The organism is Ruegeria sp. CDSC054 (genome assembly GCF_059610645.1).
Map to the genome: position 1 here is coordinate 1 of NZ_JBXWOA010000014.1, position 53,883 is coordinate 53,883.

At 56.6% G+C, this 53,883-nt stretch carries 59 protein-coding genes and 1 tRNA gene (1 of these 60 only partly in view); 28 read left to right on the forward strand and 32 right to left on the reverse strand.

Annotation, left to right across the window (positions count from 1 at the left end; translation table 11 throughout):
* Nucleotides 1–289: 289 nt before the first annotated feature.
* Complete coding sequence (locus AC2FGC_RS19980) at nucleotides 290–1,114, reverse strand: helix-turn-helix transcriptional regulator (protein ID WP_282169971.1); 825 nt, start codon at nucleotides 1,112–1,114, stop codon at nucleotides 290–292.
* Nucleotides 1,115–1,241: 127 nt separating this feature from the next.
* Here AC2FGC_RS19980 and AC2FGC_RS19985 point away from each other — a divergent pair, with 127 nt between their 5' ends.
* The 8 genes from AC2FGC_RS19985 (at nucleotide 1,242) to AC2FGC_RS20020 (ending at nucleotide 8,001) form a co-directional block, all read left to right on the forward strand.
* Nucleotides 1,242–2,363: an ABC transporter ATP-binding protein gene (locus AC2FGC_RS19985; RefSeq protein WP_496783272.1), complete on the forward strand. Its 1,122-nt coding sequence runs from the start codon at nucleotides 1,242–1,244 to the stop codon at nucleotides 2,361–2,363.
* Nucleotides 2,364–2,401: 38 nt separating this feature from the next.
* Nucleotides 2,402–3,559 (forward strand): ABC transporter substrate-binding protein, encoded by a 1,158-nt coding sequence (locus tag AC2FGC_RS19990; RefSeq protein WP_058277121.1) that lies wholly within the window; start codon nucleotides 2,402–2,404, stop codon nucleotides 3,557–3,559.
* 22 nt (nucleotides 3,560–3,581) lie between these two features.
* The gene (locus AC2FGC_RS19995) at nucleotides 3,582–4,433 is read left to right on the forward strand and encodes an ABC transporter permease (RefSeq protein WP_282169970.1); all 852 of its coding nucleotides are present in this window, start codon (nucleotides 3,582–3,584) and stop codon (nucleotides 4,431–4,433) included.
* Nucleotides 4,434–4,442: 9 nt separating this feature from the next.
* Nucleotides 4,443–5,261 (forward strand): ABC transporter permease, encoded by an 819-nt coding sequence (locus AC2FGC_RS20000; RefSeq protein ID WP_282169969.1) that lies wholly within the window; start codon nucleotides 4,443–4,445, stop codon nucleotides 5,259–5,261.
* A complete protein-coding gene (locus AC2FGC_RS20005) occupies nucleotides 5,258–6,055 on the forward strand; it encodes an SDR family NAD(P)-dependent oxidoreductase (protein ID WP_058277032.1) in 798 nt (265 codons plus the stop codon). The genes AC2FGC_RS20000 and AC2FGC_RS20005 overlap by 4 nt, the downstream gene beginning before the upstream one ends.
* Before the next feature lie 21 nt (nucleotides 6,056–6,076).
* Nucleotides 6,077–6,868, forward strand: a complete 792-nt coding sequence (locus AC2FGC_RS20010) for an SDR family NAD(P)-dependent oxidoreductase (protein ID WP_058277033.1) — start codon at nucleotides 6,077–6,079, stop codon at nucleotides 6,866–6,868.
* A 221-nt stretch (nucleotides 6,869–7,089) separates the two neighbouring features.
* Nucleotides 7,090–7,371, forward strand: a complete 282-nt coding sequence (locus tag AC2FGC_RS20015; protein WP_282169968.1) for a hypothetical protein — start codon at nucleotides 7,090–7,092, stop codon at nucleotides 7,369–7,371.
* Nucleotides 7,372–7,620: 249 nt separating this feature from the next.
* On the forward strand, nucleotides 7,621–8,001 hold the full coding sequence (locus tag AC2FGC_RS20020; RefSeq protein ID WP_282169967.1) for a hypothetical protein: 381 nt from the start codon (nucleotides 7,621–7,623) through the stop codon (nucleotides 7,999–8,001).
* Between the two features lie 192 nt (nucleotides 8,002–8,193).
* On the opposite strand, the gene AC2FGC_RS20025 is transcribed toward AC2FGC_RS20020, so the two are convergent.
* The 7 genes from AC2FGC_RS20025 to AC2FGC_RS20055 form a co-directional block, all read right to left on the reverse strand.
* Nucleotides 8,194–10,734 (reverse strand): phage/plasmid primase, P4 family, encoded by a 2,541-nt coding sequence (locus AC2FGC_RS20025; protein WP_282169966.1) that lies wholly within the window; start codon nucleotides 10,732–10,734, stop codon nucleotides 8,194–8,196.
* Nucleotides 10,735–10,880: 146 nt separating this feature from the next.
* The gene (locus AC2FGC_RS20030) at nucleotides 10,881–11,150 is read right to left on the reverse strand and encodes a hypothetical protein (protein ID WP_170512719.1); all 270 of its coding nucleotides are present in this window, start codon (nucleotides 11,148–11,150) and stop codon (nucleotides 10,881–10,883) included.
* Nucleotides 11,147–11,512, reverse strand: coding sequence for a helix-turn-helix transcriptional regulator (locus AC2FGC_RS20035; RefSeq protein WP_282169965.1), 366 nt, complete (start codon nucleotides 11,510–11,512; stop codon nucleotides 11,147–11,149). Before AC2FGC_RS20035 ends, AC2FGC_RS20030 begins: the two co-directional genes overlap by 4 nt.
* An 84-nt stretch (nucleotides 11,513–11,596) precedes the next feature.
* Nucleotides 11,597–12,112: a hypothetical protein gene (locus AC2FGC_RS20040; protein ID WP_496707281.1), complete on the reverse strand. Its 516-nt coding sequence runs from the start codon at nucleotides 12,110–12,112 to the stop codon at nucleotides 11,597–11,599.
* Nucleotides 12,109–13,323 (reverse strand): tyrosine-type recombinase/integrase, encoded by a 1,215-nt coding sequence (locus AC2FGC_RS20045; RefSeq protein ID WP_282169963.1) that lies wholly within the window; start codon nucleotides 13,321–13,323, stop codon nucleotides 12,109–12,111. The genes AC2FGC_RS20040 and AC2FGC_RS20045 overlap by 4 nt, the downstream gene beginning before the upstream one ends.
* Before the next feature lie 155 nt (nucleotides 13,324–13,478).
* A tRNA-Ala gene (locus AC2FGC_RS20050) sits at nucleotides 13,479–13,554 on the reverse strand.
* Nucleotides 13,555–13,696: 142 nt separating this feature from the next.
* Nucleotides 13,697–14,023 (reverse strand): TIGR02300 family protein, encoded by a 327-nt coding sequence (locus tag AC2FGC_RS20055; RefSeq protein ID WP_496726988.1) that lies wholly within the window; start codon nucleotides 14,021–14,023, stop codon nucleotides 13,697–13,699.
* Nucleotides 14,024–14,123: 100 nt separating this feature from the next.
* Between AC2FGC_RS20055 and AC2FGC_RS20060 the strand changes: the two genes are divergently transcribed.
* The 3 genes from AC2FGC_RS20060 to AC2FGC_RS20070 all read left to right on the forward strand — a co-directional run bounded on the left by AC2FGC_RS20060 (nucleotide 14,124) and on the right by AC2FGC_RS20070 (nucleotide 16,736).
* Nucleotides 14,124–14,819, forward strand: a complete 696-nt coding sequence (locus tag AC2FGC_RS20060; protein ID WP_496726989.1) for a M48 family metallopeptidase — start codon at nucleotides 14,124–14,126, stop codon at nucleotides 14,817–14,819.
* A 30-nt stretch (nucleotides 14,820–14,849) separates the two neighbouring features.
* Nucleotides 14,850–15,497, forward strand: coding sequence for a GntR family transcriptional regulator (locus AC2FGC_RS20065; RefSeq protein ID WP_496726990.1), 648 nt, complete (start codon nucleotides 14,850–14,852; stop codon nucleotides 15,495–15,497).
* Nucleotides 15,498–15,608: 111 nt separating this feature from the next.
* Nucleotides 15,609–16,736, forward strand: a complete 1,128-nt coding sequence (locus tag AC2FGC_RS20070; RefSeq protein WP_496767294.1) for a lytic murein transglycosylase — start codon at nucleotides 15,609–15,611, stop codon at nucleotides 16,734–16,736.
* A 4-nt stretch (nucleotides 16,737–16,740) separates the two neighbouring features.
* Here the strand turns inward: AC2FGC_RS20070 and AC2FGC_RS20075 are convergent, their stop codons facing one another.
* The 3 genes from AC2FGC_RS20075 to AC2FGC_RS20085 form a co-directional block, all read right to left on the reverse strand.
* A complete protein-coding gene (locus tag AC2FGC_RS20075) occupies nucleotides 16,741–17,703 on the reverse strand; it encodes an acetyl-CoA carboxylase carboxyltransferase subunit alpha (protein WP_108861352.1) in 963 nt (320 codons plus the stop codon).
* Nucleotides 17,704–17,804: 101 nt separating this feature from the next.
* Entirely contained in the window at nucleotides 17,805–18,488 is a 684-nt protein-coding gene (locus AC2FGC_RS20080) for a hypothetical protein (protein ID WP_496726992.1), read from the reverse strand.
* A gap of 236 nt (nucleotides 18,489–18,724) precedes the next feature.
* Nucleotides 18,725–19,321, reverse strand: coding sequence for a LysE family translocator (locus AC2FGC_RS20085; RefSeq protein WP_109312213.1), 597 nt, complete (start codon nucleotides 19,319–19,321; stop codon nucleotides 18,725–18,727).
* A gap of 73 nt (nucleotides 19,322–19,394) precedes the next feature.
* Here AC2FGC_RS20085 and AC2FGC_RS20090 point away from each other — a divergent pair, with 73 nt between their 5' ends.
* Together AC2FGC_RS20090 and AC2FGC_RS20095 are read left to right on the forward strand one after the other, a co-directional pair.
* Nucleotides 19,395–19,847 (forward strand): Lrp/AsnC family transcriptional regulator, encoded by a 453-nt coding sequence (locus AC2FGC_RS20090; RefSeq protein WP_496726993.1) that lies wholly within the window; start codon nucleotides 19,395–19,397, stop codon nucleotides 19,845–19,847.
* Between the two features lie 115 nt (nucleotides 19,848–19,962).
* Nucleotides 19,963–20,538: a PA14 domain-containing protein gene (locus AC2FGC_RS20095; RefSeq protein WP_109312215.1), complete on the forward strand. Its 576-nt coding sequence runs from the start codon at nucleotides 19,963–19,965 to the stop codon at nucleotides 20,536–20,538.
* Nucleotides 20,539–20,579: 41 nt separating this feature from the next.
* Here AC2FGC_RS20095 and AC2FGC_RS20100 read toward each other — a convergent pair whose 3' ends face one another.
* Nucleotides 20,580–21,539 (reverse strand): L-malyl-CoA/beta-methylmalyl-CoA lyase, encoded by a 960-nt coding sequence (locus tag AC2FGC_RS20100; RefSeq protein WP_496726994.1) that lies wholly within the window; start codon nucleotides 21,537–21,539, stop codon nucleotides 20,580–20,582.
* 295 nt (nucleotides 21,540–21,834) lie between these two features.
* Here AC2FGC_RS20100 and dgcN point away from each other — a divergent pair, with 295 nt between their 5' ends.
* From dgcN to AC2FGC_RS20115, 3 genes are all read left to right on the forward strand, one after another.
* A complete protein-coding gene (dgcN, locus tag AC2FGC_RS20105; RefSeq protein WP_108861347.1) occupies nucleotides 21,835–22,836 on the forward strand; it encodes an N-acetyltransferase DgcN in 1,002 nt (333 codons plus the stop codon).
* A gap of 74 nt (nucleotides 22,837–22,910) precedes the next feature.
* Nucleotides 22,911–23,876, forward strand: coding sequence for an N-acetyl-D-Glu racemase DgcA (gene dgcA / locus AC2FGC_RS20110; protein WP_496726995.1), 966 nt, complete (start codon nucleotides 22,911–22,913; stop codon nucleotides 23,874–23,876).
* A gap of 11 nt (nucleotides 23,877–23,887) precedes the next feature.
* Nucleotides 23,888–24,748 (forward strand): D-amino-acid transaminase, encoded by an 861-nt coding sequence (locus AC2FGC_RS20115; RefSeq protein ID WP_496726996.1) that lies wholly within the window; start codon nucleotides 23,888–23,890, stop codon nucleotides 24,746–24,748.
* Nucleotides 24,749–24,791: 43 nt separating this feature from the next.
* Here the strand turns inward: AC2FGC_RS20115 and AC2FGC_RS20120 are convergent, their stop codons facing one another.
* From AC2FGC_RS20120 to AC2FGC_RS20130, 3 genes are all read right to left on the reverse strand, one after another.
* Entirely contained in the window at nucleotides 24,792–25,106 is a 315-nt protein-coding gene (locus AC2FGC_RS20120) for a DUF1244 domain-containing protein (RefSeq protein ID WP_496726997.1), read from the reverse strand.
* 77 nt (nucleotides 25,107–25,183) lie between these two features.
* Complete coding sequence (locus AC2FGC_RS20125) at nucleotides 25,184–25,423, reverse strand: DUF6868 family protein (RefSeq protein WP_108861343.1); 240 nt, start codon at nucleotides 25,421–25,423, stop codon at nucleotides 25,184–25,186.
* Nucleotides 25,424–25,488: 65 nt separating this feature from the next.
* Nucleotides 25,489–26,226: an N-formylglutamate amidohydrolase gene (locus AC2FGC_RS20130; protein ID WP_496726998.1), complete on the reverse strand. Its 738-nt coding sequence runs from the start codon at nucleotides 26,224–26,226 to the stop codon at nucleotides 25,489–25,491.
* Nucleotides 26,227–26,358: 132 nt separating this feature from the next.
* Between AC2FGC_RS20130 and pyk the strand changes: the two genes are divergently transcribed.
* From pyk to rplT, 5 genes are all read left to right on the forward strand, one after another.
* The gene (gene pyk / locus AC2FGC_RS20135; RefSeq protein ID WP_496726999.1) at nucleotides 26,359–27,804 is read left to right on the forward strand and encodes a pyruvate kinase; all 1,446 of its coding nucleotides are present in this window, start codon (nucleotides 26,359–26,361) and stop codon (nucleotides 27,802–27,804) included.
* Between the two features lie 245 nt (nucleotides 27,805–28,049).
* Nucleotides 28,050–28,487, forward strand: coding sequence for a universal stress protein (locus tag AC2FGC_RS20140; protein WP_058273350.1), 438 nt, complete (start codon nucleotides 28,050–28,052; stop codon nucleotides 28,485–28,487).
* Between the two features lie 14 nt (nucleotides 28,488–28,501).
* Nucleotides 28,502–30,052, forward strand: a complete 1,551-nt coding sequence (locus AC2FGC_RS20145; RefSeq protein WP_496727001.1) for an alanine/glycine:cation symporter family protein — start codon at nucleotides 28,502–28,504, stop codon at nucleotides 30,050–30,052.
* Between the two features lie 182 nt (nucleotides 30,053–30,234).
* On the forward strand, nucleotides 30,235–30,435 hold the full coding sequence (gene rpmI / locus AC2FGC_RS20150; RefSeq protein ID WP_010443552.1) for a 50S ribosomal protein L35: 201 nt from the start codon (nucleotides 30,235–30,237) through the stop codon (nucleotides 30,433–30,435).
* 14 nt (nucleotides 30,436–30,449) lie between these two features.
* Nucleotides 30,450–30,815, forward strand: a complete 366-nt coding sequence (rplT, locus tag AC2FGC_RS20155) for a 50S ribosomal protein L20 (RefSeq protein WP_058273348.1) — start codon at nucleotides 30,450–30,452, stop codon at nucleotides 30,813–30,815.
* Nucleotides 30,816–30,946: 131 nt separating this feature from the next.
* Here the strand turns inward: rplT and AC2FGC_RS20160 are convergent, their stop codons facing one another.
* From AC2FGC_RS20160 to AC2FGC_RS20170, 3 genes are all read right to left on the reverse strand, one after another.
* Complete coding sequence (locus AC2FGC_RS20160; protein WP_496740240.1) at nucleotides 30,947–31,765, reverse strand: DUF2189 domain-containing protein; 819 nt, start codon at nucleotides 31,763–31,765, stop codon at nucleotides 30,947–30,949.
* Between the two features lie 174 nt (nucleotides 31,766–31,939).
* Complete coding sequence (locus tag AC2FGC_RS20165; RefSeq protein WP_496767282.1) at nucleotides 31,940–32,401, reverse strand: hypothetical protein; 462 nt, start codon at nucleotides 32,399–32,401, stop codon at nucleotides 31,940–31,942.
* A gap of 162 nt (nucleotides 32,402–32,563) precedes the next feature.
* The gene (locus AC2FGC_RS20170) at nucleotides 32,564–33,961 is read right to left on the reverse strand and encodes an aminotransferase family protein (RefSeq protein ID WP_496783321.1); all 1,398 of its coding nucleotides are present in this window, start codon (nucleotides 33,959–33,961) and stop codon (nucleotides 32,564–32,566) included.
* 219 nt (nucleotides 33,962–34,180) lie between these two features.
* Between AC2FGC_RS20170 and AC2FGC_RS20175 the strand changes: the two genes are divergently transcribed.
* A complete protein-coding gene (locus AC2FGC_RS20175; RefSeq protein WP_496783274.1) occupies nucleotides 34,181–35,809 on the forward strand; it encodes an acyl-CoA synthetase in 1,629 nt (542 codons plus the stop codon).
* Here the strand turns inward: AC2FGC_RS20175 and AC2FGC_RS20180 are convergent.
* The 7 genes from AC2FGC_RS20180 to hmgA form a co-directional block, all read right to left on the reverse strand.
* Nucleotides 35,806–36,147 (reverse strand): DOPA 4,5-dioxygenase family protein, encoded by a 342-nt coding sequence (locus AC2FGC_RS20180; protein ID WP_496767278.1) that lies wholly within the window; start codon nucleotides 36,145–36,147, stop codon nucleotides 35,806–35,808. The two genes, AC2FGC_RS20175 and AC2FGC_RS20180, sit on opposite strands and share 4 nt — an antisense overlap.
* Before the next feature lie 87 nt (nucleotides 36,148–36,234).
* Nucleotides 36,235–36,873 (reverse strand): maleylacetoacetate isomerase, encoded by a 639-nt coding sequence (gene maiA, locus AC2FGC_RS20185; protein WP_496767276.1) that lies wholly within the window; start codon nucleotides 36,871–36,873, stop codon nucleotides 36,235–36,237.
* A gap of 19 nt (nucleotides 36,874–36,892) precedes the next feature.
* Entirely contained in the window at nucleotides 36,893–37,090 is a 198-nt protein-coding gene (locus AC2FGC_RS20190) for a DUF2783 domain-containing protein (protein ID WP_200833234.1), read from the reverse strand.
* A gap of 5 nt (nucleotides 37,091–37,095) precedes the next feature.
* Complete coding sequence (locus AC2FGC_RS20195) at nucleotides 37,096–38,706, reverse strand: FAD-dependent oxidoreductase (protein WP_496783276.1); 1,611 nt, start codon at nucleotides 38,704–38,706, stop codon at nucleotides 37,096–37,098.
* 137 nt (nucleotides 38,707–38,843) lie between these two features.
* On the reverse strand, nucleotides 38,844–39,794 hold the full coding sequence (locus AC2FGC_RS20200; RefSeq protein ID WP_496783278.1) for an MBL fold metallo-hydrolase: 951 nt from the start codon (nucleotides 39,792–39,794) through the stop codon (nucleotides 38,844–38,846).
* A 10-nt stretch (nucleotides 39,795–39,804) separates the two neighbouring features.
* Nucleotides 39,805–41,061: a fumarylacetoacetase gene (fahA, locus tag AC2FGC_RS20205; protein ID WP_496783280.1), complete on the reverse strand. Its 1,257-nt coding sequence runs from the start codon at nucleotides 41,059–41,061 to the stop codon at nucleotides 39,805–39,807.
* 22 nt (nucleotides 41,062–41,083) lie between these two features.
* Nucleotides 41,084–42,439, reverse strand: coding sequence for a homogentisate 1,2-dioxygenase (gene hmgA / locus AC2FGC_RS20210; RefSeq protein WP_496727011.1), 1,356 nt, complete (start codon nucleotides 42,437–42,439; stop codon nucleotides 41,084–41,086).
* A 57-nt stretch (nucleotides 42,440–42,496) separates the two neighbouring features.
* Here hmgA and AC2FGC_RS20215 point away from each other — a divergent pair, with 57 nt between their 5' ends.
* A complete protein-coding gene (locus AC2FGC_RS20215; RefSeq protein ID WP_113791366.1) occupies nucleotides 42,497–42,949 on the forward strand; it encodes a MarR family winged helix-turn-helix transcriptional regulator in 453 nt (150 codons plus the stop codon).
* A 60-nt stretch (nucleotides 42,950–43,009) separates the two neighbouring features.
* The gene (locus AC2FGC_RS20220; protein WP_496727012.1) at nucleotides 43,010–44,254 is read left to right on the forward strand and encodes an adenylate/guanylate cyclase domain-containing protein; all 1,245 of its coding nucleotides are present in this window, start codon (nucleotides 43,010–43,012) and stop codon (nucleotides 44,252–44,254) included.
* A 77-nt stretch (nucleotides 44,255–44,331) separates the two neighbouring features.
* Here AC2FGC_RS20220 and AC2FGC_RS20225 read toward each other — a convergent pair whose 3' ends face one another.
* Nucleotides 44,332–45,798, reverse strand: a complete 1,467-nt coding sequence (locus AC2FGC_RS20225; RefSeq protein ID WP_108861328.1) for a uracil-xanthine permease family protein — start codon at nucleotides 45,796–45,798, stop codon at nucleotides 44,332–44,334.
* A gap of 321 nt (nucleotides 45,799–46,119) precedes the next feature.
* Nucleotides 46,120–46,929, reverse strand: a complete 810-nt coding sequence (locus AC2FGC_RS20230; protein ID WP_496727013.1) for a division plane positioning ATPase MipZ — start codon at nucleotides 46,927–46,929, stop codon at nucleotides 46,120–46,122.
* 217 nt (nucleotides 46,930–47,146) lie between these two features.
* On the opposite strand from AC2FGC_RS20230, the gene AC2FGC_RS20235 reads away from it, so the two are divergent.
* The 3 genes from AC2FGC_RS20235 to AC2FGC_RS20245 all read left to right on the forward strand — a co-directional run bounded on the left by AC2FGC_RS20235 (nucleotide 47,147) and on the right by AC2FGC_RS20245 (nucleotide 50,235).
* Nucleotides 47,147–48,034: an AEC family transporter gene (locus AC2FGC_RS20235; RefSeq protein ID WP_496783282.1), complete on the forward strand. Its 888-nt coding sequence runs from the start codon at nucleotides 47,147–47,149 to the stop codon at nucleotides 48,032–48,034.
* Between the two features lie 81 nt (nucleotides 48,035–48,115).
* Nucleotides 48,116–49,711, forward strand: a complete 1,596-nt coding sequence (locus tag AC2FGC_RS20240) for an MFS transporter (RefSeq protein ID WP_496783284.1) — start codon at nucleotides 48,116–48,118, stop codon at nucleotides 49,709–49,711.
* Between the two features lie 59 nt (nucleotides 49,712–49,770).
* Nucleotides 49,771–50,235: a GNAT family N-acetyltransferase gene (locus tag AC2FGC_RS20245; protein ID WP_496783286.1), complete on the forward strand. Its 465-nt coding sequence runs from the start codon at nucleotides 49,771–49,773 to the stop codon at nucleotides 50,233–50,235.
* 79 nt (nucleotides 50,236–50,314) lie between these two features.
* Here AC2FGC_RS20245 and rpmE read toward each other — a convergent pair whose 3' ends face one another.
* Both rpmE and rplS read right to left on the reverse strand, forming a co-directional pair.
* Nucleotides 50,315–50,536, reverse strand: a complete 222-nt coding sequence (gene rpmE, locus AC2FGC_RS20250; protein WP_010437577.1) for a 50S ribosomal protein L31 — start codon at nucleotides 50,534–50,536, stop codon at nucleotides 50,315–50,317.
* Between the two features lie 11 nt (nucleotides 50,537–50,547).
* Nucleotides 50,548–50,931 (reverse strand): 50S ribosomal protein L19, encoded by a 384-nt coding sequence (gene rplS, locus AC2FGC_RS20255; protein ID WP_058273331.1) that lies wholly within the window; start codon nucleotides 50,929–50,931, stop codon nucleotides 50,548–50,550.
* 378 nt (nucleotides 50,932–51,309) lie between these two features.
* On the opposite strand from rplS, the gene AC2FGC_RS20260 reads away from it, so the two are divergent.
* The gene (locus AC2FGC_RS20260) at nucleotides 51,310–52,113 is read left to right on the forward strand and encodes a glycoside hydrolase family 25 protein (RefSeq protein ID WP_496727017.1); all 804 of its coding nucleotides are present in this window, start codon (nucleotides 51,310–51,312) and stop codon (nucleotides 52,111–52,113) included.
* Here the strand turns inward: AC2FGC_RS20260 and AC2FGC_RS20265 are convergent.
* The 3 genes from AC2FGC_RS20265 to AC2FGC_RS20275 all read right to left on the reverse strand — a co-directional run.
* Entirely contained in the window at nucleotides 52,110–52,472 is a 363-nt protein-coding gene (locus AC2FGC_RS20265) for a hypothetical protein (protein WP_147235301.1), read from the reverse strand. The genes AC2FGC_RS20260 and AC2FGC_RS20265 overlap by 4 nt on opposite strands.
* Before the next feature lie 198 nt (nucleotides 52,473–52,670).
* Nucleotides 52,671–53,480 carry a tRNA (guanosine(37)-N1)-methyltransferase TrmD gene (gene trmD / locus AC2FGC_RS20270; RefSeq protein ID WP_496727018.1) on the reverse strand — a complete coding sequence of 270 codons (810 nt, stop codon included), beginning with the start codon at nucleotides 53,478–53,480 and terminating at the stop codon, nucleotides 52,671–52,673.
* A protein-coding gene (locus tag AC2FGC_RS20275) for a hypothetical protein (protein WP_496783290.1) crosses the window boundary here: on the reverse strand, nucleotides 53,477–53,883 show its final stretch. Its footprint extends 409 nt past the window's final position; only the last 407 of its 816 coding nucleotides appear in the window; its start codon lies beyond the right edge, outside the window — the gene reads right to left on this strand; the stop codon is at nucleotides 53,477–53,479. Before AC2FGC_RS20275 ends, trmD begins: the two co-directional genes overlap by 4 nt.

Consider the following 53,883-nt stretch of genomic DNA (forward strand, 5'->3'; position numbering starts at 1 on the left):
CTTTTGATTGGTGAGGCTGATAATATCAGGCCTCGTTTGCCCAAGGAGAGCGACCACCGCGATCACACCATGTCATTCGCTGCAGGCGCATGAAATGCAAGCCAAAATAGAAAAGCGGTCACTCGAGATGGATGAATGAGGCCTCAGGAGGCGTCCCGTTCGAATATGGAGCATGCTTTCTTCACACCCCACAGAACACTCAGACGTTTTTATGTTTTGCAGGGGCTCTGCCTCGCCTTCACCGTTCGTGAAAAGAAGTTGGAGCAAGTACGCTCCAAGGCGATCGGCTTCAGTTAGCGTTCAGTGATTTGGACGACAACGATGAGTGTCCGCCCGAAACCAATTCATCTATGAACTTCGAAAACAACTCACCTTGAGATCGGATCTGCAGTTTTGAATAAACATTCCTTCGGTGGATACGCACAGTGCCGGGGGAAATTTCGAGGATGCGCCCCACAGCGTCTGCGGAATGACCTTTGAGCGTGTATTCGACGACCTGGCGTTCTCTTGGTGTCAGGGCACCCTGTCCGAAATTGGTAAAAGCAAGGGCCACGCTTTGATAAAGATCATCATCTGCTACCTCGCCTTCAACAGATCCAAACCGGTTGGCAAGATCGTCCCAGTGTCTTTTGCATGTCGCCTGCACAATGGGCCAAAACTCATTGAGTTGTCGGAAATCCTTGGCTGAAAAAGCCTTTTGCTCTCGCATCACGGAAACAACCACACTGGCGGATTCAGGAAGCCGGATCACAAAGCCCATTTCTTCCGCAAGCCCGGTTCGGGCATAATAGCTGCGATAGTATTCGCCCTGAAAAAACCTGTCCGGTGCCAGATCGCGAATTCGATGCAGTCCGGGAACGAAATCGGTCTCGCAAACAAGATAAAATGGGTCAAGCAAGTATGGGCCTTCCTGATAGTCCTCAACAAAGACCTTGCGCTTATTTTTTGGGAAATCGTCATACAAATCCAAAGGGCGGGCTTGGCCAAAATATCCAAATACAACAGTGTAATCGAACGGGGTGATCTGCCTCAGCGTATCAGACAAGGTTTGTGCAAAGCTCTCTGAGCCGATAGCGTCAATGAGCGTGCCGGTTGCTTCGTACAAAGCTTTCATGATCCTCCTCCGCGCCCTGCTATTCAGATTGATATACTAAAAACATGGTATATACACTGAAACAAGTTTTTCTTACAGTTTTTCCAATATAGATAGTAGTCAACAAATCGGAAAAAGATAGAAATAAATGGAAAACGGGGGATATGTTGGCGAGGTTGAGCCAGCTGGCAAAAAACCGATCGCAGAACTGCTTGGAGTGACAAAGCGCTTTGGCGAAGTGTTGGCCGCCAGTGATTTGAACCTTTCGATTGCCGAGGGCGAGTTCCTTTCCTTTCTAGGCCCGTCCGGATGCGGCAAGACAACAGCTTTGAGGATGCTGGCAGGTTTCGAAACCCCCACCGAAGGGGATGTGTTGCTGGATGGAAAGGTGGTGAACACGCTCGAAGCGCACCACCGTCCGGTGAACATGGTGTTTCAGCAATATGCATTGTTCCCACATATGACCGTGGCGCAAAATATCGGGTACGGGTTACGCCAGATCCGCCCGCGCATACCAAAGGCAGAGATTTCGGAACGGGTGAGCAAAGCCCTTGATGTGGTGCAACTGGCAGGCTTTGAGGATCGCAAGATCTGGGAGATGTCAGGCGGCCAGCAACAGCGCGTGGCCCTGGCCCGCGCTATCATCAATGAGCCCAAACTCCTGTTGCTGGACGAACCCATGGCCGCGCTTGATCGCAAGTTGCGTAAGGAGATGCAGATCGAACTGCAGGATCTGCAACGCCAGTTGGGTATCACCTTTGTACTGGTGACACACGACCAGGAAGAGGCACTATCGATGAGCGATCGCATTTGCATCATGCGGGACGGCAGAATTGTGCAGATCGGTAGCCCGCAAGAGTTGTATGATCGCCCAAATTCTCGCTATGTCGCTGATTTTGTAGGCACGTCCAACTTCTTTAATGGCAAACTTCAGCGTTCGACGGACGGCTTGTCTGAGGTGCTTCTGGACAATGGAATGCGGATACAGGGCATGCCCGGTGATGGTCTTGTCGACGGGCAGGAGGTGTGCGTTAGCGTGCGCCCTGAACAAATGAAACTGCGCCGTCAGGGCAAAGGTCTTGAGGTCGAAGTCCACAACCGAATTTTTCTTGGCGAACACACTGAATACCTGGTGACGCACGAAACCCTTGGTGACTTCCTCGTACTCGCTCCGCGTCAGGCGGACCTTAGCGAAGGTGCTTTTGCCGTCCGCGACAAAGCCCTGGTCTCGTGGGAGACATCGGCGGCGCTCATTCTCGACCGAAATTAACGACGTCCACAACAACCATGCAAAAGGGAGTAAAGAAAATGACAAAGACCATCGACCATATCTCCAAGAAGGAGTTCATGGAGAAGCTGGAAAGCTACCGGAAAGGCTCAATCACGCGGCGCCATTTCCTGAATGTAACCGGCCTTGGTGCGGCAGCGGCTGTGATGGGGGCCTCGGTGCCCGGTTTGCGCCCACAACCTGCATATGCTGGCGATATTGGTGATCGCGTGGTTCTGGCTACATGGCCGAACTATCATGATCTGGCCAACTTTGACGCCTTTACTGAGGCGACCGGCGCACATGTGCAGGTCAACGTCTTTGGCTCGAACGAAGAAATGCTAGCCAAGTTGCAGGCCGGTGCCACCGGTTGGGATGTCTATGTGCCCACCAACTACACGTTTGAAGATTACGTCAAAGAGGATCTGATCGAACCGTTGGATACGTCGATGTTGCCGAACTATGATGCGTCGGCCTTTGATGCGCGCTACGCCGAGGCAGGTTCAGTCAACGGTAAGCTCTATGGTGTTCCCAAGAACTGGGGATCGACCGGCATGGCCGTCAACACTAAGCACAATGGTGGAAATGCGATTTCATCATGGCGAGAGTTCTTTGATATCACCATGGGCAAGTTCTCGGGTCGTACCATCGTGCACGACTATCAGCTGACCACGATTGGCAGCGCCCTGAACGCCTTTGGCTATTCGTTCAATTCGGTTGACGAGAAAGAGCTGGCCGATGCCGAGAAACTGCTGATTGACGTGAAGCCACATCTGTTTGCCATTACGTCGGACTATCAGCCGGGTATGCGTAATGGGGATGCCTGGTTGACCATCTGCTGGTCCGGCGACGGCAAGCAGCTGAACACCGACATACCCGAGATCGCCTATGTGCTTGGCAAAGAGGGCGGCGAAATCTGGAGCGATTACTGGGCGATCCCCAAAAGCTCCGAGCGCAAGGCAGCGGCCTATGCGTTGATCAACTTCATGCTGGATCCGAATGTTAACGTCAAAGAAGTGCTGGCGCACGGCTATCCGACGGCAGATTCCCGAACATATGATCAACTGCCCGAAGAGTTGAAGAATGATCCGATCATCTTCCCGGCTCAGGAGCTTTTGAGCCCACTGGAATTCGGGGCCGCAGTCACTCTGACCGATCCGAACCGCGCCGAGCTGATGGCTCGGTTCAAGTCGGCCTGATCTGAACTAAGGTGAAGACAACATGACGAATAGAACACGCAACTGGTTGTTGTTGGCACCTGCGGGAACTTGGTTCCTCGTGATGCTGATCATTCCGTTAACAGTTGTCTTCATCTTTAGCTTTGGAGAGCGAGCCTCGTCAGGTGGCGTTGAGCTCGCTCTCACTTTGGAACAATACACCAACCTTCCTGCACGCTGGGCAGCGTTCAAAAATACGATGACGTTGGCGCCGTTAGGAACCATGGCGGCGCTGCTTATCGCCTATCCCCTGGCTTACTTTCTCGCTGTCAAAACGACTCCGAGGTGGAAAACCATCCTGTTGGTTCTGGTGATCGTGCCATTCTGGACGTCGATCCTGATCCGCAGTTACGCTTGGATTTTCCTGCTGGGTGGACGCGGGATACCTGCCTTGTTCGAATGGGTCGGAATTGAGGGACTACGCCTAATCAACACGCCGTTTGCGGTGCTGGTTGGGATTATCTATGGGTATCTACCGCTGATGGTGTTCCCAATCTATGTCAGCCTCGACAAACTCGACAAACGCCTGCTCGAGGCGTCGTCTGATCTGGGCGCAAAGCCGTGGAAGACCTTTCTTCAGATCACGCTCCCGCTTTCGGTGCCCGGCATTGCGACTGGTTGCATGCTCGTCTTTATCCTGTTGATGGGCGAATACCTGATCCCGGCTCTGCTGGGCGGTGGCAAAGTGTTCTTTGTTGGCAATGCACTGGTCGACCTGTTCCTGCAGTCACGCAACTGGGCCTATGGGTCGGCGGTTGCTGTCACCCTTGTGGTCGTCATGCTGATTACCGTCACGATCTACATGCGGCTGATTAGCCGCCTCGGCGCAAGCCGTGAAGACGTATCGATTATGTGAGGCTATGCGATGAGACTGTATGCAATCTGCGTTTACCTTTTTCTCTACATTCCTATCGGTGTCATCGCCCTGTTCAGCTTTAACGCCGGTCGACACGCGAGCCAGCTTCAGGGGTTCTCAACCAAATGGTATGGCAAGGCGCTGTCCAATCCGTTCGTGATGGACGCGCTGGAAACCAGCCTGATCGTGGCATTTTGTTCGGCGCTGTTTGCCAGCGTCTTTGGCACCATGGCCGCCGTCGCCCTGCAGGGCATTCGTGGTCCCGTGCGAGCTACCTTTGATCTGCTGATCTATGTTGCGGTGATGATCCCCGGCATTGTAATTGGGATCGCCACTTTGATCGGGCTGGTCACCGTATTTGACCAACTGAACCCGCTGATTGCGGCGATTTGGCCGGACGGGTTCAAGCCGCCAAAGCTGCGCATGGGCATCGGCTCGCTGATCGCCGCCCACACGATGTTCCTGATGGCGCTTGTGGTAATTATCGTACGGGCACGGCTCGCGGGGATGGATCGCGCGCTGACCGAGGCCTCTTCGGATCTCTACGCCACGCCGATGGGAACGTTCCGACAGGTGACATTGCCGATGATCTTTCCGGCCATCCTGGCGGGTTTTTTGCTGAGCTTCACCTTTAGCTTCGACGACTTCATCATCGCGTTCTTTGTGGCGGGCTCAGAAACGACGCTGCCGATCTATGTGTTCTCATCCATCCGACGCGGTGTGACACCTGAAATCAACGCGATTGGAACGATGGTGATGGGCGTGTCTCTGTTACTGCTGATTACCGCCCAGTTGTTGCTGCAACGCGGAGGTAAAAAGTCCCGATGACCCTTGCAGAAAAATCTCTTAAGGCCCGACCTTTTCCGATACTCGGCGGCAAGGTTGTTCTGGTGACAGGCGCCGGATCAGGAATTGGCCGGGCAGGGGCAATGGCCATGGCCCGTCATGGCGCCAAAGTTATTGTGACAGATCTGGACGCCGACAAGGCTGCGCATGTGGTCGAAGACTTACATGGCGAGGGGCTGGTGGCGGCCTCGAGAGGGCTAGATGTCACCGACGATCAGGCAGTCAAAGCCGAGGTCGACAGAGTCGTCAAAGCTTACGGGCGCCTTGATGTCCTGCACTCTCACGCTGGCTATCAGGTTGAAGGCAACCTTGAGCAGGTGCCCGTTGAAGGTTTGGACATGTCCTGGCGATTGAACGTGCGGTCGCATTTTATCGCGGCTCGCGCTGCGGTGGGTCCCATGCGCGAGCAGGGAGGTGGCAGTGTAATCATCACTTCGTCAAACTCGGGTGTGCAATACGACCGCGAAATGATTGCCTATGCCACTACCAAGCATGCAGTGGTCGCCATGACCCGTCAGATGGCCGCAGATTATGCCAAACACAATGTTCGTTTTAACGCCCTGTGTCCGGGTTTTATCGACACGCCGTTTAACGCCGGTTTCGAAGTGCAAATGGGCGGGCGCGAAAAGCTAGAAAACTACGTGTCTGAAACCATTCCGATGGGACGCTGGGGCACGACCGAAGAAATGGCCGATTCAATCCTGTTTCTGGCCTCCGACATGTCCACCTTTATGACGGGCCATGCGCTGGTCATCGATGGCGGAGAATGCATCTGAACTTCTGTACGGAGCACCAATATGACCAATAGCCTCAAGACACCCAATGGCCGCCTCGCGGGAAAAGTTGCCGTGATTACAGGGGGAGCCACTGGAATGGGGCGGGCCACCGCGCTGATGTTTGCCGAAGAAGGTGCCAAGGTCAGCATCTTTGATATCAAGAATGAAGAGGGTCGGAAAACAGTCGACATGATCCGCGACACAGGTGGTGAGGCGGCATTTTTTCATGCTGATGTCACCAAGGACGCCGAGATCAATGCTGCCTTTGACGCTGCCCTTGAAGCCTTTGGACCCTATAATGTCCTGTTCAATCACGCAGGAACCATCATCGTCAAAGCGATGCATGAAACCAGCGAAGAAGAATATGACTGGTTGATGGATGTAAACGTGAAATCGGCCTTTCTGACCTGCCGTCGTGCGGTTCAGGACATGAGCGCAAATGGCGGCGGCTCAATCGTGATTACTTCGTCTATTGCGGCTGAACTGGGCTATGCGTTGGAGTCAGTCTACTGCATGTCAAAAGGCGCGGTTCTTCAACTGGCGCGCACGATCTCAACCGAATATCGCGATGCGGGCATCCGGTGTAACGCGGTCTGCCCTGGGTTTGTTGAAACGGCGCATGGCCTCAAGGAAATAGCAGAGTTGGACGCCGCCGGACAGGAATGGGAAGACTCTGGGATGGCGGCAACGCAGGGACGCATTTGCTATCCAGAGGAAGTGGCCGCGGCGGTGGTTTTTCTTGCATCTGATGAGGCCAGCTTTGTGAACGGCAATGCAACCTATGTTGACAACGGCTGGTACGCAAAAGGTTAAATGCCAAGCGAATAGGACAATCATGACCATCGGACTTTGAGTTGCACGATCACTTTGGCGGCGCAGCGAATGGCTGGATCGGTGGAGCCGCAATGCGGCGAGAACTTTCACGACGAATGACTGCAATGGGCCGGATGCGGCTTCTGGAGCATTTCAGCCGAAGGTCGGGAAAGTCCGCAACTCAGACATCGACGTACCAAAGTTCGCTGCGCTTTGAATGAATGGCCGCTTTTCTTTCTGCGACGCAGCTGGTGACTTCGGCGAATAGTTTGTTGCGCCTGCTTGGTTCAGAGATGGAGCACTTCCGCTTTGGGCTCGAAGCGGTCGTTCGCTGCACTTGGCATGAGCGGCTGATTTTGAGCGCGAAGCAGGCGTTGTTCTTTTTAAACGACGTAGCCGCTTTTTTGTTTTGTCCGCGCTACGCCGCCCGCTCCTTGAAGCTGACAGACTTAGCGATTACATACCAATCGCGGGCGGACAGCCCGCAATTCCCCCAAACATGATAACGCTCGTCTGCCGAGCCTTGCCCGTAAGTCGCGGAAGACCGCCGGGGTATGGACCGCCCGAGACATGCTTGCGACCGGTGCGAATGGTCTGGGTCTAGCGCCGATCCACTGATGAGCCTAAGGCAGGGCGAAACCAACAGCATCCAGAGCGTCACGAAAATTGTGATCACCAACCCCGCCTTGGGGTGGTCGCCGGTGGCAACAGCCAACGGGATGCGCATCAACATGATGAATAGGAGAAATCACATGGAGCAAGATATCCAACTTGAAGCTGCCGCAGCAAGGCACATCGTCTTGATCGCTATGGCCTACTGTGAAGCCCAAACAGCAACGAGCGGCGAGGAAAGCCCGATTGTGCATGACCGGCAGTGGCAGGCCTGCTGTGGTGTCGCTGCGCGTTTCCTGAGCGATCCTGAAGCTATGACACCGCAACTCTGCCACCATGAATGGCGGCTCAGCCAAATGCGGCACAGTCATCCGCAGTTCTGGCCTGCTGCCGCATCTCGCACTTGGGATGAACTCGACCCGATGGACCAGTATGTCGAACGGGCTGGTTTGGCAGCAATGCGTCAGGCACTGGACGAAACTCGGAGGTTCTCGCGGGGTCGCACCGCGGCGCTGCAATGAACGTCGGACGTTGAAAAGCAGCATTATGCTTGATGTGCGCAACAGAACATATACCGACGGACGAGACATAAAACCTCCCAACCTCCCAACCAAACGCCCGACGGGGAAGTTGGGAGGTTTGATTACTTGTCCGCCCATAAAGAACTGGCCGGCCTAGCTCGTTTGGCCTCTTTACAAGCTGTCCCACTTAAATCAGACCGTCTTGAGGATAGCATTTTCGAACCGAGCGCCTTTGCTATTGGGTCCTGGAACGAGACGGGGCTCTACTTGACGCAAGCGTCGCGCGAAACTGTTACGTGCGGGGATGCGGCCTTCTGGAACACCTTCGGCAGCGCACCATTGGCGAAAATCCAGATATAGGTCTGCAACGGTGACGACCTTGTTTGCCCTGATGGATAGTCTTTCTGCCGCCCACGCACGAACTCGGTCCGCATCCCTCATCCACGCCTCCTTGGCGATGCGTGATGTCATGGGATCCGCCATGCGCCGCGTGGTCAAAAGTTCCGCAGCCGCAACCACGACAAGATGTAGTAGAAGATCCGCCTCGTATTCGATTATGCGATCTGCCAATCCCTCGTCGGCCTGCTCTTCAGAATACGCTTTGTCGAAGACCAGAACCTTGAAGCGGCGCTCAACGCCGCTGTCGATCCCCCCGCTAAATGCGGGCAGCTCATTGCAGATGAACACATGCTGCGCCTTGGGACTGAAATAGAACGGTATGCCGTATGGCAGCCGGGCATGACAGATGTCCCCGGTGATGACCTTTTTTAGCGCGTCGCCTGAAAGATCACGATCCGACGTCTCCTCCGCAACGTTCAGCGCGCACCCGCGCAAAACTGAGACGAAGTAGTCTTGTCCCATCTTGGCTGGCGGCACCGACTGAAGTGCATCCGCTGCGATCAATGATGAGATGACCTTGCGCGTGGTACTTTTTCCTGCGCCGCCCGGCCCAATCCAAATAAGGGCCTGCGGGTGTTTCATTTGCGTGCCGATACCAAGTGCCGCTGCGGCGGCTGTCTGCAGGATCAGCTCAATCCGCGCGCTTTTGTCTTGTTCAGCCCTGTCCAAGTCGAACTCAAGGTTTGGAGCCTCGTGCTGCAGCCGCCTCAAAGTCGTTTTAGCTGAGAACAAACCCGTGAGCAGCTTCATCACGTCGCTTCCCAAAAGTCGCTTCTCAGCATCCTGCACTGGCCATACACCACGTACGGCATGCCGAGCCCGGTGCTTGCGAGCATGTGGTTCGAGCCGTGGGACATATTCACCTGTTGCAACGTCTTGTTCGAACAAAACGAACCCGCTTTCACAGGTGATGCCAACAGGCGCACCTTCAAAAAACCCATTGTCATCGCGTTTGGACATGAGAAGCGACTTGACACTCTGCGCCTTACTGGACGTGATCTTGACCTCGCCAATGCCGTTGGACGGCGTAGGGTAAGTGGCACCGTCAAAGCGCGCGATGGCACGCGTAAGCCGATTGTCGTTGAGAGCAGTCCAAAGCTTGCCATCGTAAATCCAAACTGTGCCCTCAGTGATGACAATGCGACCAAAGAGATCTTCTAGGTTTTCCAGCACACGATCGGCAATCTCTTCGTCGCTACCGCGGAGCAGCTGCTCAACGTTGGACCTTCGCTGCCGCGCGTGGATGCGGTCGGCATCATCCACGGCGGCGGCAACAGCCCGACGTCCCATATCCTGGAGCAGATCGTTCAAATCGGCCTTTTCACCAAGGTTTGACGGTACTGTGACGACATGGACCCGTGCATTTGGGTTTTCTGCCGCCAATTCACGCGCGATCTGGCGGCAGTCCTGCGCTTTGTCGCTGTCGGCAATGATCTCAATCCGACCGGCGTTTGCTCCTATCGTTTCGGGGCGGATGGACCCGAGGCACACCCTGATCTCTGCTGGCCCAGCAAACAATCGGGTTAATCCGGTTTCGATACCTTCGGCGATCGCAATTGTGCCTGTACCCAGTTTGTTTTTGATCCGAACTGAACCATCCCCGATGTAGCCTGCGCTCAGTTTGGTCTTCTTGCCGTTCTCGTCGCGTATCGGTTGCCCATTGCGGTTCAGGATTGTGCCCTGCATGCCAACAATATTTCCATCGTCATCCGTAGCCACCGCCACTAGAGCCGGGTTTTTCTTACCACCCGGTTTGCATTGGAAATCTGGAGCATATCGCAAAGCGTCGTGTTCAAGATCGATCCCAACCAATCCACGGATATTGCGCAAGTATTCTTCGCCGGGTGAGCCGGCTAAAGGACGTGTCTTCGCAACCTGCTCCTGCACCCATGCGATCTTAGCAGCCTTTTCATCAGATGCCGCGCCGGAGCGTGCTCTTTCCTCCGCTTCTCGCTGCACGGCTTGTTCATCAGTTTCTTCACGGTTCTCCGAGGCCGCCTGTTCTCCCGGTTCCGATTGCTTCTGCTTCCGCCGTCCTTCAAAAACCTTTTCGCCAGTTACGGCTTCAATCTCGCGTACAGCAGCGTTGAAGTCGGCAAGGCCTCGTACCTTCATTAGCGCATCGGTCAGCGAAACCCCTTTTTCGGGCAGGCACGTGCAAAAAATACGATTAGCGTCTGCATCGTAGCGAAATGAAGGGTTCTTATCTTCATGGTCAGGAAACGGGCAGCGCTGATGCTTTTTTCCAGTTTGTGGTTTGGCACCAATGGCGGCGAGGATTTTGTCCGCGTGTGATTCCTCGACGATGCGGAGACGCTCGGTCAAATTTTTCATTGGTCCCCTCATGACCGCCACCGCTGTGTTTCGGTCCGGTATGCTGCAGATTTTGCCTGCATACTTTGTTCCTTTCCTTGGTCTAGGGAGAGCAACAATCATCACTGGCCCCGTTGCGCTCTCCGTGCGGCGGGGTTTCTCCATTCCTATTCCGCTGCCAGATCGGGCGTGTCGATCTTCACAAGCCGCCAGTCGATACCCGCCGCAATTGCGCGGACATGTTCAGCGCGCCAAAAATGCTGGCGACCAATCTGGATGGGTTCCGGCGCATCGCCGCTGTCCACCATACGCAACCACGTGCTTGGCGATCCGGGGAACATGCCCAACGCACCGCTGTGGGTGGAAAGCTGTTTCAGTGTGACGTTCCCTGTTTTCGGGAAGCTGTCGGGGTGGATAGGCATACGGGCGACACTCATGCGGACGCCTGCGTCTGAGGTTCTTCGCCATTGGCTTTTTCAATTGCAGCCCGTGACCGCTTGAAAAAACCTTTCTCCATCATTTCCTGGCCCAGCTTCTCTGCCTTCTTGGCCTCAAGGCCTTCGTAGCTACGAATGATGTCACGGGGATCGTGATCGCCACCAGCTTCTATCCAATTGGTGATGTCGCTGCCGAGATACCGGATTTGTCCCGTGGGAAGGTTCATGAATTTCGGGCCGAGATGGTACTCGCGCCAGTGGTCCAACAGATAGAACTCGTCGTCGCTGAGACCGAGCAGCGCCGCCAGATACCGCTGATCATAAAGACGGTGTGGAACGGGCACTTCGATGTGATCTGACATTGCTAGCCTCCTACAAAAAGATACTGGCAATTCAGATAATGAAAGCAGGGGGGTAAGAACAAACGTTCTAATTTACCCCCCTGATCAGGTGGGTGAGAACACCCCAAGAATGACGTCTTCAACCGTCATTTGGTTGTGTATTCGAGACACTCTTTCAGTGAGTTTCCGGATCATTTCCTGCGCGGCAAAGTTCAGATTGAGGCGGTAGTTCTGATCACTGATATCTGGAGCTTTCAGCGTGGCTTTATGCCACTTGACTACATCGTCACGATCAATCTGCATTACATTTGCAATCAGAGTTCGCGCTTTTTCCACGTTATAGCCTTGCTGATCGATCAGGTACATGACGCCACCCGCAACGCCGCCTTGAAAACCGATTTCCATCGGGTCTTTCGCAGCATTGCCAGCATTCGCTTTGTGCATTGCAGTTGTGCGATCTCTCAGGTGCTTGTCCAGCGCTGGTGACACTATTTCTTCCTGCTCGCGCAAAACATCCAGAATGTCATGCAAGTCGAGAACGTAGGACCATTCGCCAGATTTCACGCGCTCGTTTAAACGTCCACGCAACCAGTCGAAATCTTTTAATACCGTGTCACTCACAACTTTGCCCCCGCAATCAACGGCACCACGATAGCACCGCCCTCCTGAAGCTGAACCAGAAACTGCGAATAAGCTTCCATCATAACGCGGCGCTGGGCGAGGAACGATGTGCGGTCATATGCGCGGCCATGCTGTTCCTTCGATGCGTGGGATAACTGTGCCTCTGCCAGTTTCTCGTCGAACCCGAGATGCTCGGTCACCAATGTGCGCAGCGTTGCCCGCAGGCCATGTGCGTCGGTCTCTCCATCAAACCCGATCCTGCGGATCATGTTCATTGTGGCCGGTTCAGAAACAGGTCCGTTCTCGCTGGCGAATACGTACTCGCGGTGGCCATTGAGCTTGTACATCTCGTTGAGGATTTTGATCACCGCGTCCGTCAGGGGTATGGCGAGCGTGATACCTGTCTTGGTGACAGGGTTGTTCCAGACCCGCTCGCCCATGTTGATGTCCGCCCATCGCATTTTGCGCACCTCACCGGCCCTCTGACCTGTATGTGCGATAATCTGCACCAGAGGTTTGCCCAAAGTGTGATGCGGCCAAGCGTCCAGCGCCTGCAGAAACAGCGCCAGACGTTCTGGCTCAACGATGGCTGGGTGGTGCTTCTTCGGCTGGGGCTTGAACCTGTCGATCACGTTTGCTCCCGGCACGACAGAGATCAAGCCTTCGGCCTCCGCATAGCCTAGAACTTGCCGCAGGATGCGAATGACCCGGCGTGCAGTCTCATGCGATCCACGATCCGCGATCTTGAGCGCAACGGCCTTGATATCGACTGCCGTGATATCCGCGACCACTACAGCCCCCAACAGAGGGATGGCATCCTTTTCGATCCGGTTGCGGGCGCGGACATAAGTCTTCTCTGCCCAGTGTGGACGCTCCTCTGCCAGCCATGCGCGTGCGACACCGGCGAAGGTGGTGTCCGTCAGACCTGACCGAGCCTGTACCCCTGCGCGCATCTCCGCCACGTCGGGGTTGATATTGGTGTCAAGCAAGTTCCTCTGCGCCTCGACGCGCTGGCGCGCGTCCTTGAGGCCGACAGAGGGATAGGAGCCCAAGCTCATCTCACGCTGCTTACCATCGACCCTATAGCGCCAGACCCATGTCCTGCCGCCTTTCGGGTGAACGATCAGCGTCAGGCCACCGCCATCTGCCAGCTTGATCTTCTTGTAGCCGGGTTTCGCAGCCTTGATTTGTTTGTCTGTAAGTTTGGTCATCTTGCATACTTTCTCACTGGCGAACCCCACACAGACCCCCACAATGGGTATTCTGGCAGAGCCCAAGTTTCCTTGGGGGTGAGAAAGACTGGCACGTCAAAAGCCTTATTTACAAAGCCGTGTGACTGCGAGTGAATTCGAACTGAGGAGAAAAATGGTGGAGCCTAGGGGAGTCGAACCCCTGACCTCTTGCATGCCATGCAAGCGCTCTCCCAACTGAGCTAAGGCCCCATCATGGTACCGCGGCTGCGGTGGGCGGACATTTATGAGACAGCGACAATGAGTGCAAGTCCAAAAATGGACTTTGCGGAAAAGTTTCTGCCTCGCATCCGAGGATCGTCTGAGGCGGCGCAGGGGCCGCCCCGGACAGGTTTTAGCTGTCGTCTTCCGACGGCATGTCGGTGATCTCTTCCAGCGAAACGTCGTCGTTGCTGTCATCATCATCGTCCAACAGATCATCGTCCAGTTCGACGTCGACATTTTCGTCATCGTCCAGAACCAGATCTTCTTCTGAAGCATTTTCGCGTGCTTTTGCCGATGCGGCATCTTCCGCATCTGCCGCGATCATCCGGCTCTTGCCGGTTTCAAGCTCCACGATCTCGCCGGTGTAGGGGCTGACGATCGGGTTCTTATTCAGGTCGTAAAACCGCTTACCGGTCGTCGGGCAAACGCGCTTTACACCCCATTCTTCCTTGGGCATTTCAGATCCCCTTGATATCAGGTGAGTCGTAGTAATGATTCAGGTCACGTGCCACATGCAGCGGGCACTGTCAAAGCCTTTGAGCAGGAGAAACAGGCACATGGGGGATCACGCATTGCCCGGAAAACCGCCGGTGCCGCTAACGCTGCGCAAATCGGCCAGGGCACGGCGTATCAGCCTGCGGATTTCTCAATTGGATGGGCGGGTTACACTAACCTACCCTAAAGGTGTGGCTGAAACCGAGGCGCTGAATTTCGCCAAGGTCAAGGAAGACTGGATCCGTCAGCATCTTGAGGGCCGACCCAACCCATCAGCCGTAGGATTCGGACAATCAATCTCCATAGAAGGCAAAGATAGGCGAATCGTACTGGCAGAGGGCCGACGCGTTCTGCTGCGGGACGCAGAGGTTGCAGTCCCCAAAGGGGCCGAAGCCCGGCGATTGGCACGGTTCCTAAAGGAACTGGCGCGGGATCGCCTGACCGAGGCCTGCGACGATTATGCGGCAATGCTGGGCCGACCTTATTCCAGCCTGACCTTGCGCGATACGCGGTCTCGTTGGGGATCGTGCAGTTCGACTGGTGGTCTGATGTTTTCGTGGCGCCTGATCCTCGCGCCATCGGACATCCTTCATTATGTCGCCGCACATGAGGTTGCGCATCTGGCCGAAATGAACCATTCCCCCGCGTTCTGGGCGCAGGTCGAGCGTCTGTTTGGTGACTGCAAAGCCCAAAGGCGCTGGCTGCGCGACAACGGGGCGCAGCTTCATCAGTACAGATTTGATGGCGCGACGAGTTGACCGCGCGGCAATTTGTGATCACATGGGGTTATGTTAAGCGCTCGCCAAACCGACACCCAACCTGCAGCTCATGATCTGGTCTATCGAGCCCTGCGCTCGCGTATCATGCACGGCGACATAGCGCCCGGGCAGGCGTTGACCCTGCGCGGCATCGGCAAGGAATTTGATGTCTCAATGACGCCTGCGCGTGAAGCGGTGCGGCGGCTGGTGGCCGAAGGGGCGTTGTTTCTGTCTTCTTCGGGTCGGGTGTCCACGCCCGAGCTGACCAATGACCGTATCGAAGAGCTGGCAGCCCTGCGTGCACTGCTAGAAGTCGAGCTGGCCAGCCGTGCATTGCCCCGTGCGCACATGGCGCTGATTGACCGGTTGCAGAGCATCAACATGACCGTCGCGGAAATGGTCACGAAACGGGATGCTGTCGGTTACATCCGATCAAACCTAGAATTCCATCGCACGCTGTATCTGCGCGCTCAGGCTCCGGCGATGCTGGCCATTGTGGAAACCGTGTGGCTTCAGTTGGGGCCGACGATGCGCGCGCTTTACGGGCGGTTGCGGCGGACAGAGCCGCCGCATTATCACAAGCTGATCATCGCCGCGTTGAAGGCGGGGGATGAGCCCGGATTGCGGCTGGCCGTACGTTCAGATGTGACGCAGGGGCTGCGCATGCTGGTCAATTGAGCGGCTTGTCGCCGAAGTGATCGGGTTGCCTTTTCTAGGCACCGCAGAACTAGCTTGCGCACTTGGTCTGCGATACTCTGACCCAAATCACAACAAGAGCAGATTTCAGACATGATCAATCGACGCCTATTTTCAGTTGGACTTGGGTCAACCTTTTTGGCCGCCTGTTCGGGTGGCGCGCCAACCAGCGCCCCGGCAACGCGGATGCGGGCCGTCCCCAACGCAGGGTGGGACGCCTGGGTTGCCGGGTTCAAGTCGCGCGCGGCCTCGCAAGGCATTTCTCAGACCACCATCAACCGGGCCTTTCAGGGGGCAGGGTATCTGCCGGATGTGATCGAACGGGACCGCAATCAGGTCGAATTCAAGCGCTCACTCGAAGACTACCTGGCGATTGCTGCGTCGGATGAACGGATCGCAACCGGCAAACAGATGCTGGTACGCCATGCCGGAACCCTGTCAGCGATCGAGGCAAAATACGGCGTCGACAAAGAGGTTGTCGTGGCCGTATGGGGCTTGGAAAGCCGGTATGGAGCCCGCCGCGGGGATGTGCCGGTGGTATCAGCGGTTTCAACCTTGGCCTATGACGGGCGTCGCGGCGCGTTTTTTGAAAAGCAATTGATAGCCGCCCTGAAGATCATTCAAGAGGGCGATACATCGCCCGCGAACATGACCGGCAGTTGGGCCGGGGCGATGGGGCACACGCAGTTCATCCCGACCTCTTATTTGGCCTACGCGGTGGATTTTACCGGTGATGGTCGTCGGGATATCTGGTCTGAGGATCCCACGGACTCTTTGGCCTCGACCGCCGCATATCTGGCGCGCGCTGGCTGGGTACGCGGACAGCCTTGGGGGGGCGAAGCAGGTACTGTTTCGGGAACGCCTGTGGCGGTGTTGCAGCCGCAAACGCCGGGGCCGCGGATTGCGGTGTTCCGCAACTTCCAGGTGATCAAGCGCTATAACAACTCGGACAGCTACGCGATCGGCGTTGGGCATCTGTCGGACCGGATCGCCGGTGGCGCGCCGTTTCAGGCCTCGTTCGGGCCCGATGCGACCGGGTTGACGCTTGAGGATCGCAAAGAGCTGCAGCGCCGACTGACATCCGCAGGGTACGACACCCAGGGCGCGGATGGGGTTATCGGCAACAATACGAAATCCGCCATCAGCGCGTATCAACGCGCCAGTGGTTTGGCCGTAACCGGTGAACCTTCAGCGGCTTTGTTGCGTCAGCTCGGCGGCTGACGGATTACGCCGCCAGCCCTTTCGAGCCGATATCCAGGAATTTTTGGCGGCGGTCCTTGATCAGGGCTGCCGCATCCTTGCCATCCAGCTCTTTCAGCATAGCAGCAATGGCACCTCGTACAGAGTCGACCGTTGCGGCGCGGTCGCGATGCGCGCCGCCCTTGGGTTCGGTGATGATGTGATCACAGACGCCCAGCTTTTGCAGGTCTTGAGCAGTCAGCCGTAGCGCTTCGGCGGCCTCACGCATCTTTTCCGAATCCTTCCACAGGATCGACGCACAGCCTTCAGGTGAGATTACCGAATAGACCGAATGTTCCAGCATCGCGACCCGGTTTGCCGTGGCAAACGCTACTGCGCCGCCTGAACCACCTTCGCCGATGATCACAGACACCAAAGGCACGCCGATCTTCAAGCACATTTCGGTCGACCGCGCGATGGCCTCGGACTGGCCGCGTTCCTCGGCACCTTTGCCCGGATATGCACCGGCCGTGTCGATCAGAGTGATGACGGGCAGACCGAAACGTCCAGCCATTTCCATCAGGCGTACGGCCTTGCGATAACCTTCAGGGCGGGCCATGCCGAAATTCCGTTCGATCCGAGATTTGGTGTCCGAGCCTTTTTCGTGCCCGATCACCATGACGGGCTGGTCGTCGAAACGGGCCAGGCCACCGATCACAGCCAGATCGTCAGCAAAGTTGCGATCACCCGCTAGCGGTGTGAATTCGGTAAACAGTTCTGCCACGTAATCCTGGCAATGGGGGCGTTCAGGGTGACGCGCGACCTGACATTTTCGCCACGGAGTGAGGTCACCGTAAAGCTCGTCCAGCAGCTTGGCAGCCTTGGCGTCCAGCGCAGCGGCTTCTTCGGCCACGTCCATCTCTTCGTTGGCACGGGCCAGCGCGCGCAGTTCCTCGGCCTTGCCTTCGATCTCGGCCAGGGGTTTTTCGAAATCCAGATACTGGGTCATGACGCCTCTCAACGCGGAAGTTCATTGCTATATGAACTTGCTGTCAGAGGAATGCAACACAAGGTAAAGCGCGCCCCGATCAAGGGCCGCGCCGGTATGGGTCACTTCACAGGTACGTAGCTGGTCGGAAGGCCGTCGTCGTCAGCGTTCACCATGTAGTACTGGTTCTCGCCGCTGTCCCAGACCAGAAATGCGTCCGCGCCTTCGGGTTTGGTCTGTTCGCCCCATGGGGCCTGAATGGTCAGAGCATCGCTTTTTGCATATCCCAGATCAGACAGGCGCAGCATATCAACCGGTGTTGTCTTGAGCGCGCCAACAATGCCGGGCGCCTGATCTTCGAACATCGCCTTGACCTCAGGGGCCATGTCCAGCCGTTCGATCAGGCGCGTATTCTTGGCGGCAACACTGTCCAGCGAAACCAGCTCGTAGGCCTCGTCAAACGTGCTTTTGCCGATGATGTAGAAGTCTGGGCCATCCTTGCGGAACTGCAGCGCAATGATCGAGCCGGTGTTCTCGGTCAGGTAAGCCTGATCGTAACTGGTGCCATCAACCGAACCGAGGTTTTCGCGTATCGCGTCGGGGATGGCGTCGAAGTCATCGCTGGTCAGCTGCCAACCCAGGATTGGGCGATCCTTGATATAGGCTTCGGGCGCCGGGTTATGCTGGCTGACACGTTCAGAAATCATGGTTTGTGTCTGGACGTCATCGGCCTGCGCAATAGCCGGTATTGCGGCAAGGATGGCGGCAAACAGAATTTGGCGGAGCGGGCGAGATGGATTGTTCATATCGGTCCTCATTTACCATGTTGAAAAATCTATTGGTCTCGTGAGTTATACGCCCAGTGTAACATTCTTACCTGTGTATTCCGATTTGAATTCAGCAAGATATGTGGCCGCAGAATATGCATCCCTAGGCGGGCAAATAGAAAGGATGCTGATGACGACCCGTTATGAAGGCCGCGTTCTGCGTGTTTTGGCCCACGTTCATGATAATCTGACTGAAAACCTGCCGCTGAAATTGCTCAGTTCGGGTATAGAACCGGGTAGAGCGAGCCGACGAGCAAAGCCGCCATTGTCCAGTTGAACACCATCAACCGGCGTGGGTTCGTCAGGATGCGCGCCATTTGCTGACCCAAAACGGTCCATGTGCTGACCGAGGGCAGGTTGACTGCTCCGAAAACAAGGGCCACCACAATGATCGCCTGAAGGGTCTGATCAGGTGTGTAGGCGGTTGTGGCTGTCAGGGCCATGGCCCAGGCCTTTGGGTTGACCCACTGAAAGGCTGCTGCCTGCAGGAATGTCATCGGCGTGCCTGTCGTGTTTTGCCCCTTCGCCGGGGCGGCATGTGCGATTTTCCAAGCAAGGAACAGAAGATATGCAACAGAGGCGAATTTCAGCACCGTGTAGCTGATCGGATATCTGTCGAATAGCTGCACCAGCCCGGTGCCGACCAATAGCACCATGAAGGTAAACCCAAGCCCGATCCCCAGCATGTGCGGGATGCTCTTGCGAAATCCGAAATTGGCCCCAGACGCCATCAGCATCAGGTTGTTGGGTCCAGGTGTAATGGACGAGACAAAAGCAAAGGCGATCAGGGCCAGAAGGATATCGTAGGTCATAAGTTGGATAATTGCTGCAAACCGAACAAATGAAATTGCGTTTTAATGCGCGATCTCGTTAATATCACAATCAATGGCGAAAATTGACCACATAAATCAGCAAATATTGCGAGAACTTTCGCAAGACGGCCGCATCAGTAATCTGGATCTGGCGGACCGGGTGGGATTGTCTCCTTCTGCCTGCCTGCGCCGCGTGCAGGAGCTGGAGCATTCGGGTGTAATCTCGGGCTACCGCGCAGTCCTGAACCCAACCGAGATTGGTGTCGGATTCGTCGCCTATATCGGCGTTGGGCTGGGTGAACACACCAAAGCCGCACAGGAAGGGTTCGAACGCGCCCTTCAACGTGTGCCGGAAGTGGTCGAATGCCACAATATAACGGGGACCATCGAATACCTGTTGCGCGTGGAATGCGCGGACTTACCGTCGTACAAGACATTCCACACCGAAGTTCTGGGAACACTGCCGCATGTGACGTCGATCACGTCTTATGTGGTGATGGATTCGCCCAAAGATATGCGCGCCTGACGTTGGAATTGTGATCTTCAACCGGCTTGCCGGGTGAATTTTCACAGCCTAGTGTCTTCTCAAGGACCTGATCGAAGGGGAACAACCCCAACAGGCCACACACAGGGAGAAGATAATGAAATTTGTTCGCATTGGAGCGCTGATAGCAGCTGCGGCGTTTATCGCCAGTTCAGCAGTGGCCGCGCCGCTCAAATTGCAGCCCGCCAGTCCGCAACCCAGTCCAAAAGCGGGATTGAATGTAAAATATGTGGGAACTGGTACTCAGCGCAAAATCCGCAATCTCACTCATGCCAAGCAGTTATTGCCTAAGGCCCAGCCGGGGCAGCCGCTGATCGGTTTGGATTATAGGGATACAAACGAGGGCGAGGATGTTTTGACATTCGACCACCACTATAATGTCGCTGCAGAAATCACCGGTTACATGCGCTTTGACTCACCGGGCGTTTACGAGTTGGAGACATGGTCAAACGATGGAATCGATGCCTGGGTCGGCGGGCAGCAGATCGGCAAAGTCAATAGTATTCAGGGGTGTGAGGCCAATCAACGAACTGAAGTAGAGGTGCCGAAGGCGGGCTGGTATCCGCTGAAGATAATCTATTTTCAGAAGCTCGGTACATCTTGCCTGATGATGAAGTCAGGAAAAAAGGGTGAGCGTTTTACATGGACGCCTAACGACGTCTTTGGCCGGTAGGCCCCAATAAGGCGCCCCTAAGGGCGCCTTATTCAATTAGATCAGCTCGCGGCGATCAATTCGGCCTGCGCCACGATCACCTCGGCCTGTTTGATCGAGGCGATGTCGACCAGACGGCCTTTGTAAACAGTTGCGCCTTCGCCATTGGCTTTGGCCTGCTCCATCGCAGCCAGGATTTCGCGTGCCTCGGACACGGCTTCGTCCGACGGGGTGAAGACCAGGTTGGCCAACGCGATCTGCTTGGGGTGGATCGCCCATTTACCAACCATGCCCAAGGTAGCCGAACGTTTCGCTTGCGCGATGTAACCTTCGTCGTCTGAGAAGTCGCCAAAGGGTCCGTCCACGGGCAGAACGCCATGTGTCCGGCATGCCGCAACAATGGCAGCCTGCGCCCAATGCCACGGATCGGACCAATGCTTTTCGCCTTCGCGCAGCATGTAATAGTTTTCTTGCGTGCCGCCGATACCGGTGGTCTGCATCCCCATCGAGGCTGCAAAATCTGCTGCACCCAGGCTCATCGCTTGCATGCGTGGAGACGAGGCCGCGATCTCTTCGACATGCGCAACGCCAGCCGCAGATTCGATGATGACCTCAAAGCTGACGGGCTTTGTACGGCCCTTGGCGCGCTCGATGGCGGTGACCAGCGCGTCTACGGCGTAGACATCTGCCGCGCAGCCGACCTTGGGGATCATGATCTGATCCAGCCGGTCGCCGGCCTGTTCCAGCAGGTCCACCACATCGCGGTACCAATAGGGCGTGTCCAGCCCGTTGATGCGCACGGACATGTATTTGTTGCCCCAATCGACGGTGTTCAGCGCTTCGATCACATTTGCGCGCGCGGCGTCCTTGTCCGACGGCGCGACCGAGTCCTCAAGGTCGAGGTTGATTACGTCAGCGGCCGACGCGGCCATTTTCGGGAACAGCTTGGTGTTTGATCCCGGTCCGAACAACTGGCAACGGTTGGGGCGCGCGGGGGCGGCGGGTTGGATGCGAAAGCTCATCTGGACCTCGTGCGAGAAAGGAAATTACGATTTTCTTGCCTCATGAGGTATTAAATTGCGCAAGCCATAGCAAGCATCTTTGTGCAGGTGCGGCAATGCAATCGCAGCAATTGCCGCAATGCTGGGTCAAAACAGCGATTAAAGTTTAATCGCTTTAAAAACTTGAAAAATTAGTGCGCCACTTAAAGGAATGGCGCAAAAATTTCCCACGTGACGGGGCGTTGTCAGGCGAAAACGCGAAACACTCGTGGAAATCGTCCCCTAGATTGCGCCAGAATCAAAGGAGTGAACCGCAATGATCGAGACACCGTACCTGCTGTTTTTGGGCGATGCGCCCGACCAATTGGCGGCCAAAGTGGCAGTTGGCATTAAGGACTGGCGTCCTGAAAATGCCGTCGGCCAGTACCGTATGGAAGGTTGTAAGGCTGATTTGGGCCTGACCGACATGTCCCTGACCGAAGCGAAAGAAGCCGGCGCCAAGACGCTGGTCATCGGCGTGGCCAACCGTGGCGGCGTGATCAGCCAGGAATGGAAGAAAGTTCTGGTGATGGCGCTCGAGGAAGGATTTGACCTCGCCTCGGGCCTGCACAACCTGTTGTGTGACGAACCCGATCTGGTTGCCGTTGCCGAGGCCACTGGCCGCAAGCTGCACGATGTTCGTGTGCCATCGGTCGAGTATCCGATTGCAAATGGTATCAAGCGCAAAGGTAAGCGCTGCCTGGCCGTTGGCACCGATTGCTCGGTCGGTAAGATGTATACTGCGATGGCAATGGATGCCGAAATGCGCGAGCGCGGCATGAAGTCGACCTTCCGCGCAACCGGTCAGACCGGCATCCTGATCACCGGGGACGGCGTGCCATTGGACGCGGTCATCGCGGATTTCATGGCGGGTTCGGTCGAATGGCTGACACCTGACAATGATGATGACCACTGGGATCTGATCGAAGGGCAGGGGTCGCTGTTCCACGTGTCTTATTCCGGTGTGACCATGGCGCTGATCCACGGCGGCCAGCCCGATGCGCTGATCCTGAGCCACGAACCGACCCGAGAGCATATGCGCGGGCTGCCGACCTATCAGTTGCCGACACTGGAAGCGCTGCGCGACACGGCGCTGGCACTGGCAAAGGTCGCGAATCCGGCATGTGAGGTCGTTGGGGTTTCGGTTAACACCCAGCATATGTCCGAAGAGGACGCCACCGCATACCTGGCCAAGGTTGAGGCGGAAATGGGCCTGCCTGCGACTGACCCGTTCCGCTTTGGTTCGGGTAAGCTGGTGGATGCGCTGGCCGCACTGTGATCTAAGCGGCGCGTCGGAGGCGGGCTTGTCCGCCTTCGGCGAGAGTATTTTGAAAAAGATGAAGGAGCTGGCGCGTGCAGGTAGAAGTTTCTCGTGACATGTTTCGGCTGGCGCAGGTTTTTACGATCTCGCGTGGGTCTCGGACCGAGGCCAGGGTGCTGACGGTTCGGATTTCTGACGGTACCCATCAGGGGTGGGGCGAATGCGTGCCCTATGCCAGGTATGATGAAACGCTGGATTCGGTCGAGGCCGAGATCGCAGCTTTGCCTGCTGAATTTACCCGCGACAGCCTGATGGACCTTTTGCCTGCAGGCGCGGCGCGGAATGCGGTGGACTGCGCCCTTTGGGATCTGGAGGCAAAACGCGCCGGAAAGCGCGCCTGGGATCTGGCCGGGCTGCCAGTTCCGGGACCAGAGATCACTGCGTATACACTGTCGCTCGATACGCCGGAAAAGATGCAGGCACAGGCTGCCGTCAACGCGCATCGGCCCTTGTTGAAGATCAAGCTGGGAACGCCGGATGACATGCCCCGGCTGGAGGCCGTGCGCGCAGGTGCACCAGATGCCACGATCATCGTCGATGCAAACGAAGGCTGGTCCGCTGGTGTTTACGCGGACCTTGCCCCGCATCTGGTGCGATTGGGTGTGGCCCTGGTCGAGCAGCCTTTGCCCGCCGGTGAAGATGACGCGCTGATCGGGATGGAGCGCCCCGTGCCGGTGTGTGCCGATGAGTCCTGTCATGATCGCACAAGCCTGCCTGCACTCAAGGGCAAGTACGATGTGGTCAACATCAAGCTCGACAAAACGGGCGGCCTGACAGAGGCGCTGGCCCTGCGGGAACAGGCGCTTGCTGAAGGCTATCGCGTGATGGTCGGATGCATGGTCGGAAGCTCTTTGGCTATGGCACCTGCGACACTGTTGGCACAGGGCGCAATGGTAACAGACCTTGACGGCCCGCTTCTGCTGGCCGAAGACCGCGACAACCCGCTGATTTTTGATGATGCCGGAGTGCACCCGCCCAAAGCGGACCTCTGGGGCTGAGGAGACAAGACATGACCCGCACCGTTTATGTAAATGGCGAATATCTGCCTGAGACCGAGGCCAAAGTATCCATCTTTGACCGTGGTTTTCTGTTTGCAGATGCCGTCTATGAGGTCACCAGTGTTCTGGATGGAAAGCTGATCGATTTCGAAGGTCACGCAGTACGCCTCAAACGGTCTCTGGATGAGCTGGAGATGGCTGAGCCCTGCACAAAGGATGAGTTGCTGGAAATTCATCGCAAGCTGGTAGAGCTGAACGGCATCGAAGAAGGGCTGGTCTATCTGCAGGTCAGCCGCGGTTCGGATGGCGACCGCGATTTTGTATTCCCGCCCGCAGATACCAAGCCCAGCCTTGTGCTGTTCACTCAAAACAAGCCCGGCTTGGCCGATAGCCCAGCCGCCAAGAAGGGCGCCAAGATCATCTCGATCGAAGACATCCGCTGGGGCCGCCGCGACATCAAGACCGTTCAGCTGCTGTACCCGTCGATGGGCAAGATGATGGCCAAGAAGGCAGGCTGTGACGATGCGTGGTTGATTGAGGACGGCTATGTGACCGAAGGCACCAGCAACAACGCCTACTACGTAAAGGACGGCAAGATCGTCACCCGCCCGCTTTCGAACGACATTCTGCACGGCATCACCCGCAAGGCCGTCCTGCGTATGGCCGCCGAGGCGCAGATGGAAGTGGAAGAACGCCTGTTCACCATTGATGAGGCGAAGGAAGCGGATGAGGCTTTTACAACTTCGGCCAGTGCGTTTGTCATGCCCGTGGTTGAGATTGACGGGGTTACGCTGGGCGACGGTACGCCGGGGCCAATCGCCAAGCGTTTGCGAGAGATTTATCTGGACGAAAGCCGCAAGGTCGCAATCTAAACAAAAGGCCCGCCAGGTTGGCGGGCCTCTTTCGTTTTGGGCGTCAGCCCTTATTCGTCACATTCTCTTCGAACGCGACCTTGAAGGCGGCCTGCTTCTCCGGGCTGGCGTCGGTCTGGTAGTTGGCTTTCCATTCATCCATGGTCATGCCATAGAAAATTTGACGGGCTTCATCCTTGCCCATCTCGATGCCTTTTTCATTGGCGGCTTCCTGATACCATCGCGACAGGCAGTTGCGGCAGAACCCGGCCAGATTCATCATGTCGATGTTCTGCACATCGGTGCGGTCCTCCATCAGATGCTGTTGCAAGCGACGGAATGCGGCTGCCTGAAGTTCTATTTCGGTTTGCTTGTCCATGGTCTGGCTCCGGATGACAGAAATACGTGCTGTAAATGACCTAGCGGCCAAAGGGCGATGTTTCAACGATCAGCGTATCAGGCCAGTTTCAATGCCAGCCAAGGAGTGATGCAGAAGATCAGTGTCAAAATCTTGTAGTTGGCCAGATACCGGAAATATGCCCGTTTCACTGCGGGGCGCTCCATCTGGAACATCTTGCCATGAATGCCTGCGATCCAATCCTGCAAGAGCAAGATCATCACCGTGGTGAACAGCAGAACCGCGATGTTAAGCACAGCCATCCAGCCAAAGACGGACGTTAGAAACTCCTGAGTCATTGTGGCCTCCTTTCCCAATAATATGGGGTCTGGGGCGGGTTCTCACAATGACGTGAGGGCTTTTGTCACAAGCCGCTTTCGCCCAGTGCGTCCTGCAAGATAGGAGCTAGCCGCTCGGCCCATTCTCGCTGTCCCGCGTGTTCGGCAATCAGGTCATTGCGCAGCTCGATCAGTGCGTTGGGGCGCCCAAAACTGGTACAGTGTTTGTCAATGGCATCACCGGGCAGCACGCCGGTATAGGGTTCATTAACGCCGACGCAAAGGTCACCCTCGGCCTCTAGACGGTTGATCAACGGGCCCGAGAATCGTTCGTCCGGAGTATGCAAAACCCCGACATGCCAGGGGCGGGGATCACGACCCCTTAGTTGCCGCGTGAACGAGTGCATCGACACGATCACTGCATGCGGCAACGCGGCCATCTGCGCCAGCGCGTCATGATACGGGCGATAGCACATGTTCAACCGCCGTTCTCGTTCTGCCGCATCGGCGTGCCGGTTGCCGGGAATGATCGACCCGTCATAGAGCTTCATCAATAGGGTCGGATCATCTTCGCCGCGGTTCGGATCAATCACGAGGCGGGAAAAATTGGCTGCGATCACGGGCGCATTCAAAAGCTCACCCAGATGCTTTGACACCTCGTAGGCACCTACATCATAAGCGATGTGGCGTTCCATATCTTCACGAGGCAGGCCAAGGTCGCCACCGTGGATGTCGGGCGGAACCAAGTTGGATGCGTGGTCGCATGTGATCAGCCAACGCGAGGGCCGATCCGCGCCGTGGATAAAAAACGGGGAATACGTCATAAGCCTGTCATCTAGTTTGTCGCAGGTTTAGGGCAGTTGCTTTGAAAAGGGAATTGCGCAATAAGCAGGCGGAGCAATGTTTGCGGTAACATTTGCGCAGAATCAAGAGAAGACGTTAGGAGAGCCAGACCAATGCGACGCCTGAGAAATGTGAAAATCGTGGCGACGCTGGGACCGGCGTCAAATGACTATGACATGATCCGCGCGCTGTACGAGGCAGGCGCAGACGTCTTCCGCCTGAATATGAGTCACGGCAGCCATGATGAGATCCGCGAACGCCACCGGATCATCCGACAGATTGAAAAAGATCTGGACAGGCCAATCGCAATTCTGGCTGACCTTCAAGGACCCAAGTTGCGTGTCGGGGTGTTCGCCAACGACGCAGAAGAACTTGAAGAAGGCGCGGCCTTCCGTCTGGACTTGGACCCTGCGCCCGGAGATATCAACCGCGTTTGCCTGCCGCATCCCGAGATTTTTGCCGCGTTGGAGCCGGGTGCGCGCCTTCTGGTCAACGACGGCAAAATCCGCCTGACCGTGCAGGACTGTGGCCAGGATTTCGCTAATTGCACCGTTGAGGTCGGCGGTTCGATCTCGAACCGCAAAGGTGTGAACGTTCCTGATGTGGTGCTGCCCCTGGCCGCCTTGTCGGCCAAGGACCGTGATGATCTGGAGTTTGTCTGCCAACTGGGCGTGGATTGGCTGGCGCTCAGCTTTGTGCAGCGCGCCAAGGACGTGTTTGAGGCTCGCGCGCTGGCAGATGGGCGTGCATCCATCCTGTCGAAGATCGAAAAGCCTGCAGCGGTCGAGGCATTCGACGATATTCTGGATGCCTCTGATGGGATCATGGTCGCGCGCGGCGATCTGGGCGTCGAGCTTCCGGTGTCGGCGGTGCCCCCGATCCAGAAACGACTGGTCCGCAAATGCCGTGGGGCGGCTAAGCCTGTGATCGTGGCCACTCAGATGTTGGAAAGCATGATTGAAAGCCCGATGCCAACCCGGGCCGAGGTCTCGGATGTGGCGACAGCAATCTACGAAGGCACGGATGCGATCATGCTCAGCGCGGAATCCGCTGCGGGTACGTACCCAATCGAGGCCGTGCAAACCATGAACAAGGTTGCAATCGAGGTCGAAGCCGACCCGACCTACACGCAGATTATCGCAGCGTCCCGGACGGCAAAGGGGACTACTATTGCCGATGGTATCGTTGCTGCCGCGCGCGAGATTGCAGAAAAAACAGATATCAAGGCGATTTGCTGTTTTACCCAAAGCGGCACCACCGCGCTGCTGACCGCCCGCGAACGTCCAGGCGTTCCGATCATCGCGATGACGCCTGCCACGGGAACCGCGCGGCGTCTGTGTCTGAGCTGGGGCTGTCATTGCGTGATGACGCCCGAGCTTGAGCGGTTCAAAGGCGCTGTCGTCAACGCGGCCCGTGCGGCCCGTGCCGGTGGGTTCGCATCCGAAGCCGATCAGATCGTGGTGACTGCTGGCGTGCCTTTCAACGTACCGGGAACGACCAATATTTTGCGCATCGCACCCTGTGATGAACGGCTGATCTATAACACCGATCCCGGCTGATGACAGCAATGCCGGGCTCGGTGAAACATAGTATCAAACCGATACGCCTAAATTTTAGGCGGAAAAGTAACAACAATTTCAACAATATAGCGAATTATTGCTTGCGCCCATAAGATAACTCTCTGTTTTTTGGGGTTTTTCCGGGATACTCGGGCGCATGGGCGGTCCACTTAATAAGTTCCAGGTTCCGGCTGCCCTGCCGGGGGCACGGGTCCCGGCATAACCAAAATTATTGGAGGAACGTCATGACAACGAAAATTGTCATTGGACTGGACGGGACAGAAACCGGAGAACGCGCCATCGCCTTTGCCAAGGATCTGGCTGGCCGAATTGGCACGTGTGAATTGCTGGTTGTTTATGTCATCGAATGGTCCCCATTTACTTTTCAAACCCCAGAAGAGAACGCATTGCGGCACAAGCGGCGTGAAGAAGAAATCGAACTTGCGACGAACCGGATTGTTACCCCGGCTGTCGAGGCTCTGACCGCAGATGGTTACACAGTGCAGGGCATCGTGCGTCATGGCGACGTGGCCGAAACTCTGAACGCAATCACCGTCGAGAATGGCGGTTCGCAGATCATCGTCGGGCGCGCCTCGGCCGATGGATTCAAGAAACGCTTGTTTGGCAGCTCGACCCAAAATCTGGTCATGCACGCCGATGTGCCAGTCACTGTTGTGAACTGACGGGAGGGATGAGAATGACTATGTTGAAGCATCTCTGGCTGGCTGTAATCGCCGCCCTGATCGCCGCTCCTGCGATGGCGCAAGAGGCGCCCGGGCTGGACGACAAGATCAATCAGGCATTTGCCGATTTTACCGGGCCATTTGTCAGCTTTATTTTTGCGCCGTTTCCGGGAACCAGTTTCCCGTGGATCGTGGGTTGGCTGGTCGTCGCGGCGACTGTTTTCACGCTGTACTTTGCCTTTGTGCAGCTGCGGTTCTTTGGCCACGCGATCAGCCTTGTGAAAGGCGACTACTCCGATCCCAATGACGCGGGTGAGGTCAGCCACTTTCAGGCTCTGGCTACGGCACTGTCGGGGACAGTTGGTCTTGGTAACATCGCCGGTGTGGCGGTCGCCGTAGGCATTGGCGGACCGGGAGCCACCTTCTGGATGATTGTCGCGGGCCTGTTAGGCATGGCGTCGAAATTCACCGAATGTACGTTGGGTGTGAAATACCGTAACGAATACGAAGATGGCACCGTTTCCGGTGGCCCAATGTACTATATGTCCAAGGGCTTTGACGAGCTGGGCCTGCCTGGAGGCAAGATTCTGGCCGTCCTGTTCTCGATCTTCTGTATTCTGGGCGCGCTGGGCGGGGGCAATATGTTCCAAGCCAATCAGGCTCACCAACAGATTGCGGGCATCACGGGCGACTATCCCGGATGGATCACAGGGGTTGTCTTTGCAATCATCGTGTTCCTTGTCATTGTGGGCGGCCTGAAATCCATCGCACGGGTGACCGAAAAGGTCGTTCCGTTCATGGGCATCCTATATGTGGCCGCGGCATTGGTGATTATCATCATGAATGCTGATCAAATCGGCTGGGCGTTCGGCCAGATTTTCGCAGGTGCCTTCACCGGCCTCGGCGTCGCTGGTGGTATGGTCGGGGCGCTGATCCAGGGCTTCCGGCGTGCCGCGTTTTCGAACGAAGCGGGCGTGGGTTCTGCGGCGATTGCGCACTCGGCTGTTCGGACCAAGGAGCCGATCACCGAAGGCTTTGTCTCGCTGCTTGAGCCGTTCATCGACACGGTCGTGATCTGTACGATGACGGCGCTGGTGATCATCATCACCCAGCAGTTGATCGTCGATCCGGAAACCGGCAAATATATGCTGAACGAAGCGGGTAATGCCATTGCAACTGTGGACGGCAACTCGGGCGTCAGCCTGACCTCTGCTGCCTTTGGTAGTGCCTTCAGCTGGTTCCCATATGTACTGGCGATTGCGGTGGTCTTGTTTGCCTTCTCGACCATGATCAGCTGGTCCTACTATGGCCTCAAGGCCTGGACCTACCTGTTCGGGGAAGGCCACACCAAGGAACTGATCTTCAAGGTCATCTTCTGCATTTTCGTTATCATCGGGGCTGCGGCCAATCTTGGTCCGGTCATCGACTTCTCGGACGCGGCGATCTTTGCGATGGCGGTCGTGAACGTCTTTGCACTCTACTTCCTGATGAAAGTGGTACGTGAAGAACTGGCCAGCTATGCGAGCCGACTGAAGACCGGCGAAATCCGCAAATTCGAACACTAAATCAAACCATCGGGGCGACCTTGGTCGCCCCGGTGCCTGATCAGGCTGTAAAAAGCGCAGATTCTGGTCCAAAACCCCTTGCCAGTATGACCGAACTTGCGTAAACGGCGCTTCTGATCGCGTGACCGGCCGAGATGGCATGCCGAGTCGCGTCTGAAACCGAACCCCGAAAGGAGACGGAAATGCCTAAGATGAAGACAAAGTCGAGCGCCAAAAAGCGCTTTAAGGTGACTGCGACCGGTAAGGTCCTTGCTGGCCAAGCCGGTAAACGTCACGGCATGATCAAGCGGACCAAAAAGTTCATCCGCGACGCCCGTGGCAACACCACCCTGTCCGCCCCCGACGCCAAGATCGTCAAGGGCTACATGCCCTACGACCGCTAAGAGGAGATTAAGAGATGTCCCGCGTTAAAGGTGGAACCGTAACTCACGCCCGTCACAAGAAGGTTATCAAGGCCGCCAAAGGTTACTATGGCCGCCGCAAGAGCACCTTCAAGGTTGCCCGTCAGGCCGTCGATAAGGCGAACCAATATGCAACCCGCGACCGTAAGAACCGCAAGCGCAACTTCCGCGCGCTGTGGATCCAGCGTATCAACGCTGCTGTCCGTTCGCATGACGAAGCACTGACATATTCCCGCTTCATCAACGGCCTGACCTTGGCCGGTATCGAAGTGGACCGCAAAGTTCTGGCCGACTTGGCCGTGCACGAACCGGAAGCGTTCGGCACGATCGTCGCCAAAGCTCAGGCCGCTCTGGCTGCTTGATCCTCTTTCGAGAGACAGTGAATGAAGGGCCGTCCCGTTTGGGGCGGCCTTTTTCATTGATAGCCGAAAGTGAACTCAGCAACACTTCGGCAAACTAAAGCACACAACGTCCATGGTGATGCTCGGATAGATTATTCCTGCGCTGGTGGTACTGCCCGTTGATAAAGATGCCACGTGGCGTGGCCAAGGATCGGCAGGGTGAAGATCAGGCCCAGAAATGCCGGAACCAGCGACAACAGCATCGTAACCGAGATGATCGCAGCCCAAGTGAGCATGACACCCGGGCTTTCCGCGACGACGCGCAGAGAAGTCAACATGGCGGAAACAAAATTGGTTTCCCGGTCAAGCAACATGGGCATGGCAATGACGGTGACCGAAAAAAGGACCGCCGACAGAAATGCGCCGACGCAGGTGCCAATGGCAAGGAAAGCCCAGCCCTGAGGCGTGAAGAATACGATATTCAAGAACCCTTCAAAATCCGAAAATGATGCGTTTTGCAGGGTGATCGCAAGCCAAAGCCGGATCTGGTAAATCCAAACCCAGAAAATGAACAGGGTGACAAAGGCCATCCATCCCATTTCGCGTTTGCGTTGATTGGCCATCACGGTCAAGATTTCTGACCAGCCGAACCTCTCTCCGTTCTGCAACCGACGGGACATTTCATATAGCCCGGCCGCAGCGAAAGGCGCGACCAGCGGGAATCCAACAATGGCGGGAATGATCATCCAGATCTTTCCAAGCCAGACCAGACTCCAAACCATCAGGATTCCGAAAACCGCATAGAACAGGCCGAAGAACCCACTCATGAAGGGGCGCGCCAGAAAGTCGGAAAACCCTGCCTTCAGCGACTCGGTGACATCACCTGTAGTTACCTTGTTGATTTGGGGCATGGCCGCATGTTGCGGCGTCATGTTGTCCGGTGGTGTGGACCCTGTAGTTTTGGATGCCATGACACACTCCTCTCAAAGAATGGTGTCGCGCTGGGTGGTCTGCCAACTTGCTATGCGGTGAAGCAGCCATCCTTCCTGAAACAAGTCTGCATCAGTGGCGGCATAACGGCAAGAGTAAGGATGGCGGCCAAACTTTGGCTTGCGAGTTTTGCTAATTTCAACGGAGCCATAAGCCTATTTGTTTGGGTCTTTCTTCACCAACTGCGCCGCAAACGCCACGCCGGTTCCCGGACCGGCATAGGTGACCATGATCACGTCATCCAGGTAGACCCCGTTGAAAATCCCCGCCGAGACGTCTTCGCCCGAGATCCCAGCCTCGGCCAGAACAAAGCGGGTGGGGTCGTCCAGACTGAAAGTGCCCATAGCTTCTTCTACGACCCACTCTTCATCGCCGATACGCCGCCAGCGGTTGGTGGCAGTGATGAGATTGCCGTCCAGTTTGGTGACTTCCAGCTCCATCTCGGTTTTCAGCAGACCTTTCCCGTGATTTGGGTTCGATTTGGCGAAGGCCACCAGATAGGTGCCGTGCCAGGTGCCGACGATCTGGGGAAAGCCGCTGCCTTCATCAGCGCTGGAAGGGGTGGTGACCGCAAGGGTGGCCACGGCGGCGAGGCTTCGGATGAGCTTGAGTACCATTGGACACGTCTCCTGCATGGGGTGTGATAACTACAGGGTACTGGAGTAGACGCATTTGACAAACCCGTATGCGTAAACACAAAAAAACCGGCGCGGGTGGCGCGCCGGTTTAAGTTCATCTGCCGTAATTGCGTGAGTGGTGGCAGATGTATTCAGTTAGGTTCAGCCGAATACACGACCCAGTGCGCCGTCGACCGCGTCGGTGATCTGGTCGATGTCGTCTGCGGTTGCAATCAGTGCAGGCGAGAAGCACAGTGTGTTGTTGCGGCTGGGGATCGAACGGTTGGTGGCACCGATGATGACGCCCTGCGCCATACAGTCGGCAACGACCGCCTGAACCTTTTTCTCGTCCATCGGCTCTTTGGTGGCACGATCTGCGACCAGTTCAGCACCCAGGAACAGGCCCTTGCCGCGCACGTCGCCGATAACTTCGTGCTTTTCCATCAGCGCCTGCAGGTTGCCCAGCATCCGGTTGCCCATGTCGGTGCAGTTCTGCAGCAGGTTCTCGTCTTCGATGATGCGCATGTTTTCGATCGCAGCAGCTGGACCGGCGGTGCAGCCACCAAAGGTCGAGATGTCGCGGAAATAGCTCATCGGGTCCGACATGTCGTCTTTGAACATGTCAAAGACTTCCTCGGTGGTGACCATCACGGCAATCGCCGCATAGCCCGAGGCAACACCTTTGGCCATGGTCACGAAGTCAGGCTTGATGCCGTATTGCTGATAACCGAACCAGGTGCCGGTACGGCCTACGCCGCAGACAACTTCGTCGATATGCAGCAGGATGTCGTACTTTTTGCAGATTTCCTGCACGCGTTCCCAGTAACCTTCGGGCGCTTCAATCACGCCACCACCGGCGGTCACAGGCTCAAGGCACAGCGCACCAACGGTTTCGGGGCCTTCGCGCAGGATCACCTCTTCGATGGCGCCCGCGGCTGCTTTGCCGAATGCCTCGCCGGACAGTTCTTCCAAGCCCAGCTCGTGCTTGCGGTATTCCATGCAGTGCGGAACGCGAACAAAGTCAGGTGCGAACGGGCCGTACTGCGCGGTACGCTCGTCCTGACCGCCTGCCGACATGGTCGCCAGGGTCGAGCCGTGATAGTCGCGATCACGGTAAAGGATCTTGGTTTTCTTGCCACCATAGCGCTTGTGCGCGATCTGGCGAACCATCTTGAACACCTTCTCGTTCGCCTCAGAGCCTGAGTTGGTGTAGTAGACTCGGCTCATGCCCGGCATTTTGCTGATCAGCTTTTCAGCAAAAATAGATCCGGGAATCGAACCTGCGGTATTGGCGAAGTAGCACAGCTTCATCAGCTGATCGTGAACCGCCTTACAGATCGATTCGCGGCCATAGCCTACGTTTACGGTCCAGACGCCACCGGACACGGCGTCCAGATGCTCTTTGCCGTTCTGGTCCCAGACGCGCATGCCTTTGCCTTCGACAATGATCTTGGGATCATTGGTTTCCAATGGCTTATGCTGCAGCAGGTGGTGCCAGATATGGGCGCGGTCGGCTTCGACCACGTGCGAGAGATCGTTTTCGTTGAACGTGCCGTCCATGACATGTCCTTTCAGAATGACTGGGGCGCGGGTTGCCAAAAATGGGCTTTCCCGGCTTTGTGTTTCGATGGCTCAGATCACCGCGAAAGCTCTGTCGGAGATAGGGCCAGATTGCACCATCCCGTAATTCCAGTCCATGGCCGCGCCGTATTTTTACGGGTTTGTCAGAGGAACGACTTTGTGCTCAATTCGCCGGAACCGCAGAGGGAGGATCAGCAAATGACACAAGCCAGCATCTATGAGCGTCATTTGGACAAATGCCGGGCAAACTATACGCCGTTGTCACCGCTGAGTTTTGTCGAGCGAACAGCGCATATTTATCCGGACTACCCTTCGGTAGTTTACGGCGCGCGTCGCTATACATGGGCTGAAACCTATGCCCGCTGCCGCCGGCTGGCAGGCGCATTGTCCGCACGCGGAATCAGCGCGGGCGACACGGTTTCAATCATCGCGGCCAACATTCCGGAAATGTATGAGGCGCATTTTGGCGTGCCGATGGCGGGCGCTGTTCTGAATGCCATCAACACTCGATTGGACGCACCGATCATTGCCTTCATACTGAACCACGCGGAATCCAAGGTCCTTCTGGTCGATCCCGAGTTCTCAGGCGTGGTCAAAGAGGCGCTGAAACAGGTGGATCACGATGTACTGATCGTCGATATCGAGGACCCGAGCTTTGACGGTGGTGAGAAGCTGGGCGGCCTGACCTATGACGCCTTGCTGGACGAGGGCGACCCTGAATTCAACTGGTCGCTTCCCAAGGATGAGTGGGACGCGATCACGCTGAACTATACCTCGGGGACAACAGGCAATCCCAAGGGCGTCGTGTACCACCACAGAGGGGCCGCGCTGAACGCGCAGTCGGACCTGCTGGACTGGAACATGCCAAAGCACTCGGTCTATTTGTGGACCCTGCCGATGTTCCACTGCAACGGCTGGTGTTTCCCCTGGGCGATGGCCGCCAATGCGGGGGTTTCCGTCTGCCTGCGGGCCGTGCGGGACGAACCGATTTATGCGGCGTTCCGGGATGAGAAAGTCACGCATTTCTGCGGCGCGCCGGTCGTTCTGAACATGCTTGCCAATGCGCCTGATCACCTCAAGGATTTCGATCATGAGATCAAAGTGATGACCGCTGGCGCGCCGCCACCCGCTGCGGTGATCGAAAGCATGGAAAACATGGGCGTCGAAGTTACCCATGTCTATGGATTGACCGAGACTTATGGCCCGTCAGTGGTCTGTGCCTGGAAGGATGAATGGAACGACAAGGGGGCCGAAGACCGCGCCGCGCTGAAGGTCCGTCAGGGTGTGCGCTATACGGCTCTGTCGGGGCTGATGGTTGCGGACCCGGACACGTTGGAACCTGTGCCTGCTGATGGTGAGACGATGGGTGAGATTTTCATGCAAGGAAACGTCGTTATGAAAGGCTACCTCAAGAACGCCGAAGCCACAGATAAGGCGTTCCGGGGTGGATGGTTTGCCTCTGGCGATCTGGGGGTGATGCATCCGGACGGTTACATCGCGCTTAAGGACCGGTCGAAAGACATCATCATTTCGGGGGGTGAGAATATCTCATCCGTCGAGGTTGAGGATATCCTTTACAAGCACCCGGCGGTGATGGAGGCCGCCGTGGTTGCGCGCCCGGATGACAAATGGGGCGAAACGCCCTGTGCATTCATCGAACTTAAGCCAAACGCGCAGGCGAGTGAGGCTGATATCATCGGCTTCTGTCGGGAAAACATGGCCCATTTTAAGGCCCCCAAAACGGTGGTGTTTGGACCTTTACCCAAGACCTCGACTGGCAAGATCCAAAAGTTCAAATTGCGGGATCAGGCAAAGGCGCTGACTTAAGTGCCCACCTTGTCAAAGATCGACAGATCAAGATCCAGCATTTCACCCATCCAGATGGCCCGGTCCCGATGATCCGCCAGATGGTCGCCGGTTTCGGGGTGGGTGAAGATGGTCAGGCCCTGTCGGTTCAGCATTAGCCAAGGCATGACTTGATCGAACGCGTCCGGGTCAAAGCCCAACTGGCAGCTCCATCGCGGGTGGGGGCCTACATTTTTGGCATGCATGCGCCCCATCTGCACTGGAAACAGATCGGCGACCTCTTCACAGACCTGCTGGGCAATGGCTTGCGTATTTGCGTCGTAATAGACATGGGCGTGATAGCCGGTGATCTCTGACATTGGGGCCTCTTGCATACGTTTCGAACAAGGTACGGCGCTGCAATTGGTATTGCCACTTGCGCCGTCACACAGGCTCTGTGCGCCAGATCAAGTGGTTGCGTGGAGATTTGGGTGGGCTGCGGCAAAGGCGGGATGTTCGGCACAAGCGGCCTCGGCGTTTAAACTGCGCGGCAAGTCCGATAAATCCACGTCCCAACGGCGCGCATTGTACATTTGCGGGACCAGGCAAACATCGGCCAGTCCGGGCTTGGTCCCGGTGCAATAGGGTGCTTGTTCAAAACCCTCGAGAAGCGCCTCAAAAGCCAGTAGACCGGGGCGAATGAAATGGCGCATCCAGTCACCGGGCATACCGTCAGTACCATCACTCAGCGCGGTCGCATACTGCGCGACGGACAAGTTGCAGACCGGATGCACATCAACCGCGATGGATTGCGCCAAAGCCAGCGCATGCGCCCGGGCCGCCGGTTCCGGAGGCAACAGTCCAAGGCCGCGAGTTTGGTCAAGGTAGTCGATAATGGCCAGAGATTGCGTCAACCGCAGCCCGTCAATCTCGAGCACGGGGACCAGCCCCTGTGGATTACGCGCCAAGTGGTGGTCGGACCTTTGTTCGCCCGCTGCCAGATCAACCGACACTCCGCGATAGGTGATCCCGGCCAGATTCAGCGCGATGCGCACCCTGTAGCTGGCCGAAGACCGCCAAAAGTCATACAACACCACGCCGCTCATCATCGATCTCCTCAGTTCGTCAGGTGTCCTTCAGCGTGGCGGCTTTCAGGGCGCTAGACAATACATTTGCATTGCCGATGTGATTGGCCAGGACCAGAACCAGACGTGCATTCAGGGCGTCACTGTCGGCTTTGACCAGCCCATCATGCGCCGCCACCAAATCGGCATAGAAACCGTCGGCATTTTCAAGATTGGGGGAAAGGATCAGATCGGTCATGTCGCTCACTCCTTACCTGTTGCCCGGCGGATCGCCTGCCGGAATGCGTTTTCTTCGAACGTGTCGCGACGGGCTGCAACGTGTTGGTCAGGCCTGATCAGGTACACCGCGCCTGTGGCATCACCCAGATACCTGCGCTTCAACTCCAAAGACAGGTCATCCTTGACCGACAGGGCCAGCCGCGTCGCCTGTACACCGCCCTCTTCGATACTGTCGGGTGCATCCGCATCTATCGTCAGCAGCGTGAATTTTCCGGCCAACTTGGGCAGCAAAAATTCATCACCCAAAGGCGCGTCGGGGCAGGCGGAACCGGGGCGCGTGATCTCTGGCCCGGTCAGAGCATCCGCAGAACTCAGCGATGATCCGGAATATGCGCATGGTGTGCTCAACCGGCCGGAATTGACCAGCGGGCGCGCAAACGCGTAGTGCTCGCTGAGGTCCAAAACCGCATCCCGTAAAAGACGCGACATATCGGATTTGGGCGTGATAAATTCCGTTGATAGGGTGGACATGCGTATATTCTCATCAGCGGCTTCGACCCGTTCGCGGTTGTAGCTGTCCAGCAAAAGCTCGGGCGCGTCGCCGTCAATAACCATCTTTAGTTTCCAGCACAGGTTGTCTGTGTCCTGCAGGCCAGAGTTGGCCCCGCGCGCGCCAAAGGGGCTGACCTGATGAGCGCTGTCGCCAGCAAACAAAACGCGACCATGACGGAACCGCTCCATCCGACGGCATTTGAACGTGTAGATCGAGACCCATTCAAGTTCGAAATTGATCTCTTCGCCCAGCATCGCCTTTAGGCGAGGGATCACGTTTTCAGGTTGTTTTTCCTTCTCGGGATCGATGTCCCTTCCTAGTTGCAGGTCGATCCGCCACACGTTGTCGGGTTGTTTGTGCAGCAGGGCAGATTGTCCGCGATTGAACGGCGGATCGAACCAGAACCAGCGTTCGGTCGGGAAGTCCGCCTGCATCACCACGTCCGCAATCAGAAAGTTGTCTTCGAATACACGGCCTTCGAAATCCAGGCCGAGCATGCGGCGGGTAGGCGAGTTTGCACCGTCACAGGCAATCAGCCAATCCGCCTCAACGTTATAGGGGCCTTCGGGCGTTTCGACTTCAAGCTTGACGTGATCGTTGTGGGTGCCGACGGCTTCGACCTTGTTCTGGCCGCGAATTTCAATCGGCGCGCCCTTGGCCTGCAATTCCCGTATCCGTTCAACTAGCGCTTTTTCAAAATAGTATTGTTGCAGGTTGATGAAGGCCGGGTTCGCATAACCGGTGTCGGGCTGCAGGTGAAACTCATAGACCTGACGGTTGTCAAAAAAGACTTTGCCGGCATCCCACAGCACGCCTTTATCGACCAATTTGCGCCCCGTTCCCAGACGGTCGGCGATTTCCAGTGACCGCTGTGAGAAACAGATTGCGCGGCTGCCAAAACTGACCTTGTCATTGTCGTCCAGCACGACGACCTGAACGCCCTGCTGCGCCAGATCAATGGCAGCGGCCAATCCAACTGGACCGGCTCCGATTACGATAACCTTGTGTCTTACTGAGCTTGCCGCGTCTTGGTCCGGGCTGCGTTGATAGGCATAGAGCGGGACTTCGAAGATCTTGTTCATGGGTTCTCCCCCGATACTCAGGCGCCACGGGCGCGCAAGGTCTTACCCTCTGGCACGGGTGCGCCGGAAGGCCTCGGCCCATGATTCCACCTATTTCCTCTGCGCAAAACGATCTGGATCAAGTTTGCCCGACTTCTTCAGCCTTGCAGGGCCTCCCACATCTCAAGATCGCGCTGCGCGGTCCAGATGCGTGGTGTGTCGATGCCGCGCGCTTCGTCATAGGCGCGGGCGACATTAAAGGGCAGGCAATGTTCGTAGATCGCATAATCCGCGAATTTTGGATCGCACTCTGCGCGCACTGCATCCCATGCCTCTTTCAGAGATCCACCGCGTGCCGCCACTTTCGCAGCCGGGCGGTAGGTGCTTTCGACAAAGTCACGGGTGTTTTCGATCGCTGCATTGACCATGTCCTTGCCGACCAAGGCGTTTCCGCGACCCGGTGCGATGGCATCGACGTCGAACCACTTGATTTCATCCAGCGTATCACCCCAATCGCTGAAATGCCCGTCACCGCAATAGCAGGCCGAGTGGTATTCGACGATGTCACCGGTGAACATGACATTCTGATCGGGTACGTGAATGACGATATCACCTGCGGTATGGGCGCGGCCCAAATGCATAAGATCGACCCGGCGATTGCCCAGATAGACCGTCATCGTGTCGCTGAATGTGGTGGTGGGCCAGGTCAGGCCGGGGATGCTTTCATGACCTTCAAACAGGCGGGGGAAACGCTGAAACTCGCTGTCCCAGTCCTCTTGCCCGCGTTCAACGACCATGGCGCGCGCCATGTCCGACATCAGGACCTGTTGCGCACCAAACGCACTGGCGCCCAGTACGCGAACCGCGTGATAGTGGGTCAGCGCAACGTGGGTGATCGGTTTGTCGGTGACGGACCGCACACATTCGATCACCTTGTTGGCCAGGCGCGGGGTCGCCTGCGCCTCGACAATCATGACGCTATCATCGCCGATGATGACGCCTGAATTCGGATCGCCTTCGGCGGTGAAGGCATAAAGGCCCTCGCCGACCTCGGTGAAAGAAATCTTCTTTTCCGACATGTCCCCTTGGGACGCGAATGCCTTGGCCATGATGAGTTCCTTATCGGGTGTATGGGTTTTCAAGGGCGGGCAGCAGGGTCCCGACACAGTCGCCAAACCCGATGGTGTAGCCTTTGCCCTTGGCAGCACCTGTCAGGGTCAGTGTGTCACCGTCCTCGATAAAAGTACGGGTTTCGCCGGTATCCAGCGTCAGTGGTTCCTTTCCGCCCCAGCTGAGTTCCAGCAGCGAGCCCCGCTCTGGTTTTGTTGGACCGGAAATCGTGCCAGACCCAAGCAGATCGCCCGTGTTCATTGGGCAGCCCGAGGTCGAATGGTGTGCCAGTTGTTGGGCGGCCGAGTAGTACATTTCGTTGTAGTTCGTCCGGGCAATGACTGTGGCGTCCTTGCCGTCGGGCTCCATCGTGACCTCAAGATCAATGTCATACAGCATCGGACCGCAGTCCTTGATGTGATCCAATAACTCGAATTCACGCGCAGGCGTGTCGCAGCGGAACGGTTCCAGCGCCGCCTTTGTCACAATCCACGGGCTGATCGAAGTGGCTGTGGCTTTGGCCTGAAACGGCCCCAAGGGTTGATATTCCCAGGCCTGAATATCGCGTGCGGACCAATCGTTCAGTAGAACATAGCCAAAGATGTTGTCGTCGGCCTCCTGAACCGAGATGGGTCCGTCCGAGGGTGTACCGACAATCGCGCCCATCTCAAGCTCGATGTCAAAACGACGGCTAGGCAGAAAAGCGGGCATGTCATGATCGGGCGACTTGAGCTGACCCCAAGGCCGACGGATATCGGTGCCCGACACTACAACGGAAGAAGCCCGGCCGTTATACCCGATGGGGATATGCAACCAGTTCGGCGGCAGGGCATTTTCCGGTCCGCGGAACATGGTGCCAACGTTTTGCGCGTGGTGACGTCCGGCATAGAAATCGGTGTATTCGCTGACGGCGAAAGGCATGTGCATTTCGGCGTCGATCTGGGCAATAAGCAACGGTTCAACCTGCGCCTGTTCTTCTGCGCCTTCGGCCAACAATGCGGTCAGGCGGTTGCGCAATGCAGCCCAGACGGCAGGACCTTCCTCCATCAGCGGGTTCCAGAAAGGCAGATCGAAGAGCGGCTCGTCGGCCATTTCGATCAGGCCCTCGGCCTCGGCTGCGGTGACGTCCAGAATCATGTCACCAATCGCCACGCCGCACCGCGGATCACCGCCTTCGGTCGAGAAAACGCCGTATGGCAGGTTGTTCAGAGGAAACGGGTGATCGGCCTCATTGGCCGAGGCCACCCAGGATTTCATTAATGGCATGTATTCAAACCTCTTTTGGGTGTCACTTTTTGCCCGGTGTGCCGTCGAACTTTTTCTCAAGCGACGTCCAGCAGTCGATGTAGTCATCCTGCAACGGGGCTTCGTTGGCTGCAAATGGTGTCAGATGCTGCGGGAAACGGGTTTCGAACATGAAGGACATCGTGTTGTCCAGCTTGTCTGGCCCGAGGTTCGCGTTTGATGCTTTTTCAAACGCTTCCCGATCCGGCCCATGCGGCAGCATCATGTTGTGCAGACTCATGCCACCTGGAACAAAGCCCTGCGGTTTGGCGTCGTACTGGCCGTATATGTTGCCCATCAACTCAGACATGATGTTCTTATGATACCAGGGCGGGCGGAACGTATCCTCGGCCACCATCCAGCGTTCGCGGAACAGGACAAAATCAATGTTTGCCGTGCCCGGTTGCCCCGAGGGCGCGGTGAGGACAGTAAAGATCGACGGATCGGGATGGTCGAATAGAATTGCACCGACCGGACAGTAGGTGCGCAGGTCATATTTGTAGGGCGCGTAGTTCCCGTGCCACGCCACCACGTCCAGCGGGCTTTGGCCGATCTTTGTGGTATGGAACTGCCCGCACCATTTGACCGTCACGGTCGAAGGCACCTCGCGGTCTTCAAACGCCGCCACCGGAGCCTTGAAATCGCGTGGATTGGCCATGCAATTGGCCCCGATTGGACCGCGGCCGGGCAATTCGAACTTCTGGCCGTAGTTCTCGCAGACAAATCCGCGCGCCGGGCCTTCCAGCACCTCGACACGGTACACGAGGCCACGGGGGAGAATGGCGATTTCCTTGGGTTCCAGATCAATGATTCCGAGTTCGGTCGCGAACCGCAGGCGACCTTCCTGTGGCACCACCAACATCTCGGAATCGGCCGAGAAGAAATAGTCATCCTCCATAGAGACGGTGACCAGATAGATGTGGCTGGCCATGCCCACCTGCGTGTTCACATCCCCCGCCGTTGTCATGGTGCGCATACCGGTGAGCCATGTCAGCCCTTCATCGGAATGAGGCACTGCGTCCCAGCGGTATTGGCCAAGGCTGATCACATCCGGGTCAACGCAGGGCGCGGATTTCCAATGTGGCAGTTCGATTTTTTCATAACGGTGCGAATGCTTGACCGACGGGCGAATGCGATAGCACCACGTGCGCTCGGGCGGATTGGCTGTAAAGGCCGTGCCGCTAAGCTGTTCACCATAAAGGCCGTAATTGCAACGCTGCGGGCTGTTCATGCCCTGCGGCAGCGCGCCGGGAAGGGCCTCGGTCTCGAAGTCGTTTCCAAAGCCGGGCATATAACCCGCATGCGTGCCAACGGGCGTGCTGGCTTGCGTCATTTTGTGCGGATCCGTCGGATGGTTCATCCTGTGTTCCTCCAATTGCTGCTTGTCGAGTAATAGTTGATTTTGTAACTAACAAGCATGACTCAGGACAAATCTGCCAAAAAAGATGACTTTGATCTGCAGGAATTCCTGCCGTATCTGCTGAACCGTGCAGCCGAAGAAAGCTCGCTGGAGTTTCAGCAGGTCTATAAGGACCGTTACGGAATGCTTCGCACCGAATGGCGCGTCTTGTTTCATCTGGGAAATTACGGCGAGATGACTGCGAAAGAAATCGGTGAGCGCGCCAAAATCCACAAAACCAAGGTCAGCCGTGCAGTTTCGAAATTGGAACAGCGCCGATACTTAGCCCGTAATCGCGACACTTCCGACCGCCGGGTTGAACAATTGACGCTGACATCCGCAGGTCAGACGGTTTACAGGGATTTGCGCCTGGTGGCCGAGGCCTATGATACAAAGCTTGCCGGCCTGTTTTCCCGGGACGAAGCAGAACTGTTGCGCAAAATGCTTCGGCGTTTGGCGCATATGGATTGACCACTGGTAATTCACCGCCTCAATTCCCAGATGAAGCCCAGAACAAAAATGGGACAAAACATGACGACCTTGGATGCCGATACGGCAAAATCAAGCGATCTGATCAACTGGCTGGTGGCGCGCGGGCTTGAGGGTGTCGAAAAAGAAGAACTGCTGGAAGAGTACTGCAATCGCCTGGTGGAACTGGGCGTTCCGCTGATGCGATTTCACGCAGCCCAGTCGACCCTGCACCCGATTTATGGCGGAACCGGCTATAGCTGGTATTACGGCAAGGGCGGGGAATATCAAAAGTTCGAATACTCTGAACAGCCCAGCGATCAATGGCGTGCTAGCCCTCTGTTTGCTGTTCTGAACGAAGGCGAAAGCGTCGTGCACGAACGGTTGGTGGATCAGAACGAACCCAGCCGATTTCCCTTGCTGAATGAACTGCGCGAACATGGCGCCACTGAATATTACGCGACGGGTGTGTCCTTTGACATTCCGACTCATAATCAGCCGAAGGACGCCAAAAAGGCGGTGAACGGTGTATTGTTGTCCTGGACGTCAAACGCGCCCGAGGGGTTCAAGGACAGCGATCTGGCGTTGATCAATACAGCGCTGCCGCATCTCGGGTTGGCTTTGAAATCGGCAAACAACCAGCGGATTTCAAAGGACCTGATGCGCGTCTATTTGGGCCGTGATGCTGGCCGGCGCGTTTTGTCCGGCGAGATCAGGCGCGGGTCGCTTCAGCAGATCGATGCAGTGATCTGGAACTTTGACCTTGAGGGGTTCACCAGCCTGTCCGAAGAGCTGCCGGGCGATGCCCTTATTGAGATGCTAAACGAGTATCTGGCCGCTGCGATAGACGTGGTCCACAAATGCGACGGAAGCATCCTCAAGTTCATGGGCGACGGGTTGATGGCCATGTTCGATGTAGGCGAGATTGATGCGGATGCGCGTGCGGCATTGGCGGCCGTCGCCGAATTGGAGGCATCGATGGCGAAACTGAACGCACAACGTTCTGCCGATGGCCTACCTGTGTCGAACTATACGCTGGCCCTGCACGCGGGTGAGATTCTGTACGGCAATATCGGCTCTGAGAACCGCCTCGACTTCACCGTCATCGGCCCGACCGTCAACCAGACCGCGCGGATTGCCGGAATGCACCGATCACTTGGGCAACGGATCCTGATCTCGGACGATGTGGCTAAGGCTGCACGACCTGCCGCGTCAGAGCTGGTCTCTGTAGGTCGTTACATGCTGCGTGGAGTGCCGGAACCGAAGGAACTGTTTACGGTTTACAAGGCGAATGACGCACGGGATTAAGTTTGCGTTTTGTGGCCGAAATTAATCACGGCTTGGGCCTATCCATTTGTGAACAGGCCCAGGCAATGGTTTCTGGCTCAGACGTGATCGTCCTTAACCAACGCGCCGCGCCCGTGGCCGGCCATACCCCCTGAGACTTCTTCTGTCGCCTCATCAGCGAGTGTCTCTGGCAGGATCAGGTTAAGCACAATAGCGATGAACGCAGCTGGAAGGATGCCTGACGCGCCCAGGACCCGCAGGGTGTCGGGCAGGTGCTGCAGCGCATTTGCCGATCCGGGCGCCACGTTCATGACTTCGAGTTGAAGCCCCAGACCAATCGAAAGCGAAACCGCAAAGATCACCATGTTGCGACGGTTCCACACAACATCCGACAACATGGATACGCCTGCGGCGACAACCATGCCGAACATGACTATGACGCCGCCGCCCAGCACTTCGATCGGAACCGTTCGGATCAACCCGCCGACCTTCGGCACCAGACCGCACACAATCAGGAAAATGGCACCAATGGTGACCACGTGGCGGCTCATGACGCCGGTCATAGCGATCAGACCGACATTCTGGCTGAACGAGGTGTTCGGGAAGCCGCCAAAGACACCCGCAATGGCAGAGCCGAAACCGTCCGCGTATGTGGCCCCCTGAATCTCTTTGTCGGTCGCCTCGCGACCGGCGCCACCTTTGGTGATTCCCGAGACATCTCCGACCGTCTCAACCGCAGAGACAAAGGCCATGAGGCAGAAACCGATTACTGCGGCGAACGAGAACTCGAAACCGTATTTGAAAGGCTGCGGCAGTGCGAAAGCCGCAGAGCGTTCCCACGAGCCGGAGATCACTTCGACGGGCAGCTTCCCAACCAGTAGGCAATAAACATAGCCCACCAAAATACCGACCAGGACAGCCGAAACGGAAAGCATGCCACGCGCGAAGAACTTTAGCCCCAGCGTGACAAACACAACGATCAGCGCAGGTGTCCAGCTGGACAATGAACCATAACTTTCCGCACCCGATGCTTTGGCTGGTACGCCTCCGGCCGCGTATTCGATGCCGACCTTTACCAGTGCAAGACCGATCATCGTCACAACCAATCCGGTGACCAGAGGCGGTAATGCAAAGCGTATCCTGCCGATTACCGTGCCCAACAGGGCATGAAACAAGCCACCGATAATCACGCCCCCAAACAGGGCGGCAAGACCGTCCACGCCTTTTCCGGCAACCAGAGGGATCATGATCGGAATGAAGGCGAATGATGTGCCCTGTACGATCGGAAGCGCCGCGCCAACCGGGCCAAGCGTTACCGTTTGCAACAGCGTGGCAACACCGGCGAAAAGCATCGACATCTGGATCAGGTACAGCAATTCGGGAAAATCCGGGCTGTTTGAGCCAAAGCCAAAGCCCGCCGCGCCAGCGACGATAATCGCCGGAGTAACGTTTGACACGAACATTGCAAGCACGTGCTGAATCCCCAACGGCACGGCCCGGTATATGGCTGGAAAGTAATTTGGATCGCGGAGTTGCTCCGGCGTCCCAATGGATGAATCGGTCATGGCTGTCCTCCCGTAAACGCGCGCTTTGGCGTCCTGTCCTTTGATAGCCTGGTGTGGAATTCACATCCTGATCCATTCAAAGTTGTCTATTATTAGAGCAAGCAGATAGCTGGGATTATCAAAAATACCAAAAAGGTGTTTTGGATGGTTGTATTTTTGGTAAAGAAACCAATGGCGGTCCAGAGTCAGCCCTAACTCGACGCTGAAGCGTCAGGCTGCCGGTATTGTCAAAACTCATTGCCCAAAAGGGCAGGGGCGCACCCGATCTACGATTTTAGCGAGGTATAGTAGCGCTGGGACTGGAACGCCCGAACGTGGCAGTTAGAAGTCGATCTCTACGCCCGGCAGGTTAAGCTCTTTCATCATGTCGCGCAGCTCTTGCCGTGCAGCGATGTTCGAAATGTTCAGCTGTTTGACCCCGATATCCTTGAGGTCCAGCAAGGTCAGGCCGCGTGGGAAAAGCTCGCGGAAGATAACCCGCTCGGAGAAACCCGAGGCGACGCGGAAGCCGATGCGCTGGGACAGCATCTCAATCGCGCGCTGCATCTTTTCCTTGTTGACCATGCGCTGGGTGCCGACGCGGTTGCGCACGACCACCCAGTCGATGGGTTTTAGTCCCGCCTGCGCGCGCAACTGACGCGCGTTCCACACCATTTCCGAATAGACCGACGGGCCTAGGATCTTTTCGCCCTTCGAGTCGATCCGTGCAAGCAAGTCAAAGTCGATAAAGCTGTCATTCAGTGGCGTGATCAGCGTATCGGCCAGCGAATGTGCCACCTGGCTTAGGCGTGTGTGCGATCCGGGGCAGTCGATCAGGATGAAATCGCTGTCGCTTTCCAGCTCGGACACGGCAGCTGACAAGCGGTGGTCATAGATGTTTTCGCCGGGTTTCAGCTTGGCGGCATCAATCTCGGGCAGATCGTGGTGGCGAGGGCTAGGCAAAGTGACCTCGGACCCGTTCAGGAAATTACCGCGGTTCTCAAAGTACCGGCCAAGGCTGCGCTGCCGAAGATCAAGGTCCAGTGTGCTGACCTTGTGACCCAATCGCGCTAGTGCGGTCGCTACATGCATCGACACGGTCGATTTGCCTGCGCCGCCCTTCTCGTTCCCCACTACGATAATATGTGCCATGCTTGTATTCCCACGTCCCGCCGTGCTTAACCACACGTTGTTGCGACCCACTATATGTTGTGGAGGCCGGGAATGGAAGAACCCCAAGCGCCATCGAAGGGCAATATCAGGCTCTAATTTGGAAAACTCAACCGGGTGTGTTGGTTAGGACGCGTGCTTGTCAAAGCGGATGGGGTGTTTCACAGTTCAAATCAGGGTTTGGCGATAGGGGAACCGGTTGGACCATCTGTTTTTGAACGTTCTGAACGTGGTTCTGCCGGTGCTGATCTGTGCCGGGATCGGCTATGCCCTTGCTGTGATCAAGGCGCCGTTCGACAACAAAGTCATCGGTGGGATCGTCTCACGCGTTGGGTACCCGACGCTGATCATCTCGCATCTGTCCACGACCCAAGTTGCGGTTGGCACCTTTCTGGACGTCATGACGGCCGCAGCGCTGGCCATTGCGGGGTTCGGAGTGTTGGGATTTCTGGCACTAAAAGCCATGCGTCTGCCGGTTCGGGCCTTTTTGACGCCGCTGATGCATGGGAACGTGGGCAATGTCGGGCTGCCTATCGCGTTGCTTGCGTTGGGTGATGCGGGAATGGCCTATACGATGGGTTTTGTCGTAGTCGTGCTGATCAGCATTTTCACCATCGGCATGTGGATCCCGGCGGGTGAGTTTTCGCCCAGAAAGCTCGTCACGTCCCCGATCATTTATGCAGTGATCCTATCACTGATCCTTATGGCGAGCGGATCAAGCTTGCCTCAGCCGCTGGCAAAATCCTTCGACATTCTCGGTGGGCTGTCGATCCCGCTGATGCTGCTGACATTGGGCCATACGCTGGCGACGTTGCGGATCAAAAGTCTGGGCCGGGCGGTGCTGTTGACCGTTCTGCATCTGGTCATGGCGATTGCAATCGCCAGCACTTTGGTATGGGCGTTCGGTTTCACCGGAGCTGAGCGTGGCGCGGTGATTCTGTGTTGCCTGATGCCATCCTCGGTTGCGACTTACCTTTTCATTGACCAGCACGTTCCGGAATACGGGCCGGATGTTGCTGGTTTCATTCTTGTGTCGACGCTGGCCACGATCGTCGTCCTGCCGGTGGCTCTGTCCTACTGGATCTAAAGCCGACCCTTTGCGCAGCGACAAAAATCGTTAAACTGCTCATTAATTGCATTTAAGAACAATGAGTTTTGGGGTGTATTTATGATCGACAAGACGTCATCTGACCCAACACACGAGGGGGGTGCCCGCGTTGTGCTGGCGATGACGGCCATCTGCATGATGGTTGTTGGGTTTAACACAACGGCCGTCGCGACCATCCTGCCGAACCTCAAGGCCGAGTTCGATTTGACACCATCCGGTCTGCAATGGGTGATGGCAACCTATACCGTGGCCAGCGCTACGCTGGTCACAATCGTCAGCCGGTTGGGCGATATCACCGGCAAGATGGGCGTGTTCTTTGCTGGTATGATTGTCTTCGGCATTGGGTCCGCCTCGGTCCTGTTTGCGCAAGATGGCGCGATGCTTTTGTTTGGGCGCGGGGCGCAGGGTGCAGGGGCTGCGGCCTTGTTTGGAACATCTCTGTCATTGCTCACCGCCGCCACACCCGAAGAACAGCGTGCAGGTGTCACCGGCGCATGGGGTGCAATTGTCGGTCTTGCCATTGGCGTCGGGCCGATCGTCGGCGGAGCCTTTGCCCACTACATCAGCTGGCGCGCAGTGTTTGCGACCGATCTGGTGTTGCTGATGTTCGCCTTCCTGATTGGGCTACATGTCAGCCGGCGCAGATACGTGCCGGACACACGTCAGGCCGGGGCCAAGTTTGACTATCCGGGTGCTTTTGCGCTGCTGTTGTTCCTTGGCCCGCTGTCCTTCGCGCTTAGCAATGGCGAAAGCAGCGGGTGGGCTACGCCGATGACATTGATGCCGCTGGGAGTCGCTGCGGTTGCGACAATCATCCTTGTCATCGTATCCCGCCGCAGCGACGATCCGTTGATCGAGCTGCGATACTTCAAGCATCCGCGCTATTTCATGGCCGCCGTTGGTATGTTCTTCACCGGCTTCACGCTGTTCTGCTTCTTTGTGTATTTCAACACGTTCGTTCAATCCCCGGATGCTTTCGGTTACTCGCCTGTCGGCGCAGGTTTGGCGATCATGCCGCTTAGCCTCAGCATGTTCGTGATCTCGGTCACCGCACCCCGGTTTCTGGCACCCTACAGCTTTCGATGGCCCATTGCGGTTGGCTTGGGGGCGATGGCCTGTGGGTTCTTGCTGTTGATGACAACCTCGAACTCCACCCTATACGCCGAGATCTGGTGGAAGCTGATGATCGTCGGCATTGGGTTGGGGATCTGTTTCTCGCTGCTACCCCGCCTCGGTCTGCGCGTGTTGCCGGAAGAGCATGTCGGGCAAGGGTCCGGAGTGATTAATGCCTGCCTGTATTTTGGCGCGACACTAGGGGCCGTAGTCGGAGGCTTGGCCGAAGCTATAACGACCCGCAGAGGTATTTCCGAGGTCATGAATGCTTTGCCCACCGGGTCCGCCCAGCGAGAAGATCTGGCCCATTCCCTGACCCATGGGACGCCGAGTCAAATCCAACAAATGATCGCTAAAATGGATCCTGAAACTAGCGTTGCATTGGCCAAGGCCCTTAGGGACTTGCAGGACAACGCCTTTGACAGCGCGATGCTTGTTGCTGCTGCGGCGGCTCTAGTCGGGATGGCTTTGGCGCTGATGTCGCTTCGAGGCCCGGTGCCGCCCGTACACAGCGCAGCCGAGCTGACGCGTGCGAAGAGTTGAGTTCGCTTCGACCGTTCGGAATTCTTCTATTGGAAATCCGGTTGTGATAATAGGGCGCCATGGTTGAGTTTGCGTTACTCTCTCAAAAAAACCTGCGCCCTTTGGCGGCTTTGTCTGTGCGGGAAGATCAGGCAGGGTTTGTCGCGACAAATCTAATGACGATGGCGCAGTCGATTTTCGAACCGGGGTCAGAAATCTATGGCATTTGGGAAAGCGGCGATGCGGTTGGTTTGCTGGCCATAATCGACATGGCGCATCCCGACGCAGATTTGGATGACGGGGATGACCCGGATGGCGTCTATATCTGGCGGTTGATGGTCGACAAATCTCGTCAGGGTCGGGGCTATGGAATGGCCGCATTGGATTTTGCAAAATCCGTGGCTTTGAAAAAGGGTCGCTCTAACCTGGTGATCAGCGTCGTCGACGAACCCGGCAGTGCGCTGCCGCTTTATCAATCGTTCGGGTTTGCGCCGACTGGCCGGCTTGTCGATGGTGAGGTCGAGTTGATCATGCGGCTGGATTAGCCACTTATTTTTGGCAACGTTCTACGCACAAAAAAGGCCGCCCCGGTGGGCGGCCTTTCGCATCTCAAACAGGTCTGGCTTAGAAGCCCAGACCTTCGTATTTCTTCTTGAACTTCGACACACGGCCGCCGGCGTCCAACAGGCGCGACGAACCACCGGTCCATGCAGGGTGCACAGAGGGGTCGATTTCCAGAGCCAGCTGATCGCCTTCGGCGCCCCAGGTGGATTTCATCTGAACTACGGTGCCATCGGTCATTTTGACGTCGATGACGTGATAATCGGGATGGATGTCTTTTTTCATCTTTCCGTTCCTTACGCTTCGGCGCCAGCCTTGGGCTTGTAGTTGGTGACTTCTGCGATACGCGCGGATTTACCACGGCGCGAGCGCAGATAGTACAGTTTGGCGCGACGGACGCGGCCACGGCGGACAACGGTGATGCTGTCGATGTTGGTCGAATACAGCGGGAACACACGTTCTACGCCTTCGCCAAACGAAATTTTGCGAACGGTGAACGCACCGGCGATGGTGTTGCCACCTTTGCGGGCGATGCAGACGCCTTCGTAGTTCTGCACACGGGTGCGCGACCCTTCGGTCACTTTAAAGCCGACACGGATGGTGTCACCGGCTTTGAAATCGGGGATGTCCTTCCCCAGGGCGGCAATCTGTTCCGCCTCAAGCTGTGCGATCAGGTCCATCGCATTTCTCCTATCTGCTCGTGGTTGGTCCACGAAGTTGAGCACGGCCTGAGAGCTCTTGGTCTTCACCGGGTCCTGCGAACAGCCCGCCAGAGGTCAGATCGAATGTTCCTTATGCCTGGTCTGCCCTGCCGCGCCGTGGCCGAAGAAAGCCGGGCGTCACGCCATGATGCAAACCAAAACACCGGAGTCGCATGTCGCGGCACCGGATTGCGCTGCTTTACGGGCTTTGTGGTCAGGGATCAAGTCTGAATCGCTATAAAGATCGGGGCGGAATGGTAGGTTTTCGCCGCTTGTCAACAACACCGTTGCCTTGTCAGGCAGATCGGGCATTCTAGAGGGAATTATAAGAGCAGAAATTTGGAACAGGAACATACCATGCGTACAGCATTGATGCTGGCTGTTATGGCCTTCGCGACCCTGTCTTGCGGTCGCAGCAGCCCGCCGCCCCAACAGGTTGAACCAAAGGCATTTCTGAGCACCACGTCGCCTTCGGTCATTTTTCCAAGCTTTGGGGATGCCAAGCCGCACGAGTGGGAAGGCCGGCATCCGGGGCATTATCCGGTTCACGGGCTCGATGTTTCGCGATGGCAGGGCCCGATTGACTGGCGAAAGGCCAAGTCATCTGGCGTCAGTTTCGTGTTCATCAAGGCCACCGAAGGGGGCGACGTCGCCGATCCCTTGTTTGAAGATCATCGTCGCGGCGCGCAAGCGGCGGGCGTTCCTTGGGGGGCTTATCACTACTACTATTTCTGCCGACCGGCGCATGAGCAGGCGAAATGGTTCATCGAGAATGTGCCCAAGGGTGCAGATCTGCCGCATGTGCTGGATATGGAATGGACGCCACATTCCAAGACCTGCACCATCCGGCCTGATGGCGCGACGGTTCGGTCCGAGGCGAAGCGGTTCCTTGATATCCTGGAACGCCACTATGGCCGCCGCCCGATCGTCTACACGACCGTGGATTTCTACGGTGACACCGATATCTCCCGTCTGCCCAAGACGGAATTTTGGCTACGGTCGGTCGCCGGGCATCCGCGCAACGTTTACCCCAAGGCCGCATGGCGGTTTTGGCAGTATACGGGCACGGGTTTGGTTCCTGGCGTTCAGGGGAAAGTGGACATCAACACATTCAACGGCCCGCCGGAAATCTGGGCCAGATGGAAGGCGGGCGGCGCTTAGCCGCTTGGTGCCCCATAAGTTTCAATGGTTCCCCCGGCCACAAGGTGATCCAGACGGCGTACCCGTTCTTGGCCAGATGTGTGATGCAGCCAGAACCGCTCTCCATCAGTCAGTTCGCGTCGTTCGAAGCCAAGTTCGGTCATGCAGCGATGCACCTGGTCAATTTCACCCTGTGAGCGAAGCTTATCGTCGAAGGGCGCCGTAACGATGGGGCCAAGGATCACGCCCCACAGCAGGATATTCGTGGCGTATCCACCGATCACCGCGCTGTTGCCCCCAATATCTTCCTCGGTGGCGCATGATTGCACGGCGACCTTTGCGGAGTGCAGGTTATGGCCCGCCTGAGTGGGCACTGCCATCTCAAGAGGCTTGGTTGTGCAAGCTGAAAGGGCAAGCACAGCTAAGCATATGATTTTTTTTAATTTAGCAGCCTGTTATGCGTTCAATTGAAATCGCATTTTGCAATATCTTCAAGATGAGTATTTTTTCAGAACATCAGCTTCAAGTGGTGTTCGCTAAATACAGGAACGTGCTGCATACAAGCCACACTCGGGGTATCAATCCTGTGTGTCGTCCCCGGATTCCTCATAGCGTTCCCACAGATCAGGGCGTCGCTTGCGGGTGATCTCTTCAGACATCTGGTGCCGCCATTCGGCAATGCGCCCATGATGACCAGACATCAGAATGTCGGGGATCGGACGGCCTTTCCAATCTGCGGGTCGGGTGTATTGCGGGTGCTCTAAAAGACCCGAGGAAAAGCTCTCGTCTTCGGCTGAGGCCTGGTTGCCCAATACGCCGGGAATCAACCGCACAGTTGAGTCAATCAGCGCTTGGGCTGCGATCTCGCCGCCGGTCATCACGAAATCCCCAAGGCTGACTTCCTGAATGCCGTAATGCTCCAACACGCGTTCATCGACGCCTTCGAACCGACCGCAGAGCAAGGTCATGCCGTCGCAGCGGGCTAGGTTTTGCATCATACGTTGATCCATGCGGCGACCGCGCGGGCTGAGGTAGATCAGCGGCCAGTTGCCTTGCACACCAGCCATTGTGTGTTCGATTGCCTCACCCAGCACGTCTGCGCGCAACACCATACCCGCGCCGCCGCCGGTCGGCGTGTCGTCGACATTGCGATGTTTGCCAACGCCGAACTGGCGCAGATCCACGGTCTCTAACTGCCACAACCCTTCTTGCAGGGCTTTGCCTGTCAAGCTTTCGCCCAGAACGCCGGGAAAGGCCGAAGGGAACAGGGTGATGATTTTCGCCTTCCAGACCCCGTGCAGGTCAGGTGTCGGAGTCATCAATTCACGCGGCTTCAGCGTGGGTCGGATTGCCTTGCGTCCGTGAGATTTGCCTGGCTTGTCTGTCATATTGTGCCGACCATCGCGTTCTTTGCCCGCTCTACTACCAGAGCTTTTTGCCGGGTCAGCTCAGCTTCGTCCAGATGGGATCGGTTCAGCGTCAGCAATTCGGCCAGCACGCTTTCCGGCAGCCTGCTGTTGGATTTTGTGGGCGGCACCAAAAGCTGCGCTTTTTCCCGAGGCAAGTTCAGGAATTCGGCAAAAGGCGTACCGGGACCAAAGCGGCGCAAATGCGTCTCTTCCAGCCACTCTTGGATCACGGTGACCGACGGCAGTTTCTTGCGAATGTCCGAGACCGTTTCCTCGAGTGGGGGCAGGTGATCCATGTTCGTGCGGAAGGTTTCGAAATCCTGGACTTCACGGGTTCTTTGAAGATCGTGCGCCCACAGGCTGCGCAACCACGCTCCACGCT

What these genes read in the sequence shown, in the direction of transcription:
- AC2FGC_RS20015 (WP_282169968.1), top strand. Translation starts at nt 7,090, where the DNA reads ATGGCCGCTTTTCTTTCTGCGACGCAGCTGGTGACTTCGGCGAATAGT.
- AC2FGC_RS20140 (WP_058273350.1), top strand. Translation starts at nt 28,050, where the DNA reads ATGACAACGAAAATTGTCATTGGACTGGACGGGACAGAAACCGGAGAA.
- AC2FGC_RS20120 (WP_496726997.1), bottom strand. Translation starts at nt 25,106, where the DNA reads ATGGACAAGCAAACCGAAATAGAACTTCAGGCAGCCGCATTCCGTCGC.
- trmD (WP_496727018.1), bottom strand. Translation starts at nt 53,480, where the DNA reads ATGACAGACAAGCCAGGCAAATCTCACGGACGCAAGGCAATCCGACCC.
- AC2FGC_RS20020 (WP_282169967.1), top strand. Translation starts at nt 7,621, where the DNA reads ATGGAGCAAGATATCCAACTTGAAGCTGCCGCAGCAAGGCACATCGTC.
- AC2FGC_RS20175 (WP_496783274.1), top strand. Translation starts at nt 34,181, where the DNA reads ATGACACAAGCCAGCATCTATGAGCGTCATTTGGACAAATGCCGGGCA.
- AC2FGC_RS20080 (WP_496726992.1), bottom strand. Translation starts at nt 18,488, where the DNA reads ATGAACAATCCATCTCGCCCGCTCCGCCAAATTCTGTTTGCCGCCATC.
- AC2FGC_RS20225 (WP_108861328.1), bottom strand. Translation starts at nt 45,798, where the DNA reads ATGACCGATTCATCCATTGGGACGCCGGAGCAACTCCGCGATCCAAAT.
- AC2FGC_RS20115 (WP_496726996.1), top strand. Translation starts at nt 23,888, where the DNA reads ATGACCCGCACCGTTTATGTAAATGGCGAATATCTGCCTGAGACCGAG.
- AC2FGC_RS20145 (WP_496727001.1), top strand. Translation starts at nt 28,502, where the DNA reads ATGACTATGTTGAAGCATCTCTGGCTGGCTGTAATCGCCGCCCTGATC.
- AC2FGC_RS20095 (WP_109312215.1), top strand. Translation starts at nt 19,963, where the DNA reads ATGAAATTTGTTCGCATTGGAGCGCTGATAGCAGCTGCGGCGTTTATC.
- AC2FGC_RS19995 (WP_282169970.1), top strand. Translation starts at nt 3,582, where the DNA reads ATGACGAATAGAACACGCAACTGGTTGTTGTTGGCACCTGCGGGAACT.
- AC2FGC_RS20085 (WP_109312213.1), bottom strand. Translation starts at nt 19,321, where the DNA reads ATGACCTACGATATCCTTCTGGCCCTGATCGCCTTTGCTTTTGTCTCG.
- AC2FGC_RS20130 (WP_496726998.1), bottom strand. Translation starts at nt 26,226, where the DNA reads ATGACGTATTCCCCGTTTTTTATCCACGGCGCGGATCGGCCCTCGCGT.
- AC2FGC_RS20060 (WP_496726989.1), top strand. Translation starts at nt 14,124, where the DNA reads ATGGGGGATCACGCATTGCCCGGAAAACCGCCGGTGCCGCTAACGCTG.
- AC2FGC_RS20230 (WP_496727013.1), bottom strand. Translation starts at nt 46,929, where the DNA reads ATGGCACATATTATCGTAGTGGGGAACGAGAAGGGCGGCGCAGGCAAA.
- AC2FGC_RS20000 (WP_282169969.1), top strand. Translation starts at nt 4,443, where the DNA reads ATGAGACTGTATGCAATCTGCGTTTACCTTTTTCTCTACATTCCTATC.
- AC2FGC_RS19985 (WP_496783272.1), top strand. Translation starts at nt 1,242, where the DNA reads ATGGAAAACGGGGGATATGTTGGCGAGGTTGAGCCAGCTGGCAAAAAA.
- rpmE (WP_010437577.1), bottom strand. Translation starts at nt 50,536, where the DNA reads ATGAAAAAAGACATCCATCCCGATTATCACGTCATCGACGTCAAAATG.
- pyk (WP_496726999.1), top strand. Translation starts at nt 26,359, where the DNA reads ATGCGACGCCTGAGAAATGTGAAAATCGTGGCGACGCTGGGACCGGCG.
- AC2FGC_RS19980 (WP_282169971.1), bottom strand. Translation starts at nt 1,114, where the DNA reads ATGAAAGCTTTGTACGAAGCAACCGGCACGCTCATTGACGCTATCGGC.
- AC2FGC_RS20180 (WP_496767278.1), bottom strand. Translation starts at nt 36,147, where the DNA reads ATGTCAGAGATCACCGGCTATCACGCCCATGTCTATTACGACGCAAAT.
- AC2FGC_RS20045 (WP_282169963.1), bottom strand. Translation starts at nt 13,323, where the DNA reads ATGACCAAACTTACAGACAAACAAATCAAGGCTGCGAAACCCGGCTAC.
- AC2FGC_RS20260 (WP_496727017.1), top strand. Translation starts at nt 51,310, where the DNA reads ATGCGTACAGCATTGATGCTGGCTGTTATGGCCTTCGCGACCCTGTCT.
- dgcN (WP_108861347.1), top strand. Translation starts at nt 21,835, where the DNA reads ATGATCGAGACACCGTACCTGCTGTTTTTGGGCGATGCGCCCGACCAA.
- hmgA (WP_496727011.1), bottom strand. Translation starts at nt 42,439, where the DNA reads ATGAACCATCCGACGGATCCGCACAAAATGACGCAAGCCAGCACGCCC.
- AC2FGC_RS20035 (WP_282169965.1), bottom strand. Translation starts at nt 11,512, where the DNA reads ATGTCAGATCACATCGAAGTGCCCGTTCCACACCGTCTTTATGATCAG.
- rplT (WP_058273348.1), top strand. Translation starts at nt 30,450, where the DNA reads ATGTCCCGCGTTAAAGGTGGAACCGTAACTCACGCCCGTCACAAGAAG.
- AC2FGC_RS20090 (WP_496726993.1), top strand. Translation starts at nt 19,395, where the DNA reads ATGGCGAAAATTGACCACATAAATCAGCAAATATTGCGAGAACTTTCG.
- rplS (WP_058273331.1), bottom strand. Translation starts at nt 50,931, where the DNA reads ATGGACCTGATCGCACAGCTTGAGGCGGAACAGATTGCCGCCCTGGGG.
- AC2FGC_RS19990 (WP_058277121.1), top strand. Translation starts at nt 2,402, where the DNA reads ATGACAAAGACCATCGACCATATCTCCAAGAAGGAGTTCATGGAGAAG.
- AC2FGC_RS20100 (WP_496726994.1), bottom strand. Translation starts at nt 21,539, where the DNA reads ATGAGCTTTCGCATCCAACCCGCCGCCCCCGCGCGCCCCAACCGTTGC.
- AC2FGC_RS20220 (WP_496727012.1), top strand. Translation starts at nt 43,010, where the DNA reads ATGACGACCTTGGATGCCGATACGGCAAAATCAAGCGATCTGATCAAC.
- AC2FGC_RS20165 (WP_496767282.1), bottom strand. Translation starts at nt 32,401, where the DNA reads ATGGTACTCAAGCTCATCCGAAGCCTCGCCGCCGTGGCCACCCTTGCG.
- AC2FGC_RS20265 (WP_147235301.1), bottom strand. Translation starts at nt 52,472, where the DNA reads ATGGCAGTGCCCACTCAGGCGGGCCATAACCTGCACTCCGCAAAGGTC.
- AC2FGC_RS20170 (WP_496783321.1), bottom strand. Translation starts at nt 33,961, where the DNA reads ATGGACGGCACGTTCAACGAAAACGATCTCTCGCACGTGGTCGAAGCC.
- AC2FGC_RS20245 (WP_496783286.1), top strand. Translation starts at nt 49,771, where the DNA reads ATGGTTGAGTTTGCGTTACTCTCTCAAAAAAACCTGCGCCCTTTGGCG.
- rpmI (WP_010443552.1), top strand. Translation starts at nt 30,235, where the DNA reads ATGCCTAAGATGAAGACAAAGTCGAGCGCCAAAAAGCGCTTTAAGGTG.
- AC2FGC_RS20065 (WP_496726990.1), top strand. Translation starts at nt 14,850, where the DNA reads ATGTTAAGCGCTCGCCAAACCGACACCCAACCTGCAGCTCATGATCTG.
- AC2FGC_RS20070 (WP_496767294.1), top strand. Translation starts at nt 15,609, where the DNA reads ATGATCAATCGACGCCTATTTTCAGTTGGACTTGGGTCAACCTTTTTG.
- AC2FGC_RS20025 (WP_282169966.1), bottom strand. Translation starts at nt 10,734, where the DNA reads ATGAAAAATTTGACCGAGCGTCTCCGCATCGTCGAGGAATCACACGCG.
- AC2FGC_RS20030 (WP_170512719.1), bottom strand. Translation starts at nt 11,150, where the DNA reads ATGAGTGTCGCCCGTATGCCTATCCACCCCGACAGCTTCCCGAAAACA.
- AC2FGC_RS20055 (WP_496726988.1), bottom strand. Translation starts at nt 14,023, where the DNA reads ATGCCCAAGGAAGAATGGGGTGTAAAGCGCGTTTGCCCGACGACCGGT.
- AC2FGC_RS20215 (WP_113791366.1), top strand. Translation starts at nt 42,497, where the DNA reads ATGACTCAGGACAAATCTGCCAAAAAAGATGACTTTGATCTGCAGGAA.
- AC2FGC_RS20005 (WP_058277032.1), top strand. Translation starts at nt 5,258, where the DNA reads ATGACCCTTGCAGAAAAATCTCTTAAGGCCCGACCTTTTCCGATACTC.
- AC2FGC_RS20125 (WP_108861343.1), bottom strand. Translation starts at nt 25,423, where the DNA reads ATGACTCAGGAGTTTCTAACGTCCGTCTTTGGCTGGATGGCTGTGCTT.
- maiA (WP_496767276.1), bottom strand. Translation starts at nt 36,873, where the DNA reads ATGAGCGGCGTGGTGTTGTATGACTTTTGGCGGTCTTCGGCCAGCTAC.
- AC2FGC_RS20240 (WP_496783284.1), top strand. Translation starts at nt 48,116, where the DNA reads ATGATCGACAAGACGTCATCTGACCCAACACACGAGGGGGGTGCCCGC.
- AC2FGC_RS20200 (WP_496783278.1), bottom strand. Translation starts at nt 39,794, where the DNA reads ATGGCCAAGGCATTCGCGTCCCAAGGGGACATGTCGGAAAAGAAGATT.
- AC2FGC_RS20195 (WP_496783276.1), bottom strand. Translation starts at nt 38,706, where the DNA reads ATGAACAAGATCTTCGAAGTCCCGCTCTATGCCTATCAACGCAGCCCG.
- AC2FGC_RS20190 (WP_200833234.1), bottom strand. Translation starts at nt 37,090, where the DNA reads ATGACCGATCTGATCCTTTCCCCCAATCTTGAAAATGCCGACGGTTTC.
- AC2FGC_RS20075 (WP_108861352.1), bottom strand. Translation starts at nt 17,703, where the DNA reads ATGACCCAGTATCTGGATTTCGAAAAACCCCTGGCCGAGATCGAAGGC.
- AC2FGC_RS20160 (WP_496740240.1), bottom strand. Translation starts at nt 31,765, where the DNA reads ATGGCATCCAAAACTACAGGGTCCACACCACCGGACAACATGACGCCG.
- fahA (WP_496783280.1), bottom strand. Translation starts at nt 41,061, where the DNA reads ATGCCATTAATGAAATCCTGGGTGGCCTCGGCCAATGAGGCCGATCAC.
- AC2FGC_RS20010 (WP_058277033.1), top strand. Translation starts at nt 6,077, where the DNA reads ATGACCAATAGCCTCAAGACACCCAATGGCCGCCTCGCGGGAAAAGTT.